Source organism: Treponema sp. TIM-1, assembly GCF_046533115.1.
GTDB lineage: Bacteria > Spirochaetota > Spirochaetia > Treponematales > Breznakiellaceae > JAIRMO01.
In genome coordinates, this window is sequence record NZ_JAJQRC010000020.1 from 1 (window position 1) to 46,200 (window position 46,200).

The 46,200-nt window shown below is 53.0% G+C and carries 40 protein-coding genes and 2 tRNA genes; 26 read left to right on the forward strand and 16 right to left on the reverse strand.

Annotated elements, in window-relative coordinates:
- Positions 1-95: 95 nt before the first annotated feature.
- The 6 genes from LQZ21_RS08940 (at position 96) to LQZ21_RS08965 (ending at position 4,401) form a co-directional block, all read left to right on the forward strand.
- On the forward strand, positions 96-617 hold the full coding sequence (locus LQZ21_RS08940) for an ABC transporter permease subunit (RefSeq protein ID WP_411044021.1): 522 nt from the start codon (positions 96-98) through the stop codon (positions 615-617).
- Positions 618-1,391: an SDR family oxidoreductase gene (locus LQZ21_RS08945; protein WP_411043975.1), complete on the forward strand. Its 774-nt coding sequence runs from the start codon at positions 618-620 to the stop codon at positions 1,389-1,391.
- A gap of 73 nt (positions 1,392-1,464) precedes the next feature.
- Positions 1,465-3,000: a xylulokinase gene (locus LQZ21_RS08950; RefSeq protein WP_411043977.1), complete on the forward strand. Its 1,536-nt coding sequence runs from the start codon at positions 1,465-1,467 to the stop codon at positions 2,998-3,000.
- Positions 2,997-3,161, forward strand: a complete 165-nt coding sequence (locus LQZ21_RS08955) for a hypothetical protein (RefSeq protein WP_411043979.1) — start codon at positions 2,997-2,999, stop codon at positions 3,159-3,161. The genes LQZ21_RS08950 and LQZ21_RS08955 overlap by 4 nt, the downstream gene beginning before the upstream one ends.
- 429 nt (positions 3,162-3,590) lie before the next feature.
- A tRNA-Ser gene (locus LQZ21_RS08960) sits at positions 3,591-3,675 on the forward strand.
- A gap of 638 nt (positions 3,676-4,313) precedes the next feature.
- A tRNA-Ser gene (locus tag LQZ21_RS08965) sits at positions 4,314-4,401 on the forward strand.
- Positions 4,402-4,815: 414 nt separating this feature from the next.
- Here the strand turns inward: LQZ21_RS08965 and LQZ21_RS08970 are convergent.
- From LQZ21_RS08970 to LQZ21_RS09010, 9 genes are all read right to left on the reverse strand, one after another.
- The gene (locus tag LQZ21_RS08970) at positions 4,816-5,793 is read right to left on the reverse strand and encodes a DUF4097 family beta strand repeat-containing protein (protein WP_411043981.1); all 978 of its coding nucleotides are present in this window, start codon (positions 5,791-5,793) and stop codon (positions 4,816-4,818) included.
- Positions 5,794-5,810: 17 nt separating this feature from the next.
- The gene (locus LQZ21_RS08975; protein WP_411043983.1) at positions 5,811-6,020 is read right to left on the reverse strand and encodes a hypothetical protein; all 210 of its coding nucleotides are present in this window, start codon (positions 6,018-6,020) and stop codon (positions 5,811-5,813) included.
- Positions 6,020-6,355: a PadR family transcriptional regulator gene (locus LQZ21_RS08980; protein ID WP_411043985.1), complete on the reverse strand. Its 336-nt coding sequence runs from the start codon at positions 6,353-6,355 to the stop codon at positions 6,020-6,022. The genes LQZ21_RS08975 and LQZ21_RS08980 overlap by 1 nt, the downstream gene beginning before the upstream one ends.
- A 221-nt stretch (positions 6,356-6,576) precedes the next feature.
- Positions 6,577-8,421 (reverse strand): tRNA uridine-5-carboxymethylaminomethyl(34) synthesis enzyme MnmG, encoded by a 1,845-nt coding sequence (mnmG, locus tag LQZ21_RS08985; RefSeq protein WP_411043987.1) that lies wholly within the window; start codon positions 8,419-8,421, stop codon positions 6,577-6,579.
- A gap of 130 nt (positions 8,422-8,551) precedes the next feature.
- Entirely contained in the window at positions 8,552-9,352 is an 801-nt protein-coding gene (locus LQZ21_RS08990) for an ABC transporter ATP-binding protein (protein WP_411043989.1), read from the reverse strand.
- Positions 9,349-10,173 (reverse strand): ATP-binding cassette domain-containing protein, encoded by an 825-nt coding sequence (locus LQZ21_RS08995; protein ID WP_411043991.1) that lies wholly within the window; start codon positions 10,171-10,173, stop codon positions 9,349-9,351. Before LQZ21_RS08995 ends, LQZ21_RS08990 begins: the two co-directional genes overlap by 4 nt.
- Positions 10,170-10,991: an ABC transporter permease gene (locus tag LQZ21_RS09000; protein WP_411043992.1), complete on the reverse strand. Its 822-nt coding sequence runs from the start codon at positions 10,989-10,991 to the stop codon at positions 10,170-10,172. Before LQZ21_RS09000 ends, LQZ21_RS08995 begins: the two co-directional genes overlap by 4 nt.
- A 1-nt stretch (position 10,992) precedes the next feature.
- On the reverse strand, positions 10,993-11,952 hold the full coding sequence (locus LQZ21_RS09005; protein WP_411043993.1) for an ABC transporter permease: 960 nt from the start codon (positions 11,950-11,952) through the stop codon (positions 10,993-10,995).
- Positions 11,953-12,067: 115 nt separating this feature from the next.
- Complete coding sequence (locus tag LQZ21_RS09010) at positions 12,068-13,591, reverse strand: ABC transporter substrate-binding protein (RefSeq protein ID WP_411043994.1); 1,524 nt, start codon at positions 13,589-13,591, stop codon at positions 12,068-12,070.
- A gap of 176 nt (positions 13,592-13,767) precedes the next feature.
- Between LQZ21_RS09010 and LQZ21_RS09015 the strand changes: the two genes are divergently transcribed.
- A complete protein-coding gene (locus tag LQZ21_RS09015) occupies positions 13,768-15,144 on the forward strand; it encodes a tetratricopeptide repeat protein (protein ID WP_411043995.1) in 1,377 nt (458 codons plus the stop codon).
- A gap of 144 nt (positions 15,145-15,288) precedes the next feature.
- Here the strand turns inward: LQZ21_RS09015 and LQZ21_RS09020 are convergent, their stop codons facing one another.
- From LQZ21_RS09020 to LQZ21_RS09030, 3 genes are all read right to left on the reverse strand, one after another.
- Entirely contained in the window at positions 15,289-16,275 is a 987-nt protein-coding gene (locus tag LQZ21_RS09020) for an ABC transporter permease (RefSeq protein ID WP_411043996.1), read from the reverse strand.
- A gap of 58 nt (positions 16,276-16,333) precedes the next feature.
- On the reverse strand, positions 16,334-17,839 hold the full coding sequence (locus tag LQZ21_RS09025) for a sugar ABC transporter ATP-binding protein (protein WP_411044022.1): 1,506 nt from the start codon (positions 17,837-17,839) through the stop codon (positions 16,334-16,336).
- 139 nt (positions 17,840-17,978) lie between these two features.
- Positions 17,979-19,094, reverse strand: coding sequence for a substrate-binding domain-containing protein (locus LQZ21_RS09030; protein ID WP_411043997.1), 1,116 nt, complete (start codon positions 19,092-19,094; stop codon positions 17,979-17,981).
- 349 nt (positions 19,095-19,443) lie between these two features.
- On the opposite strand from LQZ21_RS09030, the gene LQZ21_RS09035 reads away from it, so the two are divergent.
- The 13 genes from LQZ21_RS09035 to LQZ21_RS09095 all read left to right on the forward strand — a co-directional run bounded on the left by LQZ21_RS09035 (position 19,444) and on the right by LQZ21_RS09095 (position 34,395).
- Positions 19,444-20,550 (forward strand): ABC transporter ATP-binding protein, encoded by a 1,107-nt coding sequence (locus LQZ21_RS09035; protein ID WP_411043998.1) that lies wholly within the window; start codon positions 19,444-19,446, stop codon positions 20,548-20,550.
- Positions 20,543-21,430 (forward strand): ABC transporter permease, encoded by an 888-nt coding sequence (locus tag LQZ21_RS09040; protein ID WP_411043999.1) that lies wholly within the window; start codon positions 20,543-20,545, stop codon positions 21,428-21,430. The genes LQZ21_RS09035 and LQZ21_RS09040 overlap by 8 nt, the downstream gene beginning before the upstream one ends.
- A complete protein-coding gene (locus tag LQZ21_RS09045; protein WP_411044000.1) occupies positions 21,427-22,224 on the forward strand; it encodes an ABC transporter permease in 798 nt (265 codons plus the stop codon). The genes LQZ21_RS09040 and LQZ21_RS09045 overlap by 4 nt, the downstream gene beginning before the upstream one ends.
- A gap of 10 nt (positions 22,225-22,234) precedes the next feature.
- On the forward strand, positions 22,235-23,299 hold the full coding sequence (locus LQZ21_RS09050; protein ID WP_411044001.1) for a polyamine ABC transporter substrate-binding protein: 1,065 nt from the start codon (positions 22,235-22,237) through the stop codon (positions 23,297-23,299).
- Positions 23,300-23,623: 324 nt separating this feature from the next.
- Positions 23,624-24,874, forward strand: a complete 1,251-nt coding sequence (locus LQZ21_RS09055; protein ID WP_411044002.1) for a DUF3798 domain-containing protein — start codon at positions 23,624-23,626, stop codon at positions 24,872-24,874.
- Positions 24,875-24,882: 8 nt separating this feature from the next.
- Positions 24,883-26,523 (forward strand): sugar ABC transporter ATP-binding protein, encoded by a 1,641-nt coding sequence (locus LQZ21_RS09060; RefSeq protein ID WP_411044003.1) that lies wholly within the window; start codon positions 24,883-24,885, stop codon positions 26,521-26,523.
- Positions 26,520-27,593, forward strand: a complete 1,074-nt coding sequence (locus LQZ21_RS09065; RefSeq protein ID WP_411044004.1) for an ABC transporter permease subunit — start codon at positions 26,520-26,522, stop codon at positions 27,591-27,593. The genes LQZ21_RS09060 and LQZ21_RS09065 overlap by 4 nt, the downstream gene beginning before the upstream one ends.
- Positions 27,590-28,699, forward strand: coding sequence for an ABC transporter permease subunit (locus LQZ21_RS09070; protein ID WP_411044005.1), 1,110 nt, complete (start codon positions 27,590-27,592; stop codon positions 28,697-28,699). Before LQZ21_RS09065 ends, LQZ21_RS09070 begins: the two co-directional genes overlap by 4 nt.
- A complete protein-coding gene (locus tag LQZ21_RS09075; RefSeq protein WP_411044006.1) occupies positions 28,696-29,127 on the forward strand; it encodes a DUF6672 family protein in 432 nt (143 codons plus the stop codon). Before LQZ21_RS09070 ends, LQZ21_RS09075 begins: the two co-directional genes overlap by 4 nt.
- A gap of 62 nt (positions 29,128-29,189) precedes the next feature.
- Positions 29,190-30,947 carry an FAD-dependent oxidoreductase gene (locus LQZ21_RS09080; RefSeq protein WP_411044007.1) on the forward strand — a complete coding sequence of 586 codons (1,758 nt, stop codon included), beginning with the start codon at positions 29,190-29,192 and terminating at the stop codon, positions 30,945-30,947.
- Positions 30,928-32,250, forward strand: a complete 1,323-nt coding sequence (locus tag LQZ21_RS09085) for an NAD(P)/FAD-dependent oxidoreductase (RefSeq protein WP_411044008.1) — start codon at positions 30,928-30,930, stop codon at positions 32,248-32,250. The genes LQZ21_RS09080 and LQZ21_RS09085 overlap by 20 nt, the downstream gene beginning before the upstream one ends.
- A complete protein-coding gene (locus tag LQZ21_RS09090; RefSeq protein WP_411044009.1) occupies positions 32,247-32,624 on the forward strand; it encodes a DUF1667 domain-containing protein in 378 nt (125 codons plus the stop codon). Before LQZ21_RS09085 ends, LQZ21_RS09090 begins: the two co-directional genes overlap by 4 nt.
- A gap of 220 nt (positions 32,625-32,844) precedes the next feature.
- Positions 32,845-34,395: an FGGY-family carbohydrate kinase gene (locus LQZ21_RS09095; RefSeq protein WP_411044010.1), complete on the forward strand. Its 1,551-nt coding sequence runs from the start codon at positions 32,845-32,847 to the stop codon at positions 34,393-34,395.
- A gap of 67 nt (positions 34,396-34,462) precedes the next feature.
- Here the strand turns inward: LQZ21_RS09095 and LQZ21_RS09100 are convergent, their stop codons facing one another.
- Positions 34,463-35,224, reverse strand: coding sequence for a hypothetical protein (locus tag LQZ21_RS09100; RefSeq protein ID WP_411044011.1), 762 nt, complete (start codon positions 35,222-35,224; stop codon positions 34,463-34,465).
- A 79-nt stretch (positions 35,225-35,303) separates the two neighbouring features.
- Positions 35,304-36,050 (reverse strand): YebC/PmpR family DNA-binding transcriptional regulator, encoded by a 747-nt coding sequence (locus LQZ21_RS09105; RefSeq protein WP_411044012.1) that lies wholly within the window; start codon positions 36,048-36,050, stop codon positions 35,304-35,306.
- Between the two features lie 221 nt (positions 36,051-36,271).
- On the opposite strand from LQZ21_RS09105, the gene LQZ21_RS09110 reads away from it, so the two are divergent.
- The 4 genes from LQZ21_RS09110 to LQZ21_RS09125 all read left to right on the forward strand — a co-directional run bounded on the left by LQZ21_RS09110 (position 36,272) and on the right by LQZ21_RS09125 (position 42,702).
- A complete protein-coding gene (locus LQZ21_RS09110; protein ID WP_411044013.1) occupies positions 36,272-38,062 on the forward strand; it encodes a hypothetical protein in 1,791 nt (596 codons plus the stop codon).
- Between the two features lie 255 nt (positions 38,063-38,317).
- A complete protein-coding gene (locus tag LQZ21_RS09115) occupies positions 38,318-39,307 on the forward strand; it encodes a helix-turn-helix transcriptional regulator (protein ID WP_411044014.1) in 990 nt (329 codons plus the stop codon).
- Entirely contained in the window at positions 39,307-40,209 is a 903-nt protein-coding gene (locus LQZ21_RS09120) for an exonuclease/endonuclease/phosphatase family protein (protein ID WP_411044015.1), read from the forward strand. Before LQZ21_RS09115 ends, LQZ21_RS09120 begins: the two co-directional genes overlap by 1 nt.
- 9 nt (positions 40,210-40,218) lie before the next feature.
- The gene (locus LQZ21_RS09125; RefSeq protein WP_411044016.1) at positions 40,219-42,702 is read left to right on the forward strand and encodes a hypothetical protein; all 2,484 of its coding nucleotides are present in this window, start codon (positions 40,219-40,221) and stop codon (positions 42,700-42,702) included.
- 86 nt (positions 42,703-42,788) lie between these two features.
- Here LQZ21_RS09125 and LQZ21_RS09130 read toward each other — a convergent pair whose 3' ends face one another.
- Positions 42,789-43,130 (reverse strand): type II toxin-antitoxin system PemK/MazF family toxin, encoded by a 342-nt coding sequence (locus tag LQZ21_RS09130; protein ID WP_411044017.1) that lies wholly within the window; start codon positions 43,128-43,130, stop codon positions 42,789-42,791.
- A complete protein-coding gene (locus tag LQZ21_RS09135; RefSeq protein ID WP_411044018.1) occupies positions 43,127-43,363 on the reverse strand; it encodes a hypothetical protein in 237 nt (78 codons plus the stop codon). Before LQZ21_RS09135 ends, LQZ21_RS09130 begins: the two co-directional genes overlap by 4 nt.
- A 112-nt stretch (positions 43,364-43,475) precedes the next feature.
- Here LQZ21_RS09135 and LQZ21_RS09140 point away from each other — a divergent pair, with 112 nt between their 5' ends.
- Together LQZ21_RS09140 and thiD are read left to right on the forward strand one after the other, a co-directional pair.
- Positions 43,476-45,203, forward strand: a complete 1,728-nt coding sequence (locus tag LQZ21_RS09140) for an FAD-binding oxidoreductase (protein ID WP_411044019.1) — start codon at positions 43,476-43,478, stop codon at positions 45,201-45,203.
- A 91-nt stretch (positions 45,204-45,294) separates the two neighbouring features.
- The gene (thiD, locus tag LQZ21_RS09145; protein ID WP_411044020.1) at positions 45,295-46,104 is read left to right on the forward strand and encodes a bifunctional hydroxymethylpyrimidine kinase/phosphomethylpyrimidine kinase; all 810 of its coding nucleotides are present in this window, start codon (positions 45,295-45,297) and stop codon (positions 46,102-46,104) included.
- Positions 46,105-46,200 lie beyond the last annotated feature (96 nt).

Below are 46,200 nucleotides of genomic sequence, written 5' to 3' on the forward strand. Positions count from 1 at the left end.
CATTACTGCATAAACCCACAATTATTTCTGCTTTCTTTAGGAAACCATCCTTGCGCTATATATGAGGTAATATTTATGAAAAGTTTAGTAACACCATACGGAATATCGCCCAGGGTAATTTTCTGGGTATCTCCAATTTGATTATTATTTCCCTCTTCATTATCGCGATCGCCGGCTTTATTATGCAAAAGACAACTTTTGGAAGGAAGATGCAATTCGTAGGTGCCAATATAAGTGCCAGCGCCTTTAGCGGGATACGGATTCGGGTTTACACTTTTCTTTCCTTCTTTATTTCAGGATTCATCGCAGGGTTAGTCGGAATTCTACAGTTTTCTAAACTAACCACCGCTACAATCAATATTGGCGATGGCTGGCTTTTTAACGCCATGACCATCGCGGTATTTTCCAGTGTCATCTTTGGAAGATTCAAGGCGCATGGAATTATTCTGGTTGCCATATTGGTTAACATGATGACCACCGGAATCAATATGCTTGGGGTTTCTTCCGCCTGGACCAACTTCGTATTGGGTTTCATATTGCTGTTGTCCCTGGCGGCGGGGAAATATATCAATTTTGATAATTTAAGATCAATTATCAGAATTACAAGGAGAAAATAAATGGACGTCAAAAAACTGTTTAGTTTGGAAGGCCGAAAAGGCTTTATCACTGGCGGCACTCAGGGTATTGGTGAATGTATTGCAATGGCATTCTCAGAACTCGGCGCTGAGGTGGCGATCATCGGACGTGACACCAAAAAGGCCGAGGCCGCAGCTACGAAGATAGCGGCAAAAAGCGGAGGAAAGGTTATCGGTTATGGCTGTGATGTAAGCAGCCCGGAAGCGGTGGATAACATGCTCGTTTCCTATGTTGCCGATTTTGGCCAGCTTGATTTTGCCATTAACAACGCGGGAATCTGCGCCATGGACCCGGCGTTGGAGATCAGCCCACAAACATACGAATCGGTAATTGATGTTAATCTGAATGGGGTTTTTTACACCGCCCGGGCCGCGGCGAAACAGATGGTCAAGCAGGGCAAGGGTGGTTCGATAATAAGTACCGCCTCCATGTCAGCGCACATCATAAACCAGCCCCAGACCATAGCCGCCTATTGTGCCAGCAAGGCCGGGGTTGTTCAGTTGACGAAAGCCCTGGCGGTAGAACTTTCTAAATACCATATCCGGGTAAACTGCGTCAGCCCCGGTTATATACAGACCGATCTGGTTGCCAGCCTGAAGGACATGCTTGGTATATGGGTAAGCAAAATGCCGGAAGGAGCCCGTCTTGGATTTCCGGAAGACCTGATCGGTACTTATATATTCTTGGCCAGCGACGCTTCCGCTTGGGCTACCGGTTCCGATGTCGTAGTTGACGGGGGTTATACGATCCTCTAAATCGGTTCCAATGTTACAATTTTTGCCAAGGACTGGTTCCCAAACAAACCAAGTTTTGAAGGAGGAGGGGTATATGAAATATGTTATTGCCTATGACCTGGGTACGGGCGGGTTAAAAACCTCTTTATTTGACGAACAGGGCGTTTCGGCTGCCAGTGATTTTAAACAGATTAAAACCTACTATCCGGCCCCGGAATTCCGGGAACAGAAGCCCCGGGAGTGGTGGGAAGCGGTAATGTCCGGTACCAAAGACCTCTTTGCTAAAGCTAAGGTTAAACCGGGCGATATTGTGGCCGCCGCCGTGTCGGGCCACAGCCTAGGCGTTGTACCCATAGCAAAAGACGGCAGCCTTGCATCGGAATATGTGCCCATTTGGACCGATGGCCGGGCTCCCGGGCAGGCCAAAGATATATTTGAGGAAATTAATGAAGAGGCGTGGTACATGAAAACCGGCAATGGTTTTCCCGCCTATCTTTATTCGGCCTTCAAAATTCGCTGGTACAAGGAAAATAAGCCGGAATTGTACCACCAGGTTCAAACCTTTATCGGTACCAAGGATTACCTGAACTACCGGCTTACCGGGGTTCTCGCTACCGATTATTCCTATGCTTCGGGAAGCGGGGTCTATGATCTTATCAAATGTAATTACGACCAGGATTACATACGGCGTTTCGGCCTTAAGCCGGAAGATTTTCCGCCCCTCAGAGAATCCAGGGACATCATCGGAAAGATAAAAAGCGAAGTCGCCAGGGAGATGGGCCTGCCGGAACATCTACTCATAGCCGCCGGTGGAGTTGACAATGCCTGTATGGCCGCGGGAGCAGGTTGTGTGGAAGAGGGTATGGCCTATACCTCCCTGGGAACTTCAGCCTGGATTGCGGTTTCCTCCCACAAACCGGTACTGAATTTCAAGACCAAGCCCTATGTATTCGGCCACCTTATCAAGGGTATGTACGTTTCCGCGGAAGGGACCTTCTCCGCGGGCAATACATTCCGCTGGGTAAGGGATGTTATCTGTTCCGACCTTCTGGAAATCGAGAAAAAGACCGGCGAGGATGCCTACAAGCTGATGGATGAAATCGCACAACAGTCCGAGATCGGGGCAAAGGGCCTTGTCTTTAATCCTACCATGGCCGGGGCATGCTCCCTGGATAAATCTGTCAACGCCAAGGGCGCGATCATCGGACTTGACCTTCAACATACACGGAGCGACATTGTCCGCGCAGCCCTGGAAGGCGTCTGTCTTGCCCTCAAGATGGCTCTGGAGGAACTCAAAAAAATCGCCCGCCTGTCCAATGAAATGCTCATCGTGGGCGGCGGCGGCAAGAGCCAGTACTGGCGGCAGCTATTTGCCGACATCTATGGCATGACTATAACCGAATCGGCGGTGGGCGAAATTGCCGGTTCCCTAGGTGCGGCAGCCTGCGCGGCAATCGGTGCTGGTCTCTGGAAGGACTACGGTCCGCTTATCCTCCTGAACAGGGCGATCAATACCAAAACCTGTAACCGGGAAAATTACGAACGTTACAACCGTATTTTCCAGGTGTACCGGAAAGTAAGCGAGCAGCAGAGTGAAATTGCGGATTATAAAGAGGAAGTCCTTAAATGAAAGATGAATTTTATTTTGCCGTTTCCCTGGGATGGACGGCGAACGCATCGGGAAAACGCCAGAAAGCGGTGTTTGAATCGCTGTTTAAGGAAAATAGAATTACCCGTTACGACTTTGCCGACGCCAATTACGACGAAAAAACTCAAGTCCGCTCAGATTGAGGCGTTTATTACCAAAAAACCGGACATCCTTTGGCCTTGGGATGCCTCCGGCAAGGTAAGTACGACCACAACAGTCGCCTCCTGGCTTTTCTCCGATATTTGGAAAGAACTGCGGGCGATCTGGTGCGCCTGGGACGGGTACTGTAATGTATCACCGTAAACTCTAACCCTGTATAAGTCTAATTCCTGTATGGATTTAGACTTAAAATATGCCTATTTAGGATTCCAGATGGCTTTTGAGCCTCTTTGTAATTCTTTATCCTGTCTGGAATTAGCTCATTGTATAATTTTTTGTAATATAACGACTTAGATCATTTTGGGTTAGAATTTTACTTTTGAGGCAGGACCCCTTTTTCGACTAGAATAATTATGAGGCAATGCGGTGGCTTGACATTGATTTCTTTTTCGGATAATATAAAAGACCATTTTGGAGCGGTGTCCGAGTGGTTGAAGGAGGCGGTCTTGAAAACCGTTGTGCCGTAAGGTACCGGGGGTTCGAATCCCCCCTGCTCCGTATGGCTTTATATAGCCAAAAAAGTGGGGATTCGAAACGGAACGCTTCTCGATAAATGCCAAGGCGTAAGCCTTGACCAATACGGCCGGCGCAGGACGCGCCGGAAGCGCATAGATGGGCAGAAGGGAGCTTGCAGGACGCAAGCGACCGGATGCCGAATCCCCCCTGCTCCGATAAAGGTTTTATATAGCCCCAAAAGTGGGGGATTCGAAACGGAGCGCTTCTCGACAAATGCCAAGGCGTTAGCCTTGACCAATAGGGTCGGCGCAGGACGCGCCGGAAAGCGCGTAGACGGGCAGGAGGGAGCTTGCAGGGACGCAAGCGACCGGATGCCGAATCCCCCCTGCTCCGATAAAGGCTTTATATAGCCCCAAAAGTGGGGGATTCGAAACGGAGCGCTTCTCAATAAACGCCAAGGCGTTAGCCTTGACCAATAGGGCTGGTGCCAGGACGCGCCGGAAAGTACGTAGACGGGCAGGAGGGAGCTTGCAGGGACGCAAGCGACCGGATGCCGAATCCCCCCTGCTCCGATAAAGGCTTTATATAGCCCCAAAAGTGGGGGATTCGAAATGGGACCGGCCAATATTGGCCTGACAGTGGTTTTTTGGAGGGTAACCTCCTAAATATATTTAACTCTTGGAGCGGTGCGAGAGCGGTCGAATCGGGCTCCCTGCTAAGGAGTTGTACCCCGAAAGGGTACCGGGGGTTCGAATCCCCCCTGCTCCGAAAATGGTATTTGTTGATGATAGATGTTTTTGATGAATTAACGGTCAGTATAACCCCACAAACGGGGGATTCGTTGATGATAGATGTTTTTGATGAATTAACGGTCAGTATAACCCCACAAACGGGGGATTCGAAACGGAGCGCTTCTCGACAAATGCCAAGGCGTTAGCCTTGACCTATATGGCCGGCGCAGGACGCGCCGGAAAGTGCGTAGACGGACAGGAGGGAGCTTGCAAGGATGCAAGCGACCGGATGCCGAATCCTCCCTGCTCCGAAAATAGTATTTGTTGCTGATAAATAAGAATAAGGCGCAAAAGGGACGGAATAGCTCATTTTTTCCCTTCTTGTATCTTTACTTATTCGCCTTCTGCGCCTTTGCGGTTAAAATCAGATCTTTTAATCGTTATAAGGTCACTATCTCCGATTGATGGTCACGTTTCCCGAACTGGTCCGGGCATATATGGTCCGCTCCGGGGAGGGGCCAAAGGGCCGGAGGATGGTGCTGTTTCCCGATACCTGCGCCGGCTCGTCCCCGGCTACCTGTATACTGCCGCTGTTGGTAACCGCGTCCAGGTTAAAGGAGATATCCCGGGGGATGTTCAAAATAATATGCCCACTGGAGAGCCGGAGCCGGAGGTCCCCGGTAAGTTCTTCCATAGTGATGGTGGCGCTCCCCGAACTCAGGCCAAAACTGCCCTCACCGGAAAAATTTTCAATCGAAAGGGAGCCGCTGCTTAACTCAATAACGCTGGTACCCTGCAGGGTGTCGATCCTCATCCGGCCGCTGGAGGTTTTTAGCCGGTGATCCGAACCGGAGAGCCCGCCGATCTGCAGCCTCCCGCTGGAAAGGCTGATAAAGGAATTACCCTCGGCGTTCCTGATATCCAAATCGCCGCTTGAAACCCGGACCGAAAGGGTCTCCGCGGAGAGGCGGTTAAAGGATACCGAACCGGAACCGACGTTGATGTCGATGGTCTTATAATCCACCAGGTCCATTTCCGCCCGGAAGTTCCCGCTGGCATTGGAGATCCGGATATTTTCCCGGAACGAGTTGGGAAGGTAGATTTCCGCCCGGGCCTCCCAACGCCAATCAAACCAGGGCCGCCGGCCCTGTCTGACCGTTATGGTCCCGCCGGACCGGGAGATATTCATATAGTACCGGGGCCGGTCTATTTTCATATATTCTTTGATAATCAGATCGCCGGTTTCGCTTTCCCGGAGGATCACCTCACCGCTTCCGTAGCTTATGGAAAGGGTATCTATCCCGCCCAGGCCCATGGTTTGGGTGTTCACCAGGGGAAGGTCCTCCGCCGCGTATCCCGTCCAGGCCCCGGCCATTACCAAAAACAGGATCACCCCTGCTTTGCGGATTTTTAACAGCATCTTGGTCATACAAAACTCCTCTTGTTTTAAGATCTGGGCTTCGTCATCATGCTTTGGGCCGCCAGTTGAACGGCGACGGCAAAGATAAAGACCAGCCAGGAAAATTTAAACCCAATAATGAACCCCAACAGGATAAAAAGACCCGCCGCGAAGATCCATATTGCCTTAAAGTCCCGGAGCTCTAGGGTTTCTTCATATTCCGAAAACAGGTGATCCACAAAATCCTTGGTATCCATTATTCCGCTCCTAACAGTTTGTCTAATATCTTCCGGGTAAACTCCCAGTCCAGGATGTTTTGCCGGTACTGTTCCCGGCCCTTATCGGTGAGCCGGTAGTATCTGCGCCGGGCCCCCTGGGTTTCATCCCCCCAATAGGAGGTGATGCATCCTTCCTGCTCCAGCCGTTTGTAGCTGGAATAGAGGGTGGTTTCTTTAAGTTCGTATTGTTCCCCGGTACGCTCCAGAATCGTATTGTAGATCTCAAAGCCATAGGCATCGCCCTTATGGAGTATATTGAGGACAATGGTATCCGTATGGCCCCGCAGTACATCGGACGATAATTTCGGCTCCATGCCGCCTCCTTATAGACCTGCCGAATCTGCAGGCAGGGAAAATCCACGAAAAACTAAATCCGGACGATGAGTCCCCGGAGCCCGATGAGGATCACGGTAATCTCCATAGTCTCCTTCATTTTATCGGTCTATCGAATTAAATTATAAGACGTAATACTACGACTGTCAATTATCTTGGATTAATTTTAGGTCGAATTTTTACCAAAAACGGCAAAAGCCGCTTATTTTTTTGTCAGTACCATTAACAGGGCGATATCCCCCTGGCGTACCCCGGGGATTCGGGCGGCCTGTCCCAGGGTAAGGGGACGGACTTGGGCGAGTTTTTCCTTGGATTCCGCGGACAGGCCGGGGACAGCCCGGTAATCAAAGGCGGGATCGAGTTTGATGGTTTCCATCTTGGCGTTCCGGGCAACGGTCCTGCTTTCTTTTTCGATATATCCGGCGTATTTGATATCCAGCGCCGCCCGGTCCAGCCACTCCCGGGGATAGTCCGCCAGTTCCGGGACATAGGGAAAGAGGTCTTCGGGGCTTATCCCGGAAGCCGTCAGGGCCCGTTCCAGGCTGTCCCCGGCATGGGAACGGAGGGCCTCTGGCCCGTCTTTTTGTTCCGCCGGGCCGGGAACCTTCCGGCTGCGGAGCAGTTCCGTAATCACCTCCAGGGCCGCTTTCTTTTTTTGAAACCGCTCCCAGCGCCGATCATCCACCAGTCCTAGGGCCCGGCCCCGGGGACTAAGCCGGGTGTCCGCCGTATCGTGGCGCAACATGAGCCGGTGTTCCGCCCGGCTGGTGAACATCCGATAGGGTTCCCTGGTCCCCACTGTGGTGAGGTCATCCACCAGGACCCCGATATAGGCCTCGGCCCGGCCCAGCACCAGGGGCGGTTCGCCCCGCAGCTTCAGCGCCGCGTTGATCCCCGCCATGATGCCCTGGGCCGCCGCTTCCTCGTAACCGGAGCTGCCGTTGGTCTGGCCCGCCACAAAAAAACCCGCCACCCGTTTGGATTCCAGGGTCGGATAGAGGTCCAACGGATCCAGATAATCGTATTCCACCGCATAGGCGGGCCGGACTATCCGGGCCTCCTCCAGACCGGGGATACTGTGGATAAAGGCTTCCTGTACGTCCTCGGGGAGGGAACTGGAAGCGCCGTTCATATACATCTCATTGACGGCGAGCCCTTCGGGTTCGATAAAAAGGTGATGCCGATCCCGCTCGGGAAAACGGACCACCTTATCCTCAATGGAAGGACAGTACCGGGGACCAACTCCGTGGATTTTGCCGCCATATAGGGGGGAACGGTGGATATTTTGCCGGATTATTTCATGGGTTTTGGGGGTGGTATAGGTGATCCAGCAGGGAACCGAGGGCCGATCCGGAACAGCCCCCGGCGCAACATCAAAAGAAAAGGGGACGGGAATTTCACCCTCCTGCCGTTCCATCCGGGAATAATCGATGGAATCCCCGGCGATCCGGGCAGGGGTCCCGGTTTTGAGCCGCCCCAGGGGAAAGCCCCGGCGTCTGAGGTTTGTCCCCAGGCCCAGGGCCGCTTCTTCCCCCAGCCGTCCCTCCCGGGCGTCATATTCACCGATAAAGATTTTACCTTCCATAAATGTCCCCGCCGCCAGGATCACCGTCCGTCCCTGGATACGATGTCCCCGCAGGGTCACCACCCCCAGAACCCGGCCCTCCCCTATCAGGAGGTCGCTCACGGTGTCCATGTAAACACAAAGCCCCCTCTGGTTTTCCACGGCTTGGCGGGCCGCGGCCTGATAGGCCTGTTTATCCGCCTGGGCCCGGGGGGCCTGAACCGCAGGGCCCCGGGAACGGTTGAGGATGCGGAACTGGATCATGACGGCGTCGATGAGCTTCCCCATCTCCCCCCCCAGGGCGTCCACCTCCCGGACCAGGTTCCCCTTGGAAAGGCCCCCCACCGCGGGGTTGCAGGAGAGGGCCCCGATCCGGTCAGGGTTTTGGGTGATGAGGATGGTGGAACAACCAAGCCGGGCCGCTGCCAGGGATGCTTCGATGCCGGCGTGTCCTCCGCCTATTACAATACAGTCATAATCCATAAACAATCACCCAATTATGCTGAGGATACGGTTCCGGAATTCCCCACCCCACAAGGTCAAAAGGCAGTATCCCCCTTTTAGCGGTTTATATTCAAGAGCGTTACCGCGGCCGGAACAACCCTGGTACGCCTTACCGGTTCCCATCCAGGGTAAGGCCCGATTCCACCAGCAGCCTGGTACGGGGATGGCTGGGGGCGCGGAGAATCCGGCGGGATGGAGCGTCTTCGATGATCTCCCCCCGGTTAAACACCACAATCCGCTCCGAAATATCCGCCACCGCCGGGAGATCGTGGGATACGAAAATCAGGGTAAAATTTCCCCCCTCCTTAAGCGCATGCAGTAAGGTGAGGATTTCGACCTTGGTGATAATGTCCAGGGCGCTGACCGCCTCATCGGCAATGAGAACTTCGGGATTGGTAACCAGGGCCCGGGCTATGGCGATACGCTGGCGCTGCCCCCCCGAAAATTCCGCGGGACGCCGGTTCATACTATCTGCCCCAAGCCCTACTTTTTCCAGGGCCCGGAGGATCCTTTCTTTTTTCTCGTCTTTGGTCTTGGTCAACCCGAGGGAAACCAGGGGTTCACCGATAATGCCTGCAACTTTCTGGGCCGGGTCCAACGAAAGAAAGGGGTCCTGGAAAACAGGCTGCACCCTGGTCCTAAAATTCCGCAAACCCTTTCCGGTCATCTCCGCCAGGGACTGTCCGTAAAAAAGAAGGGTTCCTTTGCGGGCCCTCGCCAGGCGGAGGAGCAGGAAAAGCAGGGTGGTTTTGCCGCTCCCCGATTCCCCCACTATTCCAAGGCTTTCCCCTTCCGCAATGTCAAGGCTGATGTTTTTCAGGACCTCCTTTTCTTTGTATCCAAAGCAGACCTCCGAAAGCTCGAAAATTTTTTTCCCGCCCCTCGGGACTTCCCGATTCCCGGCGCTCATGGCGGTCCCTCCTTTTTCAGGGCCAGGTCCAACTCCCGCGCAGCGCGGAGGAGAAGCCCGGTGTACTCATGATGGGGATGCTTGATGATATGTTCGGTGTCCCCGGTTTCGACTATACGCCCATCCTTCATTACCAGGATCCGCTCGGCGATTTTCCGTACCGCCGCGATATCATGGGAAATAAAGAGGACCGCCATTCCCCGGGCTCTCGCGGTTTCTTGTATGAGTTCGATGAGTTGTTTCTGAATCTGGGCGTCGGCTGAGCTGGTGGGTTCATCGGCAATGAGCAGTCTGGGGGAAGCGGCAAGCGCCAGGGCCAGGGCAACGCGCTGCTTCTGCCCCCCTGAAATCTCGAAGGGCAGCGATCCGGCTATACGACGGATCTCCGTGAGCTTCACCTCTTCCAGAAGGGAATATACCCGTTCCCGGAGTTCCGCCCCCCGCAAAGACGAATGCTTTTTGAGGGGCAGGGCCAGCTGCCGTTCTATCTTCATCAGGGGATCCAGGGCTGCCGCCGGTTCCTGGAATACCAGGGAAACATCCCTGCCCCGGATCAGGTTGAGCGCCCCTTCGCCGGCGCCGATGATTTCATGTCCCGCCAGGATGACGCTCCCCTCCGCCCGTATGGCCCCGGGCAAAAGCCCGGTTACTGCCAGGGAAGTGAGGGATTTTCCGGAGCCGGATTGTCCCAGAATACCCACAAGTTCCCCCTCCCCGACACTGAAGTTGAGATCCTGAAGAAGGGGTTTCCCCGAATCCACCAGGTACGCCCCGAGGCCCTTCACGTTAAGCAATGCCGGAGGGTTGGGTTTATCCTTCACTGACCTATGCCTCCCCCGGAGTCCAGTTTGTCACGGACCGCATCGGCAAGAAGGTTTACCCCACTTACTATCATTACGATGACCAGCCCGGGCAGTACCGCTCCCAGGGGGGCGGTCAGCACCGTCCCTTGGGCTTCCTGCATGAGCCTCCCCAGGGAAGCGTTAGGCGGGGGAACCCCCAGGCCCAGGTAGGAGAGGCTTGCTTCCGCCAGAATGGATACGCCGAATACCACCGCGATATTCACCGACAGCACCTGCCATATATTGGGTAATATATGGATAAAGGTGATGGCCAGGTTTCCCGTTCCCGATGTCCTGGCGCTCACAAAAAACTGCTTGGACATGATCTGTTTTGCGAGGATCCGGGTAAGCCGGGCAATGATCGCCGAACAGGCGATGCCGATGGAAATAACCGCCGTCCCGGTACTCCTCCCCTGGGTTGCCCCTAAAAGCATGGCCAAAAGGAGGGTGGGAAAGGCGATAAGGAGGTCGAAAAAGGAAGAAGCGGCGTTATCGGCCCATGGGGGGAGCCAGGCCGCGAGGAGACCGGCGGTGATCCCCAGGATCGCGGCTATCAGGGTGGCGCTTATACCGACCATATAGGCGATCCTGGTACCGGCCATCACGTAGCTCGCGAGATCCCGGCCAAGACGGTCCGTACCAAAGAGGTGGGCGGCGCCGGGACCTTCAAGGCGCCCCCCGGAGGTATCCTCCAGACGGTAGGGGGTCCAGAAAACCGAGATCAAGGCGGCGGTAAAGGTTATAACCAGGAGCACCACGGCGACGGAGAGCCGTACCGGTGTCTTCTTCCTGACCATATCACGCTCCATCCCGGGGGATTCTAAGCCGGGGATCCAGGATACGCTGAATTACATCGGCGATAAAGCCGATCATGAGGACCAGGAAGGTGGTGGTCAGGAGTATGCCCTGGATGGAAGGATAATCATGCTGGGCTATTGCCTTGGTCAGCATTGAGCCAAGTCCGGGGAGGGAAAAGATATTTTCCACCATTACGGCCCCAAGGAGGGTCGAGGAAAGTTCTATCCCCATAATGGAAACTACCGGAACAGCGGCGTTTCTGATACCGTGGAACACAAAAGACGAAACCAGGGAAAAACCAAGGGAACGGGAGGTACGGATATAGCCGGAATCCAGCACGTTAAGTACACCGGCCCTGATATACCTGGCCAAGGTGGCGCTCATCATGAATACAATGGTCGCCGTGGGCAGTACCAGGGCCCGAAGGGCATGGCCCGCGTTTCTCCAGCCCTCCGCCGGCCATCCCCCGGAAGGCAGGATGTGCAGATGCAGGGCAAAAATCCAGACAAAGAGGATCCCCACCCAGAATATGGGAATGGCTATGCCGATTTGGGTACCGGCCGTCAGAATCACGGCATACCATCTGCCGTTTTTATAGGCCGCGATGAATCCGATAACACCGGCCACAAAAACGGAAATGACAAAGGAAATAAGGGTGAGGGGGACGGTGACCCGCAAACGGGCGAATACTTCGGGGGCCACCGGAATGCCGGATATGAAGGATTCGCCAAAGTCCCCCCGGAAAACCCCGGAAAACCACGCCGCCAGCTGATGCGTCAGGGGGAGGTCGGACCCCACCTTCGCCCTGGCCGCCGCGACTTGTTCCGGCGACGCATCGGGGGGCAGCAGGGCATTGGCGGGATCTCCAGGAAGCAGCCTGAGGAGGATAAATATCACCAGCAGGGCGGCAATGAACGAGACCAACAGAATAAAAACACGGTGAACCAGATAGGTGCCCATGGGAGTATTATACGGGGAGCTCATAACGGGGTCTACCGAAGCGGACCCCGTCGCCCAAATTATGAACCTGCTTCAAATGTATGGTCCTGCCGGACCAGGGAATTTTGCGGCCGGCTCATCTCTTTACAATATTATAGACATAGAACTGGGAATTAAGCCCGTTTAACGGATACCCGGATAACCCGGAGGATGCGATGACGATCTGGGGATAGAGGTAGAGCCAGATACTGGCCGCCTCGTTGGCTATGATCCGGTTTACTTCCAGAAGCCTGCGGGTTTGTTCATCGGCGGTGGCGGACTGTTCGGCCTGGTTTACCAGTTCCGTTACCTGGGGATTATTATACCCCCAGTAGAAATCGGGATTTCCGTACCATACCACATCCCGGTCATTTACGTGTTCCTGGAGGGTGGCGGTAAAATTCCTGTCCCGAAAAACCTTGGTATACCATTCGTCGGCGGATATGGGATTGATGGTTACCTCGACGCCGATCTTGGCGAGTTCGCTTTTTACGAATTCAGCCACCAGCGGATGGGGATCATAGGTAGGGGTATCCAGGGTGAAGGAAATACCGTTGGGATAACCCGCCTGGGCAAGGGAGGATTTTGCCAGGGCCGGGTCATAGGGATTGGCGTTGACCAGGGCCGGGTCGTACCAGGGATCGGTGGGGGGTACCATGGAGCCGATCAGGGAACCGTATTTGCCCCAGATGGAACTGAGCAGTTTCTGCCGGTCGATGGCGGAGTAGATGGCCTTGCGGACCAGGACCTGGTCAAAGGGTTTTACCCGGTCATTGAACGCTAAAAGCTCCTTGGTTGTGGAGGCCCCGTTGTTTATTACGAAACCGGCATTGTTTTCAAACTGGGAAATGGCGTCGGGACTTTGGACGGCGGTAATAATATCAATCTGCCCGCTGAGGAGAGCGTTGTTCAGGGCGCTGGCATCGGTAAAGTAATTGAATACCACCCCGGCGTTTTTCGCGGCCGGTCCCCAGTACCCATCCCATTTTTTAAGACTCAGGGAGCTGCCCCGGATCCAGGTATCCAGCACGTAAGGTCCCGTCCCGTCTTCGGTAGTCTTGAGGTCCCTGCCGTCGGCATTCACTATCCACACATAGGACAGGGTGTACGGAAAGGAGATGGAGGGGCTGTTCAGGGTAAAGACCACGGTTTTGGCATCCGGGGTATCTATACTCTTTATTACCCGGTAACTGGACTTCCGGGCGGCCAGGGAAGTTTCGGCGATGACCCGCTCAAAACTGGTCTTTACGTCCGCCGAAGTAAGGGCCTTGCCGGAATGGAATTTAACCCCCTCCCGCAGGGTTATGGTGTAGGTAAGACTGTCGCTGCTTTTGGTGTAACCCGCGGCGAGGAGATTTTCTACCGTTCCCCCATCGGTCAGCCGGAAGAGGCCCTCATAGACATTTCCGTTAAAAGCCTCGGTAATGCCCTGGCCTCCGGCGTCAACATTCGAAAGGTTACCCGGTTCATAGAGGGAACCTATGCGGATAATCGCCTGCTCCGGACTTGCCGCCGCCGCATCCCGTCTGCCGCCCGCGAAAAGCGCCGGACCGGCCCATACCGCCAAAACAAACAGGAAGACCGAAAACATCCGAATGGGGAATAGTCTTTTTGCGTTCATACGATACTTCTCCTTGTATAAATCATAGTATATCCATAGATATTATAAGATTTTAGATCAGTGCTTTTAGTTTGTCAATGGGGATTATTACACCAAGTCCCCCTATTATAAAAAAACCCTCCCGGTTCTCCTGTTGGACCCTTGAGCATTATGAAAACTTATCCGATAATGTCTCTATGAGTATGATTCCAATCCTTGCGGCCGTTATTTTTCTTACGGTAATCGTTATTATCATGATAACGTTCCTGGGCCGTTCCAAAGGTGGTGGGAGGGGCGGAAAACGGGCAAAAGGCAGGGATGCCATATTAAAAAACGCCAACAAGCGGCTCAGCCAGAACCCTCGGGATCCCGAAGGGCTCCTGGCCCTGGGGGATCTTTATTATCAGGAAGAAGCCTGGGATAAGGCCTACACGAACTATCTGGCCCTCGTGGAAATGGCCGGTTCTTCCCCGACCATCAATGAATTCGAGGTAAACCTGCGGTATGCCACCGCCGCCATGAAACTGGGCTTTACCAATGAAGCCTATAAGGGATTTTCCACCGCCCGGAGCCTAAAGTCGGATAATTTTGAAGTGAACTATAACCTGGGAAATTTGGAATTCCAGCGGAAAAACTATGAACGGGCGATCCAGCTCCTCCAGCAGGCCCGCACCCAGGACCCCGAACACGCCCCGACCCTCCGGTGCCTGGGGCACTCCCTCTTTAAAATCAAAAAATACAAAGAGGCCATGAGCTTTATCCGCAAAGCCATAGACATTGCCCCGGAAGACAAGGAATCCCTCTACACCCTGGCCGAATGTTATTTCGAGGTCAATCAAACCGAACAAGCCCTGCGGATCTTCGGCCACCTCCGGCCGGATCCCGTGATGGGACCCAATGCGTGCCTTTTCTCCGGTACCATCAACATGAATCAGCATCAGTACGAAAAGGCGATCCAGGATTTTGAGATAGGGTTACGGCATCAAAATATCAAACCCGACATACTGATTGAGTTAAAATACCGGGCGGCCACCGCCTATTTAAAGCAGCAGGAAATCGGTAAAGCCCTGGGCCACCTCAAGGATATCCAGGCTGAAAATCCTGCCTACCGGGACGTGTCCGTGTTAATCGGAAAATATCAGGAGCTCAACGCCAACCAAAATCTCCAGATCTTCCTTATGGCCCCTTCCGCGGATTTTGTCGCCCTCTGCCGGAAAATTGTTATGACCTACTATACCCGGGCCAAGATAAAAATCACCAATATTTCGGTGAATAAAAACGAATGGGCGGACATTCTGGCCGAAGTGGACACCCCAAAATGGTCGGATGTGGTCATGTTCCGGTTTATCAGGACCCAGGGATCCATCGGGGAACTGATAGTCCGGGATTTCCACTCCCACCTAAAGGAAGTAAAGGCCGGCAAGGGCATTTGTATGGCGGTGGGGACTTTTTCCGATGAGGCGAAACGGTACACCGAAGCCCGGCTCATCGACCTTATCGAAAAGGAAAAACTCAGCGCCATCCTCAATACGGTGGACGCAAGATCCGCCCGGGCGCTCCCTACCAAAAAGTAAGGGTTGCCCCCGGGGGCATCCCCTTAGGACCCGCGCGAGAATAAAATGCCATGCATTTTATTCTAATTGCTTATGCAATTAGGAAATAACATGACATAACATGACCGATTGGTCATGTTATGTCATGTTATTTCTGCGCGGGTCCTATGCCCGTCTTGCGTATTTTTTCATATCAAAGAAGACCGCCACAATGATGATCGCCCCTTTGACCAGGAGCTGATAATAGGAATCGATGGACAAAAAACTCATCCCGTAGTTGATAAGACCCATGGTAAAGACCCCGATGATCATCCCTCCCACGGTACCCACCCCGCCGCTTTGGGAAACCCCTCCCACGGTGACTGCCGCAATGGCGTCCAGTTCCATACCGTTGGCGGTAAGGGCATTGGCCAGCCCCAGCCGGCCCGCCTGGAGTACCCCGGCGATCCCGTAGAGCAGGCCCGCGTATAAGTAGACACACATCAGTTCCCGTTCCACATTGATCCCCGATACCCGGGCCGCCTGGGCATTGCCCCCGATGGCGTAAAAATTGGTCCCCTGTTTGGTATGTTTCAGGAAAACCCAAATCACCACGGTGATGAGTAGTACATAAATACCCAGGTAGGGGATCGAAAACACCGTAGGCCCGATGGACTTCTGGGCCAGATTTTTGAAACCGTTATTCAGGGAACCGACTATGGCGGCCTTGGTATAGATCAGCTGGATCCCCCGGGCTATGGACATGGTCCCCAAAGTCGCGATGAAAGGGGGGAGTTTGCCGTAAGCCACCAGGACCCCGTTAAAGAGACCGAAAAGCCCCCCGGCCAAGATACCGGCGACAATGGGAACCACCAGGGGAAAGGAATGACCGTAGTACAGGGCCGACTCGTAGGTAGGGATCTGGGCAAAGGAAGCGGCCACCGAGGCGCACAAACATACCACATACCCGATGGAAAGGTCTATTCCCTTGGTGATGATGATCATCCCCACCCCCAGGGAAGCGAAAGCCCGAACCGCTTCGGCGATTATCAGGGTTTTGATCGAAGCCCAGTTCAGGGCCTGTCCCCGGGTGAGGATCGCCAAAAGAAAAACCAAAAACACAAAGGTAAACAAGGTGGTATACTTACTTAAATACTGTTTAAAATCTTTCATGCTTTTCTCCCTTACGCAAAAGTCCCTATATTCTTTAAGACGGAAGTCCCGCCGCCGTTTACGCGAATTGGGTCGCGTATCGCATGATCGCTTCCTGGGTTGCTTCCTCTTTTATCAAGGTACCTGTCAGGCGACCGGCGCAGAGTACCAGGACCCGGTGGCTCATGCCGATAAGCTCGGGCATCTCGCTGGACACCATAATAATCGCCTTCCCCTGTTTCGCCAAATCGCTCATGATGGTATACATTTCAAACTTTGCCCCCACGTCAATACCCCGGGTGGGTTCGTCCAGGATCAGGATCTCCGGCAGGGTGATGAGCCAGCGGCTGAGGATAACCTTTTGCTGATTCCCCCCGGAGAGGTTCTGGACCAGGGTAGCCATGGAGGGGGTCTTGGTTTTAAGCATCTGGTTCTGTTTCACCGCCACATCGGTAAGGACCTTGTGATTCAGCAAACCGATTTTGTTTTGGTAATTCCCCAGGGAAGCGATGGTGGTATTGGTGGTAACGTCCAGCAGGGGGAAGATCCCGGAACTACGCCGGTCTTCGGTGACGAGCCCGATACCGGAACGGATCGCCGCCTGGGGGGTGATTCGCTTAATCGGTTCCCCGTTAACCCGCACTTCGCCGCTGGAAATGTCCCGGATACCGAAGATGGCCTCCACCAGTTCCGTCCGTTGGGCCCCCACCAGGCCCCCGATGCCCAGGATCTCCCCCTTGCGCAGCTCAAAACTGATGTCCTTAAAAGACCGGGGGTTAAGGGCGGTAAGGTTTTTAACCTCCAGACATACCTCCCCGATAACCGATTCCACCGGGGGAAACCGGTGGGTGGTGTCCCGGCCCACCATGAGGGAGATGAGTTTATCTCCGGTAAGGTCCTGGACCGGATAGGTGCCTATCACCCGTCCATCCCGCATGACCGTCACTAAATCGGCAATCTGGAAGATCTCTTCCATTTTGTGGGAAATATAAATGATCGCGACCCCCTTGGAACGGAGATCCCGGATAATTTCAAAGAGATGGGCCACCTCATTTTCGGTAAGGGAGCTGGTAGGCTCGTCCATTACCACCACCTGGGCATTGTAGGAAACCGCCTTGGCGATTTCGCAGCCCTGCTGCTGGCTGATAGAGAGGCTTTTCATGGGCGCCGCGGGGTTAAATTTAAAATTCAACGATTCCAGCAGGACCTTGGTATCCTGGAACATCTTTTTGTGGTTGATGAGGTGGAATTGGTTCACCGGCTCCCTGCCGAGCCAGATGTTCTGGGCCACCGAACGTTCCGGAACATTGGAAAGTTCCTGGTGGATCATGGAGACCCCCGCATCCATGGCATCGGCGGCGCTGTTAAAATGACATTCCCGGCCCCCCAGAATGATCTTTCCCGCGTCCATCTTGTATATGCCGAAAAGGCACTTCATCAGGGTGGATTTCCCCGCGCCGTTCTCCCCCATGAGGGCATGGACCGTCCCCGGCGAAACCCGAAAATCCACCTTATCCAAGGCAAGTACCCCGGGGAACTGTTTGGTGACCCCCAGCATTTCAATGATATGGGCTGATCCTTCCATATATATCATATCTCCACTAAAACCAACAAATAGTCAAGCTGCCCAAAGGATTCTTCCCTTCGGACAGCCTTGAGTATCCATGGTTTACGGGCTGCCCGGCCAAGCTTTTCAAACCTTCCGGACAGCTCCGGCTTCACCCTTACCGGGGGGCATTCGCCTTGTAATAATCCGAATCCTTGGTTACCGGCACAAAGGGGACCAGATAGCACTGCTGAATGACGGCGGCATCGTTGGCCGGGGCTTCGTCAATCGGCGCGGTTGCCGCGGGGGTTCCCCCGGCGGCATTACCGGCCCGGTAGGTGCCGGTGGCGATCTGGTAGATCACGTCAAAGGCCGCCGCGGACTGGCCCACCGCATCCTGGAGCACCGTGGCGTAGAGCCGATTCTCCTTCATGGAGTTCAGGGCTTCGCCGGTGGCGTCAATCCCCAGGACCGGAACGGTCAGGATCGTGCCGTCGCTGGCGTCGCTTTTGGTAAGGCCGTTCTGGACGAGGGATTCCACCGCCCCCAGGGCCATACCGTCGTTCTGGGCGGCGACCACATTGAAGCGGCCGCGGTAAGCGCCGATCCAGGCGTCCATTTTCTGCTGGGACTGATCCGGGGTCCAGTTGGCCGTATCCCGGGCCACGACATTGACGGTGTATCCCCGGGTTTTAAGCGCCGCCAGAAGGCCCGCTTCCCGGTTGATCTGGGCGGGATGGCCCAGTTGTCCCAGGATGAGGATCATGTTGAGGGCCTTCCCCGGAGCCTTATCGGGATGCTTGTCAAAGTAATCGGCGATGATCTCCCCCTGGTACCGGCCTCCCACGAATTCCGGGGAAGAGGCATAGAAGAAGTTCTTCCCTACCTTCAGGGCATCCACCGTGGGCTGGATATTGGAATACGCCGCAGCCCCGCCCCGTTCGGCGATAAGCTGGTTCATCTGCTCGGAAAGCTCCGAAACACAGGGGATGATGACAAAATACTTATACCCCTGGTTGAGCAGGGTCTGAAGCTGGGTAAGCTGGGTGGCGCCATCGCTCCGGGCATCCTGCACATTGAGGTCCACCCCTTTTTCCGCGGCCAGTTTCCGTATGCTTTCGGAATAGTCCTTGAGGAATTGCTCATCCATATTACGCATAAGCAGGGCGATCTGGACCTTGGCGCCGGCCTGGGCTCCCCCGGATTGCCCCCCTGACTGCTGGCCGCCGCCAGCGGCGAATACTAGCGCGGAAGCCGCGAACAGCACCGCAAGAATCAACACAATCTTTTTCATATCCTTTCCTCCGTCGTTTTTCGATCCTTTCCGGACCGTTGGAATATTGTATGCCCCTCTTTCTTACGCCGTAAAGTTAAATTTTTATGGAAAAAGGTAAAAATTTTCTTTTGCTCGTGTGATTCGTGGGTTTTCCTTTCTTTGGTTGAAACTAAGCATTACCCGGTTTTCATCCGGCCTCTACCTATATTGACATTCATACTTACTCCGCTTACACTTTTTTGGTGGATTTTTTGTATGGGGGCAATCCCAAAACGCGGTTGGTTTGAAAATGGCTTATTGATAAAAACCTACTAAATACGTATTATTTATGAGAATACCCGGCGTTAGGTTTGGGTGAAAGGGGGCGATGATCGCTCAGGAATTATTACGCTTGGAAGGAATTGAGAAGCGATTCGGCGAGGTGGAAGTACTGCGGGGGCTTGACCTTTTCGTAAATGCCGGCGAATTCATCACCCTGTTGGGGTCTTCGGGGTGCGGTAAAACCACCACCCTCAGGATCATCGCGGGACTTGAACAAGCCGACCGGGGCCGGGTGTTCCTCGCGGGAGAGGATGTGACCGATCGGGAGCCGAACAAGCGGGACGTGAATATGGTTTTTCAAAACTATGCCCTCTTTCCCCACATGAATGTGGAAATGAATATTTCCTACAGCCTCAGGTTGAAGCGGCGGCCCCGGGGGGAAATAAAAAAGGCCGTGGGGGACGCCCTGGAACTGGTGCAGCTTTCCGGATATGAGCGGCGGATGCCCCATGAGCTTTCCGGCGGGCAGCGCCAGCGGGTTGCCGTGGCCCGGGCGCTGGTGAACCGGCCCAAGGTGCTGCTCCTGGATGAACCCCTGGGCGCCCTGGATCTGCAGCTCCGCCGCCAGATGCAGGTGGAATTAAAGGGGCTTCAAAAGCAGTTGGGAATTACCTTCATCTATATAACCCATGATCAGGAAGAGGCCCTGGACATGTCGGACCGGATCGCGGTGATGCGGAGCGGCCTTTTTGAACAGATCGGTTCCGCCGCGGAGGTCTACGACTATCCTAAAACGAGTTTTGTTGCCCGGTTTGTGGGAAACGCCAATATATTAACCGGAACCCTGGTCTCCCGGCGGCCCGGAGGGGCCGGAAAAGAGATCCTCACCTTTGAACACCCCGCGGGCCGGGGGGGGGTTGCGGTTTCCTCAGGGGGCCCGGCTGACGGGCAGGGGATCGCGGTGGCGGTCCGCAGCGAATACCTGGATCTGCAGCCGGCGGAGGAGGGCGGACTTGCGGGGCTTGAGGCACGGATCACCGGGAAAAGTTTTGCCGGCGGCCAGCTCCGGATCACCGCGGCCCTCCGGGGCGGGGGGGAGGTTACGGCCAGCAGACACGGTATCGACTCCCAACTGAAGATTGGACAGGCCGTGCGGGTGGGCTGGCCTCCGGATAGGGCGGTGGTGGTGGATGCGGAGATCCCCCATGGGTAAGGTCTTTAAAAAACCGGCCCTGTCCCGGCAGCGGCTTACCCGGGTCGAGTTGTCCGCGGTATTGCCCCTGTACCTGTTCACCCTGGTGTTTGTCCTGGGACCCTTGATCTATATGCTGATGTTGAGTTTTATGTCCCGTTCCGGCGCCTGGGGGGTGGCTTCGGTAGTTACCCTGCGGAATTACCGGCGGATCTTTGAACCGGTCTACCTGGAAACCTTTGTGCAGTCCACTAAGCTGGCCCTGCTCAGTACCTTCCTGGTGATCCTCATCGGCTACCCCTTCGGTTATTTTATGGCCCGTCTGGGTGGAAAATGGCGGAACCGGCTCATGCTCCTCCTCATTATCCCCTTTTGGACCAGTTCTTTGATGCGCCTATACGGATGGATCATCGTATTCCGGGCCAACGGGGTATTGGACTCCGTCCTATTGTCCCTGGGGCTTACCGGGGAGCCCTTAAAATTGCTCTACACCTACCCCGCGGTGGTAACCGGCATGGTCTATGCCCTCTCTCCCTTTATGATCTATTCGGTGTATACCAGCGCGGAAAAGTTGGACTGGAGCCTGGTAGAAGCCGCCCGGAACCTGGGGGCCTCCCCGATACAGGCCTTTTATACGGTCAGTTTTCCCCTCACCATGCCGGGGCTTTTTTCCGGGATAGTTCTGACCTTTATCCCCTCCATGGGCCTCTATTTTGTCGCCGACATCCTGGGGGGAAACAAGGTGGTGCTGGTGGGGAACCTGATCCAGGAACAGCTGATGAAGGCCCACGACTGGCCCTTCGCCGCCGCCTTAAGCGTGGTCCTGATGGCGATGACCAGCCTTTTCCTCTATTTATACCGCCGGCTTACCCGGTCCGGGGATCTGGAGGGGCTGGTATGAAAAAACGCCGGCGCTTCTCCGATTTTTACCTCCTCTTGATCCTGATCCTGATGTATGTTCCCATTCTGCTGGTCATTGTTTATTCCTTTAATGCCAGCCGCCTGAGTTCTGTATGGGACGGGTTTTCCCTCCGGTGGTATCAGGAACTTTTCAGGGACCGGTCCATGTTCCAGGCCCTGCGGAACAGTGTGGTTTTGGGCCTGCTCAGCAGTTTTGCCGCCGCCATCATCGGTACCCTGGCCGCGGCGGGGATGTCGCGGATCCTGCCCCCGGGGGCCAAGGTGATGGAGTACCTTTCGATCCTTCCTATCATGGTTCCCGAAATCATCCTGGGCATGGTGTTTCTCGCCTTTTTTTCCCTCCTCGCCCTGCCCTTCGGGATGGTCACCCTGGTCATCGCCCATACCGCCATCTGCGTTCCCTATACCTATCTTCTGGTGAAAGCCCGGATCGTGGGCATGGATAAAAGTTATGTGGAGGCCGCCAAAGACCTGGGGGCCGGTGAGACGCGGGCCTTTTACGATATTACCCTGCCCCTGGTACTGCCCGCCATTGTTTCGGGGATGCTCATTTCCTTTGCCATGAGTTTTGACGACGTGATCATCAGCGTCTTTGTTACCGGGGTGCATACCAACACCCTGCCGATAAAAATTTATTCCCAGATAAAAACCGGGGTTACCCCCAAAACCAATGCTTTGTGTACCCTGCTGTTTGCCGCTACCGTGGTCCTGGCTACCTGTTCAGCCCTTGTAGCCCGGTCCCTTACCAGCGACCGCAGCATAAAAAAAACATAGGAGATATCACATGAAAAACAGATTCCTTTTGATTGCCCTCGCCGCTGCCCTGCTCTTCCCCCTTGCCGTAAGCGCCGGAGGTTCCAAGGCCAAGAGTACCGCCAAAAAGCAGCTGACCCTGTTTACCTGGGACGCGATGTTCCCCCAGGAGATCCTGGACGGCTTTGAGGCGGAGACCGGCATAACCATCAATTATGTCAATTTTGATTACGATGAGACCATGCTCACCCGGCTGGAGGCCGCAGGGGGCGGGGACTACGACCTGGTGATCGCCGACGACTACATCATCGAAACCGCGATTGCCCGGGGCTTGGTGCAAAAACTCGATAAAAGCCGCCTTTCGAACTATCGAAACATCAATCCCATCTATCAGAAGCAGTTCTACGACCCCGCCGACGAGTATACCGTACCCTACGGCGCCGGGGTCCAGACCATCGTATACGATCCCGCCCGGGTGAACATCCCTATCTCCGGTTATGCGGATCTTTGGAACCCCGCCCTGGCGGACAGCGTGGGGCTCATTGAAAATTACCGGGTCATCAACGGCCTGGCCCTTAAGGTGCTGGGCCAAAGTTATAATACTGGGGATATTGGAACCATCCGATCCGCCGGCGAGCGGCTCCTCACCCTGGCCCCGAATATCCGGCTTATCCGGGACGATAGCCTCGAGAATGAACTCCTCGCGGGGGAAATCTCCGCGGCGGTAATGTACACCTCCCAGGTAACCATGGCAAAAATGGAGAACCCCGATCTAGAGGTGGTGTTCCCCAAGGAGGGAATCGGTTTCGGCATCATGGCGGGCTTTATCCCCAGCAAAGCCCCAAACCCCGACGCGGCCTACGCCTTCCTCAACTACATCCTGGATGCCCAACGGGGGGCCCAGTGCTTTGAATACCTGGGGTATTACAGTACCTATTCCGCCTCCGACCCCTACATCAGTAAGGAATTTAAGGAATTTCTTACCCTGCCGGAAGGGTTTAATACCGATATGGAGATGATAGGAAGCATCAGCGCCGAAGCGGACGAGGAACATACCCGGATATGGACCGCCTTTAAGGCCGCGGCGGGGCGCTAAGGGCTGAGACTAAATTACCCGAGATAAAGGAAAAATAACGAAGCAGAAGTTTTAACCACGAAGGCGAAAAAGGGGAATTTTGAAATATCTTCCTGTTCGTAAGATTCGTGGTTAAATTTTATTGCGACGCAGATATAGTTTTACCCCCATTTTTGGCCGAAAAAATCATTAAACAATCCCCCCTTGACAAGATGTTACGGTTCGGGGGAAACTGGGAGGTGAAATTTTCTTAAAATGATTGCCGGAAACCGGAATTATAGAAGATCCGGTGGATATTATGTTTCAAATAAAGACCTGAAAGGGTTTTAATTTAAGGAGAATACCATGAAAAAGCTAAGTTTAGTCGCTTTAACCGCGCTGCTCTGCGGCGCGCTGATCCTTGCCGGATGCAGCAAGCAGCAGCCCGCGTCGCAGGGTGAGGCGGAGCCCGAGGCGGCCCAGAGCGCCTACCATATCGGTGTGGTGACCGGCACGGTTTCCCAATCCGAAGATGACCTGCGGGGCGCGGAGGAACTGATCAGCCGCTACGGCAGGGTTGCCGATGGCGGCATAATCCAGCATGTTACCTACCCGGATAACTTTATGGATCAGCAGGAAGTAACCATCAACCAAATTACCACCCTGGCCGACGATCCCCTGTTGAAGGCGATCGTCGTCAATCAGGGTGTCCCCGGTACCGCCGAGGCTTTCAAACGGGTCCGGGAGAAACGGCCCGACATACTCCTGTTCGCCGGGGAATCCCACGAAGACCCCCTGGTAATCCAGCAGGCGGCGGATCTGGCCGTCAGCGCGGACTTTATTTCCCGGGGTTACACGATCATCTGGGCGGCGAAACAGCTCGGTGCGGATACCTTTGTCCACATCTCCTTCCCTCGGCATATGTCCTATGAGTCTTTGGGGCTCCGCCGGCAGATATTCGAGGCAGCCTGTAACGACCTGGGCCTTAAATTCGTGTTTGTTACCGCCCCTGATCCCACCTCCGACGTGGGAGTGGCCGGCGCCCAGCAGTATATCCTGGAACAGACCCCCCAATGGATAAACACCTACGGGACGAATTCGGTTTTCTTCTGCACCAACGACGCCCATACCGAACCCCTGCTTAAACAGCTTCTGACCTATGGCGGGATGTTTGTGGAAGCGGATCTTCCCTCTCCCCTTATGGGGTACCCCGGCGCGCTGGGGATCGACCTTTCCGCCGAAGCCGGGAATTTCCCCGCGATCCTCAAGAAGGTTGAGGAAGCGGTGGTCGCCCAGGGCGGTACCGGAAAATTCGGTACCTGGGCCTTCTCCTATGGCTTTACGGTCAGCGCCGGTCTGGGCGAATTCGCCAGACGGATCCTTGACGGTCAGGCCCAGGCGGACAGCCTGAGCGATCTCTACTCAGCCCTGGGCGAATTTACCCCCGGCGCCAAGTGGAACGGTGGTTACTATGTGGATGCCAATACCGGGGTACGGGCGCGGAACCAAATTCTGATCTATATGGACACCTACATCATGGGGAAAGGTTACCTCCCCACCACCGAACAGACGGTTCCCGAGAAGTACTACAGCATCAAATTTCAGGGCGGAAATTAACCACCGCGATGGAACATGACGGGCCCCTGCTGCGGCTGGAAAATGTTTCCAAGGAATTTTATGGCACAACGGTCCTCTCGGACGTGAATTTTTCCATCGGCCGGGGAGAGATCCTCGGTTTGGTGGGAGAAAACGGCGCGGGAAAGACTACCCTGATGCATATCCTTTTCGGCATGCCGGTGATTTCCGATACCGGAGGATACGGGGGCCGGGTTTACCTGGAGGGGAACGTTGCCGCCTTTAAAAGTCCTTTTGACGCCCTGGACGCGGGAATCGGCATGGTCCATCAGGAATTTTCGCTTTTACCGGGTTTTAGCGCCGCCGAGAATATCCTCCTCAACCGTGAGCCCCTCCGTCATAATGGAGCGGCGGAAATATTTGGGGAACGGCTTTCCACCCTGCGCCGGGATCTGATGATCCAACGGGCGGGGGCGGCTATCGGTAAGCTGGGGGTAAAGATAGACCCCGATACCCCGGCCTCGGAGATGCCGGTGGGGCACAAACAGTTCACCGAGATTGCCCGGGAGATTAACCGGGATAAGGTAAAACTCCTCGTGCTGGACGAACCTACGGCGGTTCTGGCCGAGAGCGAGGCGGAGATCCTCCTCAAGGCGATCAAGGTCCTGGCCGGGGAGGGGATCGCCGTGATCTTCATATCCCACCGGCTCCGGGAAATTATCGAAATCGCCCACCGGGTGGTGGTCCTGCGGGACGGAAACGTGATCAAGGATGTCCCCAACCAGAACCTTACCGTGGCGGACCTCGCCTTCTGGATGGTCGGCCGGGATATGGGAAAGGGGGCCCCGGAAGGCCGGCGGCCGGCGGGTATTCCGGCGGAGGCGGCCCTGCCGGTGGAAGACCAGGGGGAGGAAGCCCTTCGGGTTGAGGGGCTTTGGGTGGATATGCCGGGGGAGACGGTCCGAAACGTCTCTTTTTCGGTAAAGCAAGGGGAAATCTTCGGCATCGGGGGATTGGCCGGCCAAGGCAAGTTGGGAATTCCCAACGGTATCATGGGCTTGTATGCCGCCGGAGGCCGGGTGTTTCTGGAAGGAAAGCCGGTGGTCATGGGGAATCCCCGGGCCGCCCTGGATGCGGGGATGGCCTTTGTCTCGGAGGATCGCCGGGGGGTGGGGCTTCTTCTGGATGAAAGCCTCGACTGGAACATCGCCTTTGGGGTCATGCAGATCAAGGGGGCCTACCTTAAATCCTATTTCGGCGGTCTCTTTAAACTTCGGGATGAGAAGGCCATGCGGCGTCTCGCCGAGGAGTACATCCAGCGGCTTGAGATAAAGTGTACCGGCCCCAAACAGCCCGCCAAGGAACTCTCCGGGGGGAACCAGCAAAAAGTCTGCCTTTCCAAGGCCTTTGCCCTGGATCCGCGCTTGCTTTTTGTCTCGGAACCGACCCGGGGCATTGACGTGGGGGCCAAAAAGATAGTCCTTGATACGCTGCGGCGTTACAACCGGGAGCAGGGAACCACCATTGTGATGGTTTCCAGCGAACTTGAGGAGCTCCGCTCTATCTGCGGCCGGATCGCCATTGTCGCCGAAGGCCGTATCACCGGCATCCTCCGCCCCGATGCACCGGCCACGGAATTCGGGCTCCGCATGGCGGGGGTTTCCGGCGAAAATCCGCAGGAGGAACTATGACGCCGGAACTGAGGGACCAAGCCCACGCCGGCCGCCTGGGAGAATTCATCGCCGAATTTGGGTGGCCCCGGCTTATCATCTTCTTTTTTGTGGTGATCCTCTTTATTACCGCCCCCTTTGTCGGGGTCCGGGTGGATAGCTCCCTGATGAACGTGTTTGTCCGCTTCGGCCAAAACGGGGTCATGGTTCTGGCCCTGGTCCCCATGATGCAGGCCGGGGCGGGTCTCAATTTCGGCCTTCCCGTGGGGATAGTGGCGGGGTTGTTGGGTTCAACCCTGGCGATGCAATTTGGGCTTACCGGGGCCGCGGGTTTTTTCGGCGCCATAACCCTCAGCCTTCCCTTTGCCCTGATCTTCGGGTGGCTCTACGGCCTCCTCCTCAACAAGGTAAAGGGGGAGGAGATGACCATCGCCATGTATGTGGGGTTTTCGGTGGTTACCTTTATGGCCATCATGTGGCTTGTCCTGCCGTACACCAATCCCACCATGGTTTGGGGGTATACCGGACAGGGGCTGCGGACCACCATCACCCTGGACGGGTACTGGTCCCGGGTACTTAACCATTTTTTGGTGATTAAAATCGGTCCCTATTTTGAATTTCCCACCGGGACTATCCTCTTTTTTAGCCTTATGGCCTTTATCATGTGGCTTTTTATGCGGAGCCGTACCGGAACCGCCCTTACCGCGGTGGGGTCCAACCCCGATTTCGCCCGCGCCGGCGGGGTTTCCGCGAACCGGATGCGCCTTACCAGCGTGATCGTGTCCACCGTGTACGGCGCGGTGGGGATCCTCATGTACCAGCAGAGTTTCGGCTTTATTCAGGTCTATCAGGCCCCGATATACATGGCCTTTCCTGCGGTGGCGGCGGTCCTGCTGGGGGGGGCATCGGTCAATAAAGCCTCGATAGTCAACGTGATCGTGGGGACTTTTCTTTTTCAGAGCATCCTCGCCATGACCCCTTCGGTGATCAACAGCATCCTTAAAACCGATATGTCCGAGGTGATCCGGATCCTCATCTCCAACGGGATGATCATCTACGCCCTGACCAGGAAGACGAAGGTGAGCAAATGAAACGGTTTAATACCTGGAATTTTTTGGCGGACAACGCGGTGGTTTTTATTTTCCTGGTTATAAGCGCCGCGGCGACGCCGATTTCGGGGTTGTCCCCGGTTTCCATTGCCCAGGAGATCCTTACCCGGATCGGCAGAAACTGTTTTTTGGTCTTCAGCCTGATCCTCCCCATTATGGCGGGGATGGGCATCAACTTCGGCATGGTTCTGGGGGCTATGGCGGGGCAGATCGGCCTGATCTTCGCGGTGGACTGGAACATCGTCGGCATTCCGGGGCTGATCTTCGCTTCGCTTATCGCCGTCCCCATCGCCGCGCTGCTCGGCTGGGCCGCCGGGGAGATCCTCAACCGCGCCCGGGGCAGGGAAATGGTTACCGGCTATATCCTCGGCTTTTTTATGGACGGCTTCTACCAGTTTGTGGTCCTCTACCTCATGGGCTCGGTGATTCCGGTTCATTCCCTTAACATCACCCTTTCCCGGGGTTACGGGATACGGAACACCCTCACCCTGGACTCGGTACGGCAGTCCCTGGATCGGCTCCTCCCCCTGCGGCTTTCCCTGCCCGGAGGAACCGTCATCCTTCCCATGGCCAATTACCTCATCATCGGGATCCTCTGTCTCTTTATCATCTGGTTCAGGCGGACCAAACTGGGCCAGGATATGCGGGCGGTTGGCCAGGACCAGGGGGTGGCCCACGCGTCGGGGATCCCCGTGGACCGGACCCGGATAATCGCCATTGTTATCTCCACCATCCTCGCGAGTTTGGGGCAGCTTATCTTCCTGCAGAATATGGGAAACATGGCAACCTACAACGCCCACAAGCAGACCGGGTTTTTCGCCGCCGCGGCGATCCTGGTCGGGGGTGCGTCGGTGAGCAAGGCCACCATCCCCAATGTATTTATCGGGACGGTACTCCTCCATTTGATGTACATCGTGGTTCCCCGCGCCGGGGCCAACCTCTTCGGTTCGGCGATGATCGGTGAATACTTCCGGGATGCCTTCAGCTACGGGGTTATCGCCCTGGCCCTGGTCATTCACGCCTGGCGCAAGCGGGCCAACGCCGACCTTGCCCGGGCAAGCCTGCGGGGCGGAACGGAGGACCTATGACGCAAAAAGACCGCAGAACCTGTATCCGCGCCGTCCTGGTCCTCCTTTGGATAGGGCTGGGGGTCCTGCTTTTTGTCCTTTACCGGGGCCACACCCTCCTGGTGGACAACCGCAACACCCAAGAGGGGCTCCGTGCGCCGGATCTTATCACGGTTTCGGTGGACGGGGGAAAGGGCCTGGAATTTTTCCGGGGGGATCGGGACCGTTTTGCCGTGGTCGGTACCCGGCACCGGATCAGCATCGAATTCAGTGACGGCACTCCGCCGGTGGAGCAGGAGTTTCGGCTGCCCATCCGGGACGATATGTATATTCTCTCGGTACCAAAAATGCTCAATGATCTTCCTTTTGTAGAAGTTTTCCATACCACCCCCGAACCCCGCTCGCCGGAAGAAGACGAACTCCCCGTCGAGGAAGTGCCGATTCCCTAAATGGGGGGCGGCGGGATTTTAAAAATTGCCCCCCAACGATTTTTTTATGATATATTTGAAATATGGGATATGTAGACCACATAAATAGGAAGCTCCAAAAGGAATTCGGGGGGAGGGTGCGGGCCCGGGAAGATGACCGGTGCCTGGTGCTTGAGGGGGAGCTTGAAAACTGGACCGACCTGGTGCGGGCCGGGGCCCTGGGGGCGGCAAAACCGGGACTGTTCAAAAAGCCGCGATACCGGGGCCTGGTGAACAACATCCGGTTTTTGGGCGCCGAGATTCCCCCCATGCGCCTCCCGGCGTTACAGGATACCGCTTTGGAGGGGGAAAGCCCCGACGTGCTGGTCATCGGGGCGGGGATTTCCGGCTGCGCCATAGCCCGGGAGCTGACCCGGTATAATTTGAAGATCCTCCTGATCGATAAAGAACACGATGTGGCCAAACATGCCTCCAGCCGTAATGACGGGATGGTCCATCCCGGGATAGATCTCAGGAAGGGGAGCCGGAAGCATCACTATAACCGTCTTGGAAACCGGATGTACGATCATATTACCCGGGAATTGGGGGTTGATTTTGAACGTACCGGCCAATACCTCTGTTTCAGCAAGCCCTGGTTCACGCCTTTCCTCTACCTTTCCCTGCTCTACTGGAAGTGGCTGGGTTTGTCCGGGGTCCGGGTAATCGGTAAAGAGGAGCTCCACCTAAAGGAACCGGGGCTACGGGAAGATCTGGTCACGGCCCTCTTTTTCCCCTCCGCCGGTATTGTTTGTCCCTACGGGCTGACCATCGCCTATGGGGAAAACGCGGTCCAAAACGGGGCCGCCCTGAGCCTGGATACGGCGGTGTTGGGGATGACCGTCGAAGGGGGGCGGATCACCCGGGTAAAAACCAACCGGGGTACGGTTTATCCCCGGGTGGTGGTGAATGCCGCCGGGGTATTTGCCGAGGATATCGCCGCCATGGCCGGGGACCGGTTTTATTCGATCCACCCCCGGCGGGGGACCAATGCCATCCTGGATAAAAAGGTAACTCCGGTTTTGGTCCGGACCATTGCCAGCAAAATCGGGATCTCCTCCCTGAACGCCCATACCAAGGGCGGCGGCATCGTCCGAACCGTCCACGGGAACCTCCTGGTGGGGCCCGACGCGGTGGAAACCTTTGAGAAGGAGAACTTTGCCACCCACGCCGAGTCCATCGAGGCTACCTTTGCCAAATTTAAGCAGACAAGCTCCGGCCTCACCCCGGCTCAGATCATCACCTATTTTACCGGGGTCCGGGCCCCCACCTACGAAGAGGACTTTGTGGTATGTAAAGGGAACCGAACCGTCAACCTGGTTCATGCCGCGGGGATCCAGTCTCCGGGGCTGACCGCAGCCCCGGCCATTGCCCTGGACATTACCCGGTTCGTCAAGGAACTGCTGGAGGCTTCGGGCCGGCCGGTGGAGGAGAACCCCCATTTCAACCCCCTCCGCCAGCCCATTCCCCATACCGCCCTGATGGAAACGGAAGAGCGGCGGGCCTTGATTAAAGAGAATCCTGATTATGGGATCATCCTCTGCCGTTGTGAGGAGGTAAGTAAGGGGGAGATCCTGGACAGTCTGCGCCGTCCCATACCCTGCGACACCCTGGACGGGGTCAGGCGGCGGGTCCGTCCCGGGGGGGGCCGTTGTCAGGGCGGCTTCTGCGGCCCCCTGGTCCTCAAACTCATCGCCGGGGAAAAGGGTATCCCCCTGGAAGCGGTGACCAAGGACGGTCCCGGGTCCGGGGTGCTGTGGGGCCCCACAAAAAAAGGCGGGGAGGATGAAGAAAATGACGGATGAGGGGTTTTCCGGAGGAGCGCCGCCCCATGACTACGACGTGACCGTTATCGGCGGGGGCCCCGCGGGGCTGGCCGCCGCCATTGCCGCAGACCAAGCCGGGGCCCGGGTGCTGCTGGTGGAACGGGAAGGCCGGCTGGGGGGTATCCTGAAACAGTGTATCCACGACGGCTTCGGACTTATCCGGTTTGGGGAAAAATTAAGCGGCCCCGAATATGCCCACCGGTACCTGGAAACCCTGGGAAACACCGGGGTTACGGTACGGCTCCTCAGTTTTGCCTCAAAAATACGGAAACAGGCCGGGGGGTTTGCCTTGACCCTGGTGAGCCGGGGGGGAGTCGATACCCTGCAAACCAAAACCCTGGTTCTTTCCACGGGCTGCCGGGAACGGACCCCCCGGCAGGTGAACATCCACGGGACCAGGCCCGCAGGGATCTTCACCGCCGGGCAGGCCCAGTACTACACCAACATCCTGGGGCAGCTTCCGGTCCGGCGCTGCGTGATCCTGGGGTCCGGGGATATCGGCCTCATCATGGCCCGGCGCCTTACCCTGGAAGGGGCGGAGGTTCTGGGGGTCTATGAGGCGAAACAGAGCCCCTCGGGGCTTTCCCGGAATATCGCCCAGTGCCTTGAGGACTTTGCTATTCCCCTGCTAACCGGCCATACCGTTACCAGGGTTTTCGGCAGGGATCGGCTGGAGGCGGTAGAGATAAGCCGGGTGGACGAGGGCATGCGGCCGATTCCCGGCACCGGAGAACGGATAACCTGCGACGGCCTGGTCCTTTCCGTGGGGCTTATCCCGGAAAATGAGCTTGCCGAAAGCCTGGGGGTATGGATCCATCCGGCCACCAAGGGTCCCCTCTGTGACCAGCGCTATATGACCATGATCTCCGGTGTTTTTAGCTGCGGCAACGCCCTGCAGGTGAATGACCTGGTGGATTACGTATCCGAAAGCGGGATCGCCGCCGGATACTACGCGGCGCTGACCGCGGAGCGGACCACGGCGATCGGCCTTGACCGGGGGGCGGCGGGGAATTTCGCGGAACTCACCACGGATGAAACCTTTCTCTGTCTAAGCCCCCAGCGCTTGGATATGGATTATACGGAACGGGAGATACCGGTATTTTTCCGTTCCCGGGAAGAGCGGGGCAGGACCCTCCTGCGGGTCCGGGCCAAGGGCCGGGAATTTTTTCGCCGGAACTATTCCCAACTCCGGCCCCCGGAGATGGAGCGGATCCTGCTGCCCCTGGAGAACCTGGACCTTGATCCGGGGGACCGGATCCAGTTTACCCTGGAGGAACCATGAATCGGGATGAAAAAAGGGTGTTAACCTGTATCGTATGCCCCAATGGATGCCGCCTAACGGTGGAAAAACAGGCGGAGGGCCTCAAAATTACCGGGAACCAATGCAAACGGGGACTGGCCTTTGCGGAGGCTGAAATTACCCATCCCACCAGGACCTTGACCACCACGGTCCGTACTATTTTTCCCCAGGCGCCGGTATTGCCGGTCCGTACCCAGGGGGAGATCCCCAAGGAAAAGATCCGGGAGGTGATGGCCTTCCTCAATACCATCACCATTACGGAGCCTTTGGGGATAGGCGCGGTGGCGGCGGAAAACGTACTGGGCCTGGGGAGGGACGTCATCGTAACCAGCGACCTGCTGAAGTCCGGGGCATAAGCAGGCCGCTCAAGACGCCGCATCATCGGAGGTGATCGGAAGTTGCTCGGAAACTGTTTGTACCATGCCCTTGACTTTATACCGGATTACGGACAGGCTTAAAAATGCACGATCAACAAATTGCGGCTTCATATATCCCGAAGTGGGGGTGGCGGGAAACCCGTGAAACGAGGCGGCGCTCCCCCTTCTTACGTTTGATCGTGTTAAAAGAGAGGGGAATATGTCGGAACCATTGATATTGACCTTTGACGTGGGAACCCAAAGCATTCGGGCTTTGTTGGTAAATCCCCAGGGCGTAATACTCCACAAGGCCCAGAAAATTTACGAGACGCCCTATTATTCAAAACAGCCGGGATGGGCGGAACAGCGGCCTTATTTTTATTGGGACAGTCTCTGCGAAGTCAGCCGTTCCCTCAAGGAACAAGCGGGGTCCCTCTGGCAGGATGTGATCGCCGTCACCTGCTCCACCATTCGGGATAGTTGCCTCTGCCTGGACCGGGATAATAATCCCCTGCGGGACGTGATCCTCTGGCTTGATGGCCGGAAAGCGCTGGATCTAAGCCCCTTGCCGGTATGGTGGGAACTCATCATTAAAATGGCGGGGATGTACGAAGGGGTGGCCTTACAGCGCCGGAACAGCGCCGGCAACTGGATCGCCCAAAACGAAAAGGAAATTTGGGAGCGGACCGACAAATTCGTGTTTATCTCCACCTGGTTCAACTATAAATTCTGCGGTAACCTCGTGGATTCTTCCGCAAGTATTATCGGGCATATCCCCTTTGAGCCGCGGACCCGTACCTGGATGAAGCCGTCGGATATGCGGTGGCACATCTTTGGAATCAGGGAAAATAAGCTCTTTGACCTCGTGGAACCCGGTACGGTGATGGGGACTATTACCCATAAAACCGCGGAAGAAACCGGTATTCCCCCTGGCCTGCCCCTGATTGCCACGGGCAGCGACAAGGGCTGCGAGACCCTGGGACTCTCCTGCATTTCGGAGGAAAAGGCGGCCCTCAGCTTCGGTACCACCGCCACGGTGCAGCTTTTTACCAGGCAGTACCTGGAACCCCTGCCCTATATGCCCCCCTACGCCGCCGTGGTCCCGGGCTGCTACAACCCGGAAATAGAAATTTTCCGGGGGTATTGGCTTTTGTCCTGGTTTAAGCGGGAATTCGCCGCCAAGGAGGTGGTCGAAGCCCAAAGCCAGGGGATCCCCGCGGAACAGCTGCTGAACCGGCGTCTGTGCGAAGTCAAAGCCGGCTGTGACGGTCTTGTTATGCAGCCCTATTTTACTCCGGGGATCGACATGCCCTTTGCCAAGGGGGCGATTATCGGCTTTTCCGATGTCCATACCCGGATCCATGTGTACCGGGCTATTATCGAAGGGATCAACTTCGCCCTTATGGACGGCCTGCGGGGTATGGAAAAACGGGGAAAACTCAAGATAAAAGAACTGTATGCGGCCGGGGGCGGCAGTCAAAGCAGTGAAATCTGCCGTATTACCGCCACCATGTTCGGACTCCCCTTGTACCGTACCCAAACCCACGAGGTCACCGGCATCGGATCTTCCCTTGCCGCCTTTGTTGCCCAGGGGGTTTTTTCTTCCTACGAGGAGGGCATCAAAGCCATGGTCCATATCCAGGATGAATTCATACCCAACCCCCAGGAGCATGAAATATACGAGGCGCTTTACCGGGAGGTCTTCTCAAAGGTTTTTGACAGGCTCTCCCCCCTGTATGAGCGGATTGGGGAGATTATAGGCAGGGGGTAGGAAGGAGTAATAACGCCCCTTGGGGAACGAAGGGGGGGCCGAGTATATCCCGAGCCCCCTTTCTCCGCTAGTGGATGATTATTTTTCGCAGTTGGTTTTTACAGGTATTTGCCATCGGAAGAAATGTCATGAGGGTTATACCTCCGGAAACGAAACCACCAATGAGGGGGACTGTTTTAGCCGCCAATCCGGTGTATCCCTGCCAAAACAGTTTTGCTCCCAAGATGCCTGCCGTATGTTTTGCCAATAGCAGTATCCCTACCTTGGCAAGGGTAACACAGGAAAGTCTCTTGACAAGTTCTCCTTCCAATTCTTTTGAGAGGGATGTGAGTTCCCGATTTGCGGTGATGGTACCGGTCATGATTCCAATAAATACCGTCAACATGGAAAGTAAACCATCCGGCTCTTCTCCTTCCAAATCGGGCCATCCGTAAATATAGGCGAGCTTTTGTGCGGTAACTACTAAGTTGTAATAATACTGGGCAAGATCAACTGGTATGGTCCCCAACATTGCCAGCCCTCCGGGGAGTCCCGAAACAAAGGACAGGGTAGTTGCCGAAACGGTCTGATCGGTAATCACTTTGGCGGAGACTTTATCCATTACCGCTTCCTCAACTTTTGCCTTGCCGGTTCCAAGCTCTTTAATCTGTCTCATGGTTTCAAGATTACAATGTTTGCTGAATTCCTTTTCAAGAAAACCAAGACGATCTACCTTTGCTCCGGGAAGTTTCAACACGTTTTCCAAAAGGCTTGACCAAAGATTGAGCTCTTTTCCACCTGCCAAAATCTTGATTCTAAACGCTTCTGCAGCCATAACGGCCTCCTTCAATTAAAATAATAGAAACTAAAATAAAGGTAACACAGGATTACGACAAAGACTGTCGTGGTGCTGAAAATAATTCAGATTTTCACTCATAATTTCTATCCGGGTTTAAGTTATAGGCCAGATTGGAATAAACGTTCTGAACATCATCGTTTTCCTCAAGCCGGTCAAGCAATTTTATTACCCTGATTGTAGCGTCTTGATCAAGGGAAATCTCCGTCTCAGGAACCATTTCAATTTCGGCACTCAATGTTCGGAATTCCCGATCTTTGATGACTTGTAATACCGTCTCAAAATCGTCCGGAGCGGTAGTAATCTCAATAAGTTCCTCTGTTAGGCTCACATCCTCGGCACCGCCTTCAATAGCAAGTTCCGTGATCATGTCTTCGGTGTATTCTTTACCGTCCAGAACAATAAACCCCTGTCGTTTAAATAGCCATGCGACGGAACCTGAAACGGCAAGCTGACCTCCCGCTTTGGTCAAGATGTTGCGGATATTTGAGACCGTACGATTTTTATTATCCGTTAAAACCTCAATAAAAACCGCAATTCCTCCGGGGGCATAGGCTTCGTATATCAGTTCCTCATAATTACCATCCTTCAGTTCTCCCACCCCCTTTTTGATGGCGTTGTCGATAGTATCCCTGGACATATTAAAGCCCCGGGCTTTTAGAACCGCAGCCCGCAGCCGGGGATTTGCCTCAATATCTCCGCCCCCTATATGAGCTGCGATGTTAATTTCTCTGGTCAGCTTGGAGTGCATCTGACCCCGTTTGGCATCAACAGCGCCCTTTGCCCGTTTTATTTTAGCCCATTTGCTGTGTCCTGACATGATAGCTCCTTTGTATAAAGTTTAATTTGATAAAAATGTAGCATGGGTTAACGACAATAAGTGTCGGGTTAAAAAAATTTAAAGAATTTACAGTTTTTTTTCACAACGACAGTATATGACATACTCATAGTGGTATGGTAAAACCACTGATCCGGGTTTAAATCGGGTCTGTACGGACCTGCGGTTCAATAGAAACAGTTAATATTATGGGAGATAATAGTATGATCATAACAATTCCGAATCCAATTATTTGCAAAACCAGGGAAGAAAAAGAGGCATTACTAAAAAAACGTGAAAAAGAAGAAAGAAAAAAACTATCAAAAAGAATTCCATGGGAGTGTTTTGCTATTGTTGACCCCCCCTGGACTCCTCTTCCCGATATAGTAACGATGGATGAATTTATTGAGGCCAATAGCGATGGTGAATTTTTCCCCGAATTGCTTCCTTCGTATTATATTAAATCAGACGGGAATGACTGTTCTGACGGCCGTTCAAAAGACACGGCCTTCAAGACCCTGTCAAAGGCTGTTGAGGCCGCGAAAACCGGTATCAAACGCATTACCATCCTTGATATATTAACCGATGAATCCGAAAAAGCCGGAGATCCGGAGAGTGTTTTTATCATAAAGAACTCAGGTCCCGAATGTATTACCATAAGCGGCTATGTATGTTCTGCTTTTCGTCGGACCATATCATGGGGCGATACCGGATTATCGGCCAAGCAGACCCATAAAAGGGTGCTTAAAATAACCGGGAATTCCCATATTCGATTACTATACATAACAATTTCAGACGGAAATATGGACGCATCGGATGGCGGAGGCATATTACTTGAGGGAGGGTCTCTTATCCTGGGAAAAGAAACGAGGGTCATGGACAATTACGCGAAGAAAGGTGGAGGAATCGCTGTCGACAAAAAGGGCGTCCTCAAGATGATGAGTTACGATAAAAATATAGGCGCTTCTATTATCCGTAACCATGCTCAGTATAATGGGGGAGGCGTATTGGTTTATAATATGGGACAATTTGAACTAGTTGATGGAGTGATATCTGAAAACAAATCTACTGAGTTTGGCGGTGGCGGCGTCTATATTGGTGATGTCTATGGCTCCTTCTACATGAGAGGAGGAATCATCACAACAAACAAGGCAGACCATGCCGGCGGCGGTGTTACGGTTAGTCACGAAGGATATTTTGAAATGACCGGTGGAAGAATCCTTAGCAATACCGCAGGATTTGGCGGAGGCTTATATATTGATGGGGGATCAGGTAAATTCATGAACGGCATCATAAGCGGTAACAGGGCACAATGGTTTGGAGGGGGAGTATATATTCAGCATCAACGTGATGATTTACCAGTTCCTTCATTGGAAATGTCAGGCGGAGTTATCATCGGTAATACTGCTTTCTATTCGGGCGGGGGGATAGAAGTATCTTGCCGCCAAAAAACTGAATCGGTTCATTTGACCGTTTCTTCCGGAATCATATCCGGCAATATTGCAGAAAAAGACCGGGGTGGCGGTATTTATATGTATGGAGGAAACGGACTGATAACGGGAAATGCGGTACTATGCGGAAACATGGCCCGTGAATACGGCGGCGGCGTATACATAGGGAAAGGATTTATATTGGATATTATCGGTAATTTTATCCTCGAAGGAAATGCGATTATCTCCGCAAATATCGTTGGTACAGACGTTATACCTCAGTGTGAAAAAGAACATACTGTCTTAATAAATGGCGAGGCGGTCACACTGGACTTACCCCAAGCTGCCGCCTGGGGTGGTGGAATATGTATTGCCGATGCCGACGTTGATATGCGGGGAGGCGCCATAAAAGCCAACATGGCCAATAAAGGCGGCGGCGTGTTTGTGGCCTCCCCGGAAGAGATTAAAAAAATGGATGGAAGTGTAGACGGGAGCTGTGCTCGACCAGGAGTCTCGGCTAGATTTACCCAAAGCGGCGGGGAAATAAGCGGTAATTTGATGGATGATATATACCAGGGCCAATAAGGAACGAAAATTTCCCCCTTTTAGTCAGAATAGACAATTTGGATTTTCATCAGGGAGGGGAATTTTCCATTGTGCCTTGACATTTTTTGTTATATGGGGATAGTATAAAGTGATTTTTCCGGTTAAATTAAAGATCGATTTTTTAAAATCGGTAAAAATTAAAAAAAAGATAACCACGACGGTAGGTGACGGGTTGTTGTGGTAAGTTTATGGTTGGATTGATAATTTTGATACTCTGATAAGGAGCATTTCAGGATGTCCGATGTTCAGCCCAAAATGGAGGAGAAACTCAAGGCATACCGGATCCTGCTGATTGACGAAGCCATCAGATCCGGTTCTTACCCCAACTCCGAAACCCTTGCGCTCAAGCTTGAGGTAAGCTCCCGTACCATCCAGCGGTATATAGAATTCCTCCGGGATACCTACCGGGCCCCTCTGGAATATGACTATACCAGACGGGGCTATTACTACACGGAACCGAATTTCTTTATCAAAAGTGTCATGCTTACCGAGGGCGAGCTTTTTTCTTTGGCCATTTTTGAGCCTCTTTTGGCACAGTATCGGCAGACCCCCATTGAACAAAATTTACGGGACATTATTAAAAAGATCGTCCAATCCCTACCGCAGAACATATCAGTAGATTCTTCATTATTGGGAAGCCGCATCAGTTTTATCCCCGATCCGCCGGTTTTCCTGGAAGCAGCCTCGTTTCTGGCGGTTTTTACCGCCCTCAAGGTCAGAAAAACCCTTGCCTTCGAGTACCGCTCTCTGCAAAATACCTCTTATACCAAACGGAAAGCCGATCCCTATCATGCCATCTGCCATCGGGGGAACTGGTATTTCATCGGTCATTGCCATACGAGAAATGAAATCCGGCTTTTCTCCTGTTCCCGTCTTCGTAAAGCGGCGATCATCAATAAGCCCTTTACAGTGCCAAAAGATTTTAATCCCTACCTTTATTTTGATAAACAAATGGGGGTATGGGCCTCCGCCCGCACGCCCTTTGCCGTTGAATTGCTTTTTGAGAACGAGATCGGTACCTATGCCGCTGAACGGCAGTGGCACGATACCCAGACGATCCGGCAGTATGAGGATGGGAGGGTCTACGTCAAATTTACCACCACTCAGGTGCCCGAGGTACTCCGCTGGGTTCTCGGTCAGGGCCACACGGTAAAGGTGTTGGGCCCGCCGGAACTGGCGGTAATGGTGAAGGAGGAGATAGAGAAGGTGCGGGGGATGTACTGATGGCAGATTATATTATTGGATCGTTTAATACTCAGAATCTCAATTTAAGATCTGACAGTGCTCAAAAAAAAGATTTTGAAAAAATAGCAGAAATTATTGAGAAAGAAAAATTCGATATTGTTGCTCTGCAAGAAACGATCACTGAAATAGCGATCAATCAAATTGAAAGACATTTGCCCAATTATTGGATACATGATTTTAATCAAGAAAATGGTAGACCGGATATTTCCGATGATGATGAAGATCAAATTAAATCAAAAAATTCCGCAAAGGGTTTTACCTTTCTATGGAATTCAAGGCGATTTGAAGAGTGTTCAAAAGATAATCGCGCACAATTTGAACCTGTTAAGGGCCATATCGTCCGAAGGCCATTCGTAGGGCGTTTTGCCCCCATTAATGGACCATTCTGTGAAATTCGATTAATAAATATACATCTTTGTAATCCTAATAATTTCAAAGATATGAAATTACAGGAATATGCAGCCGTAGCGGATCTTTATGACAGAATATATAGCGATCGCAAATATGGTAACAACAGAGCGGCTTATACATTAATCTTGGGAGATTATAATATTCCACTTAGATATTGTCTCGAATGTGAGGAAATGCACAATTTGTCTATAAAAGCATTCCTTGGTGGCGATGATCGTCCTAATGAAAAGACGACTTTAATAACACAGGATACATATCAAAAAGCTATAGATCAAGGTATACAACCATTTATTTTTGCTAACGATTTTGATCATTGTAGTTATAACGAAAGTTATTTTCAAGACAGAAATATAAAAATTGAGGTAAAGCGCATTAACTCTGTGGAAGTCTATTGTGAAAATGATTTCATTGTACACAGAAAATCGATTTCGGATCATGTTCCGATAAAAATAGAATTGTCATTAAGATAGGAGGCGAGTATGTTTTTATCAAGAAAGAAGTTCAATGAACTTTCAACCAAGGTTGACGCAATAGCATCACATGTTGGTATCAGCGACACACAGACACTCATTGCTGCTGACGAAGCGTTAAGAAAAGATGAAGAACGCAGACTTAAAGTTGCATATGCTCTCAATCTTTGTACTGTTTCCATATCTCAGATCATTGATTATAGTGATATTTATATTCTTGAACAAGAATACGATGCGATTCTAAACAACTTAAACATTCAAAACTTTATAAAAGATGAATCTTTGCTGAAGGTTTTAAAGCAAATTCTTGATACAATTACTTTCTTCAGGATACAGGAAGGCGACAAGAAATTCATAGAAAAAGAATATCAGCAAAAGATGAAAAATGCTATTTGGTCCGCTGTACCCAATTTAAGCGTCATTTTTGCAGGGGGATCTCTTATTACAATGGCTATAGCTGCCGCAACTCAAGTTGGCATTGGTTATATGAATTACCGTAAAAATAAGAATCAATATATCATCGAAAAGGAAAAACAGGATTGGGAATTACAACGTTCAGCGATTGAACAGTTTAATGGCTTGCGCCGGGAACTTTTTGAATCAGCGTGGCGGCTTTCAGAAAAATATGATTTCCCTGATAAATATCGTTTGACGGAAAAACAGATAACCCAATACAATGAGATATTGTTGGATCCTGATCCGCTTCGCCGATATGAAAGACTGGATTCAATATCAGAAATATTTGGAGCCTTTCCACCGTATTGGTATTATAAGGGAAACGCTGCAAAGGAGATCTCTCATTTGTATGAAACAAAAAGCCGGGAAATTGCGGAAAGTTATAAAAAGTCCGCTCTTGAAAATTATCAGATGTTTCATAAAATATATACCCCTTTTATGCGGGAAGATGTAATTGCTGCTTCTTGTTTTCTGGAAAACTTGGCATTGCTCCCTCGGGAAACAGAAGTCGACGAAAAGAAAAAATTGTTGGATGATACTGTTGAATTGGCCGGCAATAATCTTGACATACTTCAACTCTGTGTTTTTCACTATATTGAGATTAATGATGATGACAAAGCGGAATTTCTGCTTAGAAAACTGGTAAACGAAGATTACAATACTTCCTTGAACGGCAAAATATTGAGCAGGTTGTATTGGAAAAAAGGAGATAGAAATAAATACGATGTATTAAAAGACAGGATTGGCCCGGTTAATATTATACCGTGGATAGACAATCTCGAAGAAGTAGCTATAAAAGAGGCAAAAAATGGTGTTATACGGAATTATTTAAGATTTGTTTCTTTTATAGAACAATATGACAAGACATTGCGGAAAAAATACACAATTCCGGATGATTTTAAAAGTATTTGTAATGATTTTGTTGTTCAATTGCAAGAGTCGCAAAAAAACAATGAAAAAGAAATTAGGAGCGCGTTTTTAGTGGCGCTAATTAATGCAAATTTTCCAATGAGAATTAATAATTTTCTTAATGATGTCTTTTCGGATTTTGCGTATTCAAAAATTGTAACCATAGGAAAAGATACTAAAGGGGATGCGTGGAAAGGGTTTTTTAAAGATGAGGCTGAAAGGCTCATGAAACAAAATGCGGCTATTTTTGATGAAACATTGTATATGTTTTCCATAAACAAAAAATTAAAAACAAGCACTATTGTTGCATCAGGGTTACTGTTAGGCATTCCTGGTCTTCTTGTATCTACTCTTCTTTGGAAACAGAGAGAAAAACAGCTCGAAGGTATTCCTTCTTTGCCAATCAAGCAGATGGGTGCCGGAATAAATACTGTTTGTGTCCGCCTCTCTTATGATGCTGTATTTAATGAATTCTTTAATAATCTAAGAAAGATGTTTAAAGAACAAATTTCATTAATTGGTAAATTCACTGATACCGGTGAAATGTCTATTAGTCATGATATGGTGAATAATATTCTTGAAGATATGTTTCAGAAGAATCAGTTTTTATTACCACCTGAGATTACTAATCCGGAAATTGATATATCAGATTTAAATCTTGTTTTCCAAGATGAAAGCAAACAAAATAGCCAGACATTCTTTGTCCTTACAAAAGGATCCCGAAAATATTTTGAATATGCGCTGGAATATCCCAATTTTAAAAATGCTTTGGAAAATATTATTATCACTTCAATTCCGAATATATGTAAACCTTCTGATAATGTTTCATATAATATTGAATCAGTATATCAAGGAAGTACCAGTGACGCGGTAGCTACTATCCTGCTCACGGTGCATGATAGTACTGAGAAATCATTCGTTTTTTGTTATGATAAAATTATTATCATTAACGGTAACCTGTATTCCTATTCCGACGGGTTTGAAAAGATAAAAAATGAGATTCAACCTTATCAGAATGAATTAAATTCTGAAGCTTTTGAAAAATTATTTGAGGACATTAATATTTTATATAATAACTTTGAAGCAGAATTGGGTAAGTTAAAAGCTCAACAGGGCGAAGTTATTTGAATCATGAAATCTAGACAGAAGATATGTATGCCTGTACAAGATTTCGGGATTTCCCTCGGAAAAGGGTACAGGAGGTATTAAGGTACCTACCAAATATCCAACACCTGCTTTAAGCCCGCATTAATCCGTTCTATGATGGTTTTGGGGAGCATGGAGACCTGCTGTATGAAAAAGGCTTTATCTATGGTGATAATTTGAGAAAAATTGATAACCGATGGTTTATCAAGCCCGGAGATACCCTTTTCCAACAGAAAGTTGGGCGGCGCCTGTGCCAAATCCCTGTTTGAGGTGATCACCGCGCATATTACCGTACTCAGGGCGCTCCGGTTATAGGTGTCCCCCTGGATGACCAGAACCGGCCGCCGCTTTGCCGGTTCTGACCCCCTGGGCCGGGGCAGCTCCGCCCACCAAATTTCGCCCCGAATCACCAATCTTCCCCGGAAAAAAGCCGAAATTGTGCCTCCTGAACATCTTCATCAAGGGTTGAATTCCCGCCGCCATAGACCTCGTTGAGCCGTTGGAGCAGGATGTCGGTGTTATGGTTTCGTATATATTCTGCTACAGCCAGGGAATACAACGAACTCCGGGTTAATCCCAACTGAGCCGCGGTATGCTCTGCGGCCCGGTAAACCTCATCATCAATAGAAATAGCGGTCTTCATAGATAGAGTATAACCAGGGGTATAACAGAAGTCAAGTCCGCAGGGAAAGGATCCCCGCCGCCCCTTTGCATTCCCCCTTCCTGGTATTACAATAAAAGGAGAAGGAGTAACCATGGCCCATAAATATAAAAATTTTGAACCCCGGTGGTATCACGGAAAGGTCCCGTCCGATTCTTACCGGTCTATTTTTAAGTGGGGGAAACCTGAGGATATCAAGATTCCCCGGGAATCCCTGTACCAGTTGATGAAGGCGCAGTTTGACCTTTCCGACGATGACTTTAAGGAATATAGCGAGGATCTGGGACTGGATAAGGTAGAATTCAATATTCCCGTCAAGCTTACGGCCCCCCAGCTGGCCCGGTTTGCGGAGATCCTGGGCAAGGACTTTGTCCGCACCGACGACTATGCCCGGCTTTCGGTGGCCTACGGCAAGACCATGTACGATCTCATGCGGATACGGCACAGGATCGTCGAAAATATCCCCGACGCGGTACTCTACCCCGATACCAAGGAGCAGATCGAGGCTATTGTGGCCTACTGCGCCAAGGAGAAGATCCCCCTCTACGTATACGGCGGTGGTTCCTCGGTAACCCGGGGGGTGGAGTGCACCAAGGGCGGGATTTCCCTGGATATGCGGCTCCGGTTCAACAAGGTGGTGAGCTTCAACGAGATCGACCAGACCATCACCGTGGAGGCGGGGATGAGCGGTCCCAAGCTGGAAGAAACCCTGAATAACGCCCCGGTCAAATTCGGTGCCAAGCGGGCCTATACCTCGGGCCACTTCCCCCAGAGCTTTGAGCATTCCTCGGTGGGGGGCTGGGTGGTAACCCACGGTGCCGGGCAGAACTCCACCTACTACGGCTGCATCCAGGACATCGTTCTGGGCCAGGACTATGCCACCCCCATGGGCGCCATCCACACCGACCGCTATCCCCGGAAGGCCACGGGCCCCGACCTGGACCAGATCATGATGGGCAGCGAAGGGGCCTTTGGGGTGCTGACCCACGTAACCCTCAAGGTCTTCCGCCACCTGCCTAAGACCGTGAAGCGCTTCTCCTATATGTTCAAGGACTGGGAAACGGGCCAGGCCGCGGCCCGGGAGATCATGCAGAGCGAGGCGGGTTACCCCTCGGTGTTCCGCCTCTCGGACCCGGAGGAAACCTCGGTGATGATGCACATGTACCGGGTTACCGAAAGCCCCCTGCGGCACCTTTTCAACATCCGGGGCTTTAAAACCGGGGAGATGTGTCTTTTCCTGGGCTTTACCAATGGCGAGGCGGGTTTTTCCCGGAACTGCGCCAAAAACGTCCGCCGGGTGGCCCGGAAACACGGCGGCATCGGCCTCACCGGGATAGTCTGCCGGGCCTGGGAAAAGGGCCGTTTCAGCGACCCCTACCTTCGGGACACCATGCAGGACTTTGGCCTTGTGATGGACACCATGGAATGCGCCGTCAACTGGAGCAACATGTCAAAGGTCCACCGGGAGGTCCGGGCTTACTGCAAGAGCCGCCCCAAGACCATCTGCATGACCCACATGAGCCATGTCTACCCCCAGGGGGCGAACCTCTACTGGATCTTCATCGCCCGGATGAACGATCCCGAGGAGTACCGGAAATTCCACGCGGGAATTCTGGACACCATCCAGAAGTCCGGGGCGGCCATGAGCCACCACCACGGCATCGGCAAGATGTTCGGCCCCTGGCTTGAGGGCAGCATCGGCCGCAACGAATACGCCGTCTACCGGGCCCTGAAGCGGCACTTTGATCCGGACAACATCATGAACCCCGGGGGTACCCTGGGCTTCGATCTTGCGGAGGAAGAAAAGCGATTTCCCCGGTAAACCGAACTTGATCGCGGGTTTAATTTATGCTTATATAAGGTATATTGGAAACCCCCATTATCCGGGGAAGCATCTTGTGGTAGGAGTAGCTATGATAAAAATCGCGACCATTGCCGGTTCCGACGCTTCGGGAGGCGCCGGGCTTGAAGCGGATTTAAAAACCTTTGAAGAATACGGCCTGTATGGTATGGCGGCGGTTACGGTGATCGCCGCCATGGACAGCGGGAACAATTGGGCCCATCGGGTGTTTCCCCTGGACGAAGCGGCCCTGCGGGCCCAGTTGGACACTATTTTTAAGGGAGTGGGGGTTGCCGCAGCAAAATCCGGCATGCTCGGTACTTTTTACGCGGTGGAATTAACCCGGGAATATATAGCGGACTATGGTATAAAAAATTATGTCCTCGATCCGGTGATGGTCTGTAAAGGGGCCGGGGAGGCCCTCAACCCGGAGTTAAACCAGGTTCTGGAGAAAAAATTACTGCCCCTGGCGGCGGTGGTAACCCCCAATTTGTTTGAGGCGGCCCAGCTTTCGGGTTTAAAGGAAATTTCCACCCCGGAGCAGATGAAAGAAGCGGCCCGGATTATCGCAGACAAGGGGGCCCGTACCGTGTTTATCAAGGGCGGGGCAAAACTTCCCGGGGCGGTCACGGCGCTGGATGTGTTTTTTGACGGAAAAGATTTTAAGGTTCTGGAGGATACCCTGATAAAAACCGCCTGGACCCACGGAGCGGGATGCACCACCGCGGCGGCCATTACCGCGGGTTTAGCCCGGGGGCTTTCGACATACGATGCCATAGCCCTGGCTAAACGGTTTATCACGGGCAGCCTCAAGGCCGGCTTTGCCCTTAACCAATGGGTCGGTCCCGGAAACCCCGGCGCCTGGCGCCAGGCCTTTAATTAAGCGGCCCTAGTACCTTGTAAACACTAAACGGCCATACATATACAGAATTTAAGAAATTCACCACAAAGGCGCAGAAGGCGAAAAAGGGAAGAAATA

What these genes read in the sequence shown, in the direction of transcription:
- LQZ21_RS09135 (WP_411044018.1), bottom strand. Translation starts at nt 43,363, where the DNA reads ATGAAGACCGCTATTTCTATTGATGATGAGGTTTACCGGGCCGCAGAG.
- LQZ21_RS09035 (WP_411043998.1), top strand. Translation starts at nt 19,444, where the DNA reads ATGATCGCTCAGGAATTATTACGCTTGGAAGGAATTGAGAAGCGATTC.
- mnmG (WP_411043987.1), bottom strand. Translation starts at nt 8,421, where the DNA reads ATGGATTATGACTGTATTGTAATAGGCGGAGGACACGCCGGCATCGAA.
- LQZ21_RS09090 (WP_411044009.1), top strand. Translation starts at nt 32,247, where the DNA reads ATGAATCGGGATGAAAAAAGGGTGTTAACCTGTATCGTATGCCCCAAT.
- LQZ21_RS09060 (WP_411044003.1), top strand. Translation starts at nt 24,883, where the DNA reads ATGGAACATGACGGGCCCCTGCTGCGGCTGGAAAATGTTTCCAAGGAA.
- LQZ21_RS08970 (WP_411043981.1), bottom strand. Translation starts at nt 5,793, where the DNA reads ATGACCAAGATGCTGTTAAAAATCCGCAAAGCAGGGGTGATCCTGTTT.
- LQZ21_RS09000 (WP_411043992.1), bottom strand. Translation starts at nt 10,991, where the DNA reads ATGGTCAGGAAGAAGACACCGGTACGGCTCTCCGTCGCCGTGGTGCTC.
- LQZ21_RS09070 (WP_411044005.1), top strand. Translation starts at nt 27,590, where the DNA reads ATGAAACGGTTTAATACCTGGAATTTTTTGGCGGACAACGCGGTGGTT.
- LQZ21_RS09125 (WP_411044016.1), top strand. Translation starts at nt 40,219, where the DNA reads ATGTTTTTATCAAGAAAGAAGTTCAATGAACTTTCAACCAAGGTTGAC.
- LQZ21_RS09045 (WP_411044000.1), top strand. Translation starts at nt 21,427, where the DNA reads ATGAAAAAACGCCGGCGCTTCTCCGATTTTTACCTCCTCTTGATCCTG.
- LQZ21_RS09110 (WP_411044013.1), top strand. Translation starts at nt 36,272, where the DNA reads ATGATCATAACAATTCCGAATCCAATTATTTGCAAAACCAGGGAAGAA.
- LQZ21_RS09120 (WP_411044015.1), top strand. Translation starts at nt 39,307, where the DNA reads ATGGCAGATTATATTATTGGATCGTTTAATACTCAGAATCTCAATTTA.
- LQZ21_RS09020 (WP_411043996.1), bottom strand. Translation starts at nt 16,275, where the DNA reads ATGAAAGATTTTAAACAGTATTTAAGTAAGTATACCACCTTGTTTACC.
- LQZ21_RS09025 (WP_411044022.1), bottom strand. Translation starts at nt 17,839, where the DNA reads ATGGAAGGATCAGCCCATATCATTGAAATGCTGGGGGTCACCAAACAG.
- LQZ21_RS09140 (WP_411044019.1), top strand. Translation starts at nt 43,476, where the DNA reads ATGGCCCATAAATATAAAAATTTTGAACCCCGGTGGTATCACGGAAAG.
- LQZ21_RS09055 (WP_411044002.1), top strand. Translation starts at nt 23,624, where the DNA reads ATGAAAAAGCTAAGTTTAGTCGCTTTAACCGCGCTGCTCTGCGGCGCG.
- LQZ21_RS09085 (WP_411044008.1), top strand. Translation starts at nt 30,928, where the DNA reads ATGAAGAAAATGACGGATGAGGGGTTTTCCGGAGGAGCGCCGCCCCAT.
- LQZ21_RS09015 (WP_411043995.1), top strand. Translation starts at nt 13,768, where the DNA reads ATGAGTATGATTCCAATCCTTGCGGCCGTTATTTTTCTTACGGTAATC.
- LQZ21_RS09095 (WP_411044010.1), top strand. Translation starts at nt 32,845, where the DNA reads ATGTCGGAACCATTGATATTGACCTTTGACGTGGGAACCCAAAGCATT.
- LQZ21_RS09010 (WP_411043994.1), bottom strand. Translation starts at nt 13,591, where the DNA reads ATGAACGCAAAAAGACTATTCCCCATTCGGATGTTTTCGGTCTTCCTG.
- LQZ21_RS09030 (WP_411043997.1), bottom strand. Translation starts at nt 19,094, where the DNA reads ATGAAAAAGATTGTGTTGATTCTTGCGGTGCTGTTCGCGGCTTCCGCG.
- LQZ21_RS09080 (WP_411044007.1), top strand. Translation starts at nt 29,190, where the DNA reads ATGGGATATGTAGACCACATAAATAGGAAGCTCCAAAAGGAATTCGGG.
- LQZ21_RS08990 (WP_411043989.1), bottom strand. Translation starts at nt 9,352, where the DNA reads ATGAGCGCCGGGAATCGGGAAGTCCCGAGGGGCGGGAAAAAAATTTTC.
- LQZ21_RS08950 (WP_411043977.1), top strand. Translation starts at nt 1,465, where the DNA reads ATGAAATATGTTATTGCCTATGACCTGGGTACGGGCGGGTTAAAAACC.
- LQZ21_RS08945 (WP_411043975.1), top strand. Translation starts at nt 618, where the DNA reads ATGGACGTCAAAAAACTGTTTAGTTTGGAAGGCCGAAAAGGCTTTATC.
- LQZ21_RS08980 (WP_411043985.1), bottom strand. Translation starts at nt 6,355, where the DNA reads ATGGAGCCGAAATTATCGTCCGATGTACTGCGGGGCCATACGGATACC.
- thiD (WP_411044020.1), top strand. Translation starts at nt 45,295, where the DNA reads ATGATAAAAATCGCGACCATTGCCGGTTCCGACGCTTCGGGAGGCGCC.
- LQZ21_RS09040 (WP_411043999.1), top strand. Translation starts at nt 20,543, where the DNA reads ATGGGTAAGGTCTTTAAAAAACCGGCCCTGTCCCGGCAGCGGCTTACC.
- LQZ21_RS09075 (WP_411044006.1), top strand. Translation starts at nt 28,696, where the DNA reads ATGACGCAAAAAGACCGCAGAACCTGTATCCGCGCCGTCCTGGTCCTC.
- LQZ21_RS09050 (WP_411044001.1), top strand. Translation starts at nt 22,235, where the DNA reads ATGAAAAACAGATTCCTTTTGATTGCCCTCGCCGCTGCCCTGCTCTTC.
- LQZ21_RS08975 (WP_411043983.1), bottom strand. Translation starts at nt 6,020, where the DNA reads ATGGATACCAAGGATTTTGTGGATCACCTGTTTTCGGAATATGAAGAA.
- LQZ21_RS09115 (WP_411044014.1), top strand. Translation starts at nt 38,318, where the DNA reads ATGTCCGATGTTCAGCCCAAAATGGAGGAGAAACTCAAGGCATACCGG.
- LQZ21_RS09005 (WP_411043993.1), bottom strand. Translation starts at nt 11,952, where the DNA reads ATGGGCACCTATCTGGTTCACCGTGTTTTTATTCTGTTGGTCTCGTTC.
- LQZ21_RS09105 (WP_411044012.1), bottom strand. Translation starts at nt 36,050, where the DNA reads ATGTCAGGACACAGCAAATGGGCTAAAATAAAACGGGCAAAGGGCGCT.
- LQZ21_RS09065 (WP_411044004.1), top strand. Translation starts at nt 26,520, where the DNA reads ATGACGCCGGAACTGAGGGACCAAGCCCACGCCGGCCGCCTGGGAGAA.
- LQZ21_RS08955 (WP_411043979.1), top strand. Translation starts at nt 2,997, where the DNA reads ATGAAAGATGAATTTTATTTTGCCGTTTCCCTGGGATGGACGGCGAAC.